The following is a 56,653-nucleotide window of genomic DNA, read 5'->3' as shown; positions in this document are numbered from 1 at the left end:
ATCCCGTCCGTCTCAAAAAAGCCCCCGCGTATGCGGGAGCAGGTTCCATTACAGGTCGAACTTGATGCCCTGGGCCAGCGGCAGTGAATCGGAGTAGTTGATGGTATTGGTCTGGCGGCGCATGTACACCTTCCATGCATCCGAACCGGACTCACGGCCACCGCCGGTGTCCTTTTCACCACCGAAGGCGCCACCGATTTCGGCGCCGGAGGTGCCGATGTTGATGTTGGCAATGCCGCAGTCGCTGCCGGCGGCCGACAGGAACTTCTCGGCGGTCTTCAGGTTCTGGGTGAAGATCGAGGACGACAGGCCCTGCGGCACGCCGTTCTGCATGTCGATGGCTTCGTCCAGGGTCTTGTACTTCATCACGTACAGGATCGGCGCAAAGGTCTCGTGCTGGACGATCTCGTCGCTGTTCTTCAGGCCGGTGACAATCGCCGGCAGCACGAAGTTGCCCGGGCGATCAATGGCGGTGCCGCCGGTCTCCAGGGTGCCACCGGCGGCCTTGGCCTTGGCGATCGAGGCCAGGAACTGCTGCACGGCTTCCGGGCTGTTCAGCGGGCCCATCAGGTTGGCGGCATCGGTCGGGTCGCCGATCTTGCCTTCGACCTGCTTGTAGGCCTTGATCAGCGTGGCCAGCACGTTGTCGTAGATGGATTCATGCACGATCAGGCGACGGGTGGTGGTGCAGCGCTGGCCGGCAGTGCCGACGGCGCCGAACACGATGCCCGGCACGGCCAGCTTCTGGTCGGCGGTCTCGTCCATGATGATGGCGTTGTTGCCGCCCAGTTCCAGCAGGCAGCGGCCCAGGCGCTGGGCAACCTTCTGGTTGACGGTGCGGCCGACCTGGGTGGAGCCGGTGAAGGAGATCAGCGGCACGCGGCGATCGTCGACCATCTTCTCCGACAGCGCGGTGCCGGCGTCGTTGATCAGGAAGAACAGGTCCGGGAAGCCGCCATCCTTCAGCGCCTCATTGCAGATCTTCATCGTGGCAATGGCGGTCAGCGGGGTCTTGTTGGACGGCTTCCAGATGCAGATGTCGCCACAGATGGCGGCCAGGAACGCGTTCCAGCTCCACACCGCAACAGGGAAGTTGAAGGCCGAGATGATGCCGACCAGGCCCAGCGGGTGGTACTGCTCGTACATGCGGTGGCCGGGGCGCTCGGAGTGCATGGTGTAGCCGTACAGCATGCGGCTCTGGCCCAGCGCGAAGTCGGCGATGTCGATCATCTCCTGCACTTCACCGTCGCCTTCCGGCTTGGACTTGCCCATTTCCAGCGCAACCAGTGAGCCCAGTGCGTCCTTGTGCTTGCGCAGTGCCTCACCGCACAGGCGTACGGCTTCGCCGCGGCGCGGTGCCGGGGTGGTGCGCCATACCTTGTAGGCTTCCTGCGCACGGGCGATCACGGTCTCGTAATCTGCCTCGGTCGTGGCCTGGACTTCTGCGATCACCTCGCCGGTGGTCGGGTTCTGCGGCTTGAGGACGCCCGCGCCGGTGGCGCTCGACCATTCCCCGTTACCCAGATAGGTGCCAGCGTTGGTGGCATCCAGAGCCAAAGCCTTGAGTAGCTCGGAAGACATGCAAACTCCTGTTTCTTAACGTTATTTTGGCGCCGTCGTGGGTAGCGGTGGGGGCGACGGGGTGAGCGCCACATAGTATCAGAGTGAACCGATGCCCCGGCCTGTGCGGCGCCAGCCAGGGCAGGGGGCGCGCCTAGCGCCAGGCCATGCGACGCCGACATGGCCTGCCTGGCGTGTTTCATGCTGTCCCTCGCAGCCGATTTCGGCGATATTCGCCCCCTTTGCAGGGGCTTCCCCTGACGTTGAACAGGACTGACAAATGAACGTAACGATTTCCGATGGCGTCGTGGTCGGCAACAAGCTGCCCTTCGTGCTTTTTGGTGGGCTCAACGTGCTGGAGGACCTGGACTCCACGCTGTACGCCGCCGAACGTTACGTGGAGGTCACCGGCAAGCTGGGGATCCCGTATGTGTTCAAGGCGTCCTTCGACAAGGCCAATCGCTCCTCGATCAACTCCTTCCGTGGTGTTGGGCTGGAAGAAGGCCTGCGTATCTTCGAACAGGTGAAGCAGCGTTTCGGTGTGCCGGTAATCACGGACGTGCACGAGGTGGCGCAGGCGGCCCCGGTTGCCGAAGTGGTGGACGTGCTGCAGATTCCGGCGTTTCTCGCGCGGCAGACCGACCTGGTGACCGCCATTGCGCGCACCGGCCGCGCGGTCAACATCAAGAAACCGCAGTTCCTCAGCCCCACGCAGATCAAGCACATCGTCAGCAAGATCCGCGAGGCTGGCAACGAGCAGATCATCCTGTGCGAGCGTGGCGCCCAGTTCGGTTACGACAACCTGGTGGTGGACATGCTCGGCTTCCGCGAGATGATCGAAGCCACCGGCGGCCTGCCGGCAATCTTTGATGTCACCCACAGCCTGCAGCGCCGCGACGCGGGCAGCGAAGCTTCAGGTGGCCGCCGTCGTCAGGTGGTCGAACTGGCGCGCGCCGGCATGGCCGTTGGCATTGCCGGCTTGTTCCTGGAAGCGCATCCGGACCCGAACAACGCCCGCTGCGATGGCCCGAGCGCCCTGCCGCTGGATGTGCTGGAGCCGTTCCTGGCGCAGATCAAGGCACTGGATGAGTTGGTGAAGTCATTCCCGGTGTTGGATATCGCCTGAGGGCAAATGTGTACAGGTGTGGCCGGCGTATCCGTGCGAACGCCGGTTTGCACGGTTCATGAGTAGAGTTGGTGCCCGTGCGTGCAAGGCGACGCGGGCGTGCTGGAACAAGCCGCAATGGTGGATCGGTTGGGCCGGTGGTTGCCGGCCAATTGCCGAATCATTGTGTTGAGGATGAGCGGGCAGACTCACACGCTTGGCTGTTGCGGCCGGCAATGGCCGCAACACGCCAAATCAGTGCGCAGGTGGGTGATGCATATTTCGCTTGATCCCAGTGATTTTTGGTGGCTGCTGGGACACGGCTGATGGCGTTGCATCGGCACGGTCTGAAACTGTCGGAGTTTGCTGGAATGCCCCGGATGTAGTTGATTAAATGCCGCGCATCGGCGGTGTGACAGCGGTTCAATTCTGCTTGTTTTGAGGGGAATCCCGTTTCGCATTTTTCAATGCGATGTGCTGCCGCCATCTTCTGGGAGGTTGGCTGGTGGTACATGGATTCGTAGGCAAGGCACCTGCCAGCCAGGTGCAGGCGCGGGTGGAAGGGCGGGTTGCCCTGGATCTGGCCCTGCGCCTGTCCGATGTTGTCGCAGTGCTTGTCGCCGCGGTGATCGCCTGCCTGCTGCTGGACGGTCTGCAGTCGCCCAGCTCGTCGGTTCGCATGACCTTTGGCGCGCTCGCGCTGAATGTGATGGTGTTCTTCAGCATCGTTCCTGTTTATCGCAACTGGTGGCTGCGCGGCTTTCTTGCCGATGCGGGAATGCTTTGCCTGGCATGGAGCCTGGCATTCTCGGCATTCGCGTTGTATGCGCATCTTTCGGCCCTGGATAACCCTGTTTCGGCGCTCTGGCTGCTGTCGTGGTACCTGACGGGTGCAGTGTTGATGGTGCTGGTCAGAGCGATTGTCCGTGTGCAGCTGCACCGCTTGCGCGCGCGGGGTTTGGACTGTCAGCGCGTGCTGTTGGTCGGCTTGCGTGCACCGGCGCTGAAACTGCATAGGCTCTTTTCCGGCAGGCCAGAAATCGGCAAGAAGGTGATCGGCTACTTCGCAGGTGCCGACGATGTTCCGTTGCGTGAAAGTAACGGGCCGCTGCGGCTCGGTAGTCTGGGCGATCTGGCCGCCTATCTGGAAGAGCACAGGGGGGATTTCGACCAGGTGTGGGTGTCGCTGCCCTTGGGGGGGACTGCGTCGGTGAAATCGGTGCTGAAGGATATCGAGCCTTGCCCCGTGCCGGTGCGTCTGATCCCTGATATCGGCGGACTGGGCATGCTCAATCCGGGCGTTCACGTCACCGGAAATGTGCCGATGATCGGCATCCGGCAAGGCTTGGCCAAGCAAAACTACCGTTTGATCAAGCGGATGGTGGATCTCGTGGTTGCGCTGCCTGCCGTGATTGTTCTGGCCCCTTTGCTGGCAGTGCTGGCGGTGGCGGTGAAGCTGAGTTCGCCCGGCCCCGCGCTGTTCCGGCAACGGCGCCATGGGCTTGGTGGGCAGGAATTCTGGATGCTCAAGTTCCGCTCCATGCACGTCCACCAGGATGTGCCGGGACATGTCACCCAAGCGAGCCGGAACGATCCCCGCGTCACGCGGCTGGGCGCATTCCTGCGGCGAACCAGCCTTGATGAACTACCTCAGTTGTTCAACGTACTGGGTGGGAGCATGTCGGTGGTGGGGCCACGCCCGCATGCGGTCCAGCACAACAATCATTACCAGCGGTTGATAACCCGCTATATGCACCGGCATTACGCCAAGCCGGGCATTACCGGGTGGGCGCAGGTGCATGGTCTGCGTGGCGAAACCCCCGACCTGCGATCAATGAAGAAGCGAGTGCAGTACGACATTGACTACATCCGGCGTTGGAGCCCGATTCTCGATCTGCGGATCATTGTGCTGACCGCTGTGACGGTGCTTGGCCAAAAGACGGCCTACTGATGCGTAGCAGGCAAGACAGCTGTCGGCGCCGCACGGTGGGGATGCATGCAACCCCTGTGCAGTGACGGGTGGGTGCCTGAGCGGCGGCGACTGCGCGAATTGATGGAGTGACTGTGTTCGATAGCGTGCTGTTTGTCTGCGTCGGCAATATCTGCCGCAGCCCCTGCGCTGAAGTGATGTTGCGGCATGCGCATGCGGGACGTGAGGTGCAGATTGCATCGGCAGGCCTGGCGGCAAGTGCAGGGCGCGGTATCGACTCGACCACTCAGCAGTTGTTGCTCAAGGCCGGGCTCGATGGCACCGATCATCGCGCGCGGCAGGTTGATGTGGCCATGTTGTCCAGGGCGGCGCTGATTCTGGTGATGGAACGCAGGCACCTGCATCAAGTGGCCGCGATTGCACCACAGGCGTCGGGCAAGACCTTCCTGCTGGGAAAGTGGCAGATGGAAAGGGAAATACCTGATCCGCACAGGCAGCCATATCGAGTGTTCGAGCAGGTGCACCAATGGATAGCTGAAGGTGTGGAAGGGTGGCTGCGGCACCTTTGATTGCCCGGTGATGCCGCTGCCATGCACCAACCAACCCCCTGGATGGGCTTGCCCGCCGTGCTGCTTCAAACCGTCCTTAGATGAAACAAATCCAAGACATCCGGTAAATCCATTTCATGACAACCGAATCACGCCCGGCGCAGCAGGACAACGTAGAACGAATCAGTCTGCGGGAGTTGTTGGGCGCTCTCTTCGACCGCAGGTGGTGGGTCATCTCGATGACCGCGGCATTTGTCGTGGTGGCAGCGCTGTATGCGTTGCTGTCCACGCCTGTCTACCGGGCCGATGCCATTGTGCAGGTGGAGTCGAAGGTGCCTTCGTTGCCGGGACTGGCCGACGTGAGTCAATCACTTGGGCTGGGAACACGTTCGACCGAGGCGACGACGGAGGTGGCACTCATCACTTCGCGTGCGGTGATTGGTAGTGTGGTCGATGCACTGAAGCTGGATGTGGAGGTCGAACCGCAGCGCTTCCCGATGGTGGGGCCGGCGCTTGCGCGGCGTGCCGAGAGGGAAGCGCCCAGTGAGTTGCGACATATCCGGCTGGGAATGGCACGGTATGGCTGGGGCGGCGAGCAGTTGAAGCTCTTTCAGCTGGATGTGCCAGAACAGCTGATGGGCAAAAAATTGCGATTGGTTGCCGGTGAGAACGGCCGCTACGTTCTGTATGACGATGCCGGCAGGCAACTGCTGGAAGGGGCGGTTGGCCAGGCAGTGCAAGGTGGTGGCGTCGCCGTGCAGGTGGAAGCCCTGCGTGCGCACCCTGGCATGCGCTTCAGCGTGATCAGGCAGCCGCGCCTGACAGTGGTGAACCAGTTGCAGAGGGCGGTTGTCGTGGCTGAGTCAGGCAAGGATTCGGGCATCCTCAAACTTGCCTATCAGAACACCGACCCGGCATTGGCCCAGCACTTTCTGCAGCAGGTAATGGCTGCCTATGTGCGGCAGAACGTGGAGCGTAATTCAGCCGAAGCCTCGGCGCAGCTCCACTTTGTGAAAGAGCAGTTGCCTACCCTGCGTAAACAGGTGGACAACGCGCAACGCGCATTGAGCAGCTACCAGACACAGGCCAACTCGGTTGACTTGACCTTGCAGACCAAGGGCCTGCTTGACCAGGAAGTGGCGGCCGAGGTCAGCATCCAGCAACTGCGCCTGCAGCAGGCGGAGATGGACCGGAAGTTCACCCGTGATCATCCCGCCTATCAGGCGATGATGCGCCAGTTGGCGGAATTGCAGGGGCGCAAGAACGGATTCCAGGGGAAGGTGCGGCAGCTCCCTGAGGCCCAGCAGGAGCTGCTGCGGCTTACGCGCGATCTGCAGGTCAGCAACGAGATGTACACGGCCATGCTCAACCAGGCCCAGCAACTGGATGTGGCGCGGGCCGGAACCGTCGGCAATGTGCGCATCGTTGATGCCGCGCAGGTGGATGTGTTTTCGCCGGTCAAGCCACGCAGGCTTCTGGTGATACTGGCCGGTGCCGTGCTTGGGTTCTTTCTGTCGGCGGGGGTGGTTCTCCTGCAACAGCTGTTCAACCGTGGCGTGGAAGATCCTGCGCAGCTCGAAGAGCTGGGTTTGCCCGTGTATGCATCGATCCCCGTCAGTGCACGCCAGAAGGCGGATACGGCACGGAACAAGCGCAGCGTGCAGAAGTCGTCACTGCTGGCACTGACAGACCCCGCGGATCTTGCAGTGGAAGCCGTGCGTAGTCTTCGCACCAGTCTTCATTTCGCCAGGTTGGAGGCGAAGAACAACATCGTCCTGATATCGGGTGCCAGCCCTGATGCCGGCAAGACATTTGTATCAGCCAATCTGGCGGCTGTGATTGCACAGGCGGGACAGCGGGTGCTGGTGATTGATGCGGACATGCGCAAGGGCAGTCTGCACCGCCTGTTCGGTGCTCCACAGATGCCGGGCCTGTCGGATGTGCTCGCCGGAAAATGCGCGCTTGCCGATGTCATCCGCGTGCAGCCGGGAGTGGAGACGTTGAGCTATATCACGCGCGGAGAGGTGCCTCCGAATCCTTCCGAGCTGCTCATGCATGCGAACTTCACGCAGCTGTTGCAGGCAGTGGAGCTGATGTTCGACATCGTGCTGATCGACACGCCGCCGATTCTCGCGGTAACCGATGCTGCAGTGATTGCGCATCACGCCGGAACCAGCTTGCTGGTCGCCCGGTTTGGGCTGAATCAACCCCGGGAGCTGGCTTTGGCCAGAAAACGCTTCGAGCAAAACAACGTCAAGCTGAAGGGCGCGATCCTGAATGCCGTGCAGCCACGTGTGCTGGGGCACTCCAGCTATGGCTACTACGAATACAAATGAACGATCAGCGACACGACCAAACGACGCCGCCTGCAAGTCGCGAATGCGCGGTCGGCGCAGAAAGTGAGCACAGCAGCGGGGTGCAGGGCCAGGCTGGAAAGAGGCCTCGGGCGATACTGACCTATGGCACGTTCGATCTGTTCCACGTCGGGCATTTGAATCTGCTGCGACGGATGCGCGCAATGGGTGATCGCCTGATCGTGGGAGTGTCGACGGATGAATTCAATGCGCGAAAGGGAAAGCGCACGGTCGTGCCTTTCAAGGATCGCATGGCCATCGTCCAGGGTGTGCGCTATGTGGACCAGGTCATTGCTGAGAATGACTGGTCGCAGAAGCTGTCGGATATCCAGACGTTGGGTATTGATGTGCTGGGCATGGGCGATGACTGGGAGGGCAAGTTTGACCACCTTCGTCCGTGCTGCGAAGTGGTGTACCTGCCACGTACCAAGGACATATCAAGCACCGAGATAAAACGCGTGCTCAGTGCGCTGGATTCGGAGCATGTGTCGGAGTTGAAGGCGGCGCTGGATATGGTGTCGGCGATCGTGCGTCGTTTCGAATGAACTGGCGTGGCATTCGTTCAAGGCCAGGGCGTGGCTCGCCGATTTACGCGGTGGGCGACCAGCTGGCCGTGGTTGGGGGGAACTTCCTGTTGGGTATCGCCGTTGCCAGGCACTCGTCACTGGAAGGATTCGCACGTTTCAGCTTGTTCCATGCCTTCGTTGTGCTGCTCAACTTCCTGCATACACCGACGATCAATGATGCGCTCGTGTTGAGGGAAGCATCAGACAAAAACACTGCATTTACCGGCGTGCTCATGAGCACCGCCTGGCTGTTTATTCCGTGCGCCATATTGGGGAGCGCGGTGTTGGCTGTTTCAGGCGTAGCCAGCGGCGCCGATGCGATCTTGCTGTTGATGCCAGCAGCCGTGGTGTCATCGCTGTGCTGGTCGGCCCGAAGCGCGTTGCACAGCAGGGGCGATCATCGTTCGGCGTTCATGGTCAGCATGGCCGCTTCGGTCACGTTGTTGGCGGCTTTCGTTGGGCTTTCGGCCAATGGCGTTGAACCGTTCAGGGCCGCTGCCATGGCCATGGCCATGGCTGGGTTGATGGGCGTGGCCGTTGCCGTCTTTCTTGAAGACGGCTCAGCCGGTGGCTTCCTGCCGTTGCGAGGACTCGTGATCCAGGCGTTGCCTGGGGTGGCGGTTGCGGGGTTGGTGTGGTTGGCCGGCAATGCGTCGATGCTGTTTCTTGGCTTCATGGATCGGTCGGACGATATCGCCGGACTCCGCTCGGTATTGACGTTGTTGCTTCCGGTCAACCAGGTGTTGATTGGGTTCTCCGCCTTTCTGCTTCCACGTGTTGCAAGGCTTCACCAGCAGCAGGGTGGCACCGGAACAAGACATTCCATGCGCCGTTTGTTGGCCGTATGCCTGGTTTCTTCTGCAGCGTTTGCTCTGCTTGTGTACCCGCTCGCGGGTTATCTGCTGGAGCGGATCTACGGCAGCGAGTACCGGAAATTCGAGGGCTGGATGCAATTGGGGGCACTGCTGCTGCCGATGTGCTGGGCGCTTGTCACCTTGCGCAGAACCTGGCTGCGCGGTGCCGGGCAGCTGCGTAGCCTGCTGGTCATCAATGTGCTGGCTTTGCTGATTGGCTTGCCCGTCTCGTTCCTGATTCTGCAGTCCACGGCAGGGAACGCGGTGATGACGTCCTTCGTGGCCATACAGGTTGCGATGGTGCTTGCGTACCTGTTGTTGGGCCGTCACCGGAGTGTGGGTTGAGATGTCTACGGAAGCCTTTTCTTTCCTGCGCGATAATCTGGCCAAGGCCGTCAAGTTGCCTTGGTACGCCGTGCTTTCATGCATCGCCGCCCTTGTGGTGCGGGACCAACGGCTTTGGGTGGTCAGCCGCCGCTCCGGTGTCGGTGATGGTCCGCTTGCGCTGGTGCAGCAGGTACGGGCGATGCGCCCGGATATCCGGGTTGTGTGGCTGACCCGGAATCCGCTGGACGACCGACTGGCGGAAGGCCATCGGTTGGAATGCGTCAGGCATGCTTCGTGGAAAGCACTGCGGCTGTGCCTGCGCGCGGGTGTGGGTGTCATGACCCATGGGTTCTCCGACCTTCGTGGTCCGGCCATCTGGGGTGCGACGGTTATCCAGCTGTGGCACGGCGCCCCGCTCAAGCGCATCGGCAGGGACCGACAGGAACCTGCGGGATGGGCGCGTGGTGTGCTGAGAACAGCGAGCACTCGGCTGGAAGCCTTCTGGAACAGCCATTGCAGCGCCGTGATTGCAGGTTCACCGTTGGCTGCTGCGCGTCTTCGCTCGGCGATGTCGCTTGCCGATCACAAAGTGATCGTCACAGGTGACCCGCGCATGGATCTGATTGGCCAGGGGGCGGTGGCGCCGCGCAGGGTGCTGGAAGCGCTGGCTCGACGGAACCGGCTGGGCGGCAGAAAATACTTCGCGCTCATCGCCCCCACCTGGCGTGACGGCGGGCAGCCATCGGTGACTGTCAATGAGCAGCTGCGGCTTCGCATCGCTGGACGATCCGATCTGGTGGTTTTTGTTCGCTCGCATCCGCACTCGGCTGAGATACAGGCGTTTGCAGGCATGAGCAATGTGGTTGCGCTTCCGCCGGATGACTTTCCCGACGTGACGGCGTTGCTGGCCGGCTTTGACATGCTGCTTACGGATTACTCCAGTATCGCGATGGATTTTTCGGTGCTGGAGCGACCGATTGTTCTGGTTGCTCCGGATCTTGAGGCCTACACCGCGTGCCCGGGGTTGTACGAGGACTACGGGAAGTTCAGTGCAGATGCGTACTTCACATCGTGGAGCGACGGGCTCGTGGAGCTGGATGCGCTGTGCGAGGGCGCACCGCAGGTGCTGCGAGGGTACGTTGAACGGAGCCGGCACATGGCGGCCCGGTATCACCCCCTTGGGGTTGAAGGCAATGCCGCCCGTGTTGCGGCATGCATCTTTGAAATGCAGGAGCGAGGCTGATGCGGATCATGCATGTCACGCAATGCCTCGGTGGCGTTGAAACATACCTTCGCTCCTTTCATCTGCACGGTGCTTTTGGCGGCTTTGATACGCGTGTGCTGGTCGTCCCCGAGGAGTGCACGCTGGCCCAGGAGTGGCGCGCCGCCGGCGGGACGGTGGAGGTGATGGCAATGCACCGCAATGTGGGCCTGTTCACGGACATGCAGGCCTTGCTTCGCATCAGCAGGCTCCTGAGGAAGCATCGGCCTGATGTCGTGCATCTGCATAGTTCCAAGGCCGGCGCCGTGGGCAGGGTGGCAGCCTTTGCGTGCCGGCTGCTGGGCCAACGCATCTCGGTCGTATACACGCCGCATGCGTACTACTACCTCGCGCGGGATGGTTGGCGCCGCAGGCTGTTTCTTGGGGTGGAAGGCGTGCTGGCGGGTCTGACGGATATGCTTCTGGCGACCTCGCCCAGCGAAGCCCAGCGCAGCCTGGTGGATGTGGGCTATCCAGAAGCCAAGGTGTGCGCGGTGGCCAATGGGGTTGCATTGCCGGAGCTGCCACGTTGTCCCAATGAAGGCGAGGGTGCCGTACAGGTCATTTTTGTCGGGCGCATCTGCCACCAGAAGAACATCGAACTGCTTGCCCGGGTGATCTCCGCGTTTGATGCGACAGCCGGCGTGCGCTTCAGGATTGTTGGCGTTGGCCATTATGAAAAGGACAGGCAGTTGCTTGATGAACTGCTGCGCGCGCAGTCGGTTGACATGTCCTTGGTGGAGGTCACTCCGTGGCTCAGTCATGCCGCTGTCCAGGCGCTTTTTGCAGCGTCGGACATCTGCGTGGTGACGTCCAGATACGAGAGTTTTGGTTATGTGGCCGCAGAGGCGGGTGCAGCTGGGCGGCCGGTGGTTGCAACGGATGTGGACGGTCTAAAAGACGTCATCGATGATCGCGTCACCGGGTTTCTCGTTGCCAGCGACGACGAGGTCGCATTTGTCGGGCGACTGCGGGCATTGATCGAAAGCCCGGGCCTTCGGGCCAGCATGGGGAAGGAAGCCCGGCGCAGGGTTGCCCTGCATTTTGATGTCGCCACGAATGCCAGGTTGATGCGCAGCGCATACGATCGGCTATTGTGATGCGGCGCGCTGACGGAGTCGTCTGGTTCTGCGTTGCGCTGTTCTCGGTGGCGGGCGTGTTCCTGGTTCACGAGATGCCGTCGCTTTGGCATGCCAAGTTCTACCTGGACGGCCAGGGCCTGCTCAACGCCACGCCATCGTCGGCGGTGTTCGCAGGTTCATACCGGGGCACTGCCTGGATATTCTCACCTGTGTTTCAGCTGGCCGAGTATGTGGGGCTGGACTTGTCCGCCTATTCCAGCCGCTTTGACGGACAGTGGTTCGCGATGAATCTGCTGTGGACCGCCCCCTACCTGGTCATGGTCTGGGTTGTTGTCCTGCGGGTGGGGATTGCGCCGGACGTGGCCGGTCTGTTCGTCCTTTTCTGCGCGCTGGTGCTCTATGCGCCGTTCTACGGGAGCATCAACAAGGACATCGTCCCGACGTTCATTTCCTTCGCGGTTGTTGTTGCGCTCTCATCGGGGCGGCTCCGGGTGGCGATAGTGATACTGATCGCGCTATCGCTGGCCTATGGATTGGTGGTCCGGCTGTACTTTCTGCTGTTCCTTGCCGTTTTTCTGCTGGCACTGGGTGCAGTGGACAGTCGCCGCAAGGTCATCGCCGCAATGGTGGCCGGGGGCGTGGCAACGTTCATCGCGTTCCCCCATATTCCGCGGGCATTGATCGATATTGGACGGGCGGAGTATCTGGAGGACATCTCGAACACGCGGATAGGCTATTTCTTTGGTGACTACTCTGCGCTTGGGTTCACCCTCAACCGGGTGAGTGCCATGTTCCGGGTTGCCTTTCCGTTGGAGCTGTTGCTGAAATCGCCGGTTTACGCCCCCTTCGTGTTGTTTCGCTGCCATGCGACGCTGCTGATGCTCAAAGGAATGGGGCAGCAGGGCGGAGTGCGTATCGCGGCGTGCATTGTGTTTGCCTTCACCATCACCCAGGCGATCTTCGAGCCGGACTTTGGATCGGCCTTCCGGCACTTCATGATGGCGATGCCGCTTGTCCTCTATCTCCAGGCACACACAAGCCTGAGCCGGGGCAGGCCTTCGGTACTGACACCGTTGTGGTGATACCGGGCAGGTTGGCGCAGGCGCCGGATCATGTCCGGGGCATGGGCGTTCAATCTTCCAAGGCGCGGAGCGATGCGCTTCCCATCCAGTGCTCACGCTCTGCCGTAAGCTGATGGAGGCCGTAGGTGCGTGAAAGACGCGCACCACCGTCGCGATAGAGCGGGTTCCAGTTGAGGTTTGCGCGGGAGCGGGTGGAGCGGGGGAGCATCAGGTCGAACGGCACTGAGACGAAAATGCCTTTGTCGAAACTGCCTTCACCAAAGTCTTCGGAGGACACATTGGTCCTGGTCGCATAGGCACCCATGCCCACGCCATTGTCGAACATGCGGGTCAGCGACACGGTGGCGCCCCAATCCTTTGCCAGATAGCGACCAACGCTGAGCGTGCCGGTCATCTTCTGCCGCGTTCCCCAGTTGTAGTACAGGCTGGCATGGCCGGTGGTGACGCGGTAGTCGCGTAGGGAAAAGCGCTGATCAAAATCACGTTGTCGAACCCGGTTAAGGTCGGCGCCCACCGCCCACGCCTGGCCGAACGGGCGGTACAGCAGTTCCATGCCGACGCCGGCGTACATGGTTTCCAGCAGTCCGGCATAGGCCATGCCATACACATCGCGCCCCAGTTGTGCGGTGCTGGTCAGCTGCAGCGTTGGAAGCGTGAGGTCTTCGCTGGTCAGGTACTGGCGGACATGCGTGCGTACGCGCGGCAGCTTGCTTGGTGCGTCGTAGCGGAACTTGTCGTAGTTGTTGTACGCGTTGTAGCTCAGGCTGCCGTGCAACCAGCTGTTTCGGGTGAAGTGAAGGTTGGCGGTATAGATGCCGGTCAACTGGAACAGAATGAAGCCATCCGGGCCGCCCAGTGACTGGCGGTAGCCGAGACTGAACTCGCCATTGAAGTGCCGTTGCGGCGCTTCGTACACAGTGTGGCCGTACTGATGGGCAGGGGCTGCCCGTTCGGTGGTGCGTGCCAGTTGCCACTGCGTTGCACGGTTGTCCAGATACGCGCTGAAGACGTCGCGGTTGACGCTTGTATCAACAACGGCGAGGCCGGCGCGCGTGTTGCGGACGGTAAGCCAATCGATGTCAGCAGGCAGGGATGCATCGAGGATGCGCGCGGCGCGGTCAAATCCCCGGGCGGGTTGGATGTAGCGCTGCTGCTCGCCGGTGACGATCAGCTCCGGTCCCTTTCGTGATACCCGCGAGACACGCAGGCCGGCACCTTCTTCGAGTTGTTCGGCGACGGCGGACCAATCAACGGCTGGTTGCTGTACTGCTGAGTCGGTTGCAGCTTTTCCTGGAGAGCTTCCGGCCCGCGTGTTGAAAACGGGCGGATCAAGCAGCTTCGGCGCCGGCTTTGCCTGGCCGAGGTTGCCGTGGATGCTGATGCCGAACACTGCCTCGTTGCCGCGTTCCCAACCGGCCTGCAGTTGCACGTTGCGGTGAGGCATGTAGGTGGCCGCAATGTTGACCGGGGAGCGCTGCCGCTGGTGGTTCTGCTGGGGCTCGTGCCGGTAGTCGTTGCCGTCGTATTCGAGCTTCAGCTGCAGCGGTTGCCAGGGTGTCTGGTAGCTGAGGCCGCCGAACAGGCCAACCGGGCCGCGGAACATGCCGCTGGTATTCAAACGACCGGGTGTGGTGGCGCTGTTTTTGTAACCCGGCCGCGTCGCGAATCGGTCGTCGACAAGACGCAACGGGTTGCCAAAATCACCACGGTTGCCGATGTAGCCGGTGGCCAATCCCAGGCTCGCATCCACCGGCCCCCAACGCTTGTTGGCAACCAGGTATTCGCTGGAGAACAGCCCGGTGCCACCGACATCGCGCATGCCAACGGCGACTTCGGGCACCCAGCGGCTCTCCTGGAGCAGGCGCAGCTTGAAGTCGATGGATTTGTCTTTGTAGTTCTGCGTGCCGCTCAGTGACTCTGAACCGTAGCGGCGGTTGGCCACGGAGATGTAACGGAACGATCCCTCCAGCCAAGGCAGCGGCTGCAGGGTGAAGGTGTAGCGGCTGTAGGGCGAGGTGTGGCTGGCGGTGAAGCTCAGCTCACCTTCCTCAGCCATGCGCGCGGTGGGGGTCTGCAGCAGGCCGATGCCGCCCCAGTCACTGGCCGTGGGCAGCGGCCCTTCCTGGGCATGCAGCACGTTGCAGATGCTCAGTGCCAGCAGCGCCAACCCGGCGCTCGCCAGCGATGTGGGCGGGGGGACCCTCACGTTCATGCTCAACGGGCATCCAATACCTGGGTGGCAAGGAAGGCGGCCGCCTCCTCGTTGATGTCGGGGGCGACGCCGCGCACCAGGTGTTCGGCCAGGGGCACAAACACGACCGCGCCGGGCGCGAGTGATGCCGAGGTCTGCCGATTCCACAGCGCAATGCCGATCTTTCGATGGCTTCCATCCGGCTGGATCAGGTACAGGTAGTCCGGGCTTGCGGCGGAAAGCACGGGGCATTGCCGGCGATAGCGCTCTGCCGGAATACCTGCGGCATGGCGCAGCGTGCAGGGTTTGAGTACGGCACCGACAACGCTGATCGTGTCCGGCCGTTGCGGGTAGACGAGGCGGTCACCGCTTTGTGCCGGTGTGTCTTGCGCGCGGCTGGCTTCCAGCGGGCGAGGGTCCAGCATTTGGGTGACGCGTCCGGTCACTGGCAGGCGCTGGAATTCGTGCAGCATGCGCGTGGCTGCCTCGGCAGTGGAGGGCTGTGTCGCAAGCAATTCGAGATCGAACAGCACCCCCGCCTTCAGTCGGGACTGCACGGGCATCGCCTGCGTACGCAGCAACGCCGCGCCGAGCATATAGGCATGCGCATCAGGGCCAGCGGCAAGCGCAGCCGCACTCAGGCGCGCATCCGCCGGCAACGTGTGTACACCTGGATAGCGGACGCTGCCGCGTACTTCGATGCTGATCGGTGAAGTCGCATAGGCAGATGTGGTCAGCATCACGCCGAGCACCATGGCGGGCAGGTGCAGGTTCATCGCGGCTGGAGATCCGGTGCGTAAGGTTTGAACTGGATGATTTCCAGGCTGGTGTCGGGCGCGATGGCCTGCACGCTCTTCCAGATGAAGCCGTTGCCCGGGTCCACCCAGTAATGGTTGTCGCGCTTCCAGCCGCTGCCGCTGAGTTGTTCGCGCACATGCAGCAGCTCACGCCTGCGGCCCAGAATCTCCATCTGCACGTTTCCCTGCGTGTGCAGGGTTCCGGTGACGCGCATGCCGTAGTGGTGGCCGGGCATGACGTCATAGCGGCGTGTTACCTGCGTACCGGGTTTGAGGTTGCGCAAGTCATGGAAAGGATGTGTGCCGATGATCGCCATCTGCCGCAGCTGCGGGCTGCCGCCGTGTGTGGCGACAACCAGGCCATCCTGCAGAAATACGATGCTCTGCTCGCTGCTGTACCAGGCCTGGCGGCCGTCATCGATGTTGCCAAGCACCAGGATGGCGCCGCCATTGGGGCCGGTCACCTTGATCTGCGGGAAGCGATTGGCCGCAACGTCATCCGCTGTGGGCTGCACATCCGGTGCGCCGCGCAGTGCGAGGCGAACCGCCTTGATGCTGGATTGGCCAATCGCGCCGCAGCCTGCCATTGCAACGACCAGTGGCAGCAAAAGAAAGGTGCGCGATGCCGGCCAGCCGAATGGAGCGCTCCTGCTCGTCATCGTCCGGCGTCAGTTGTTGTCGAGGTCGTTGCGGGTACTGGCCGCGTTGCTGATGATTGCCGAGAACGGCAGCAGCTGATTCACGAAACGGCTCCAGCGGGTTACGCCAGCAGCACCGACAAACACCACGTCGCCCGGCCGCAGCTCAAACTGGCTCGCCACCGCAAAGGCACTGGGAGAGCGAGCCTCCAGATGGAATACCTGCGACGGTGCCTGCTGCAGATCAGCGGCGCCGCGGATGACATAGATGGCATTGCCATTGGACGTGGTCTGCAGCAGGCCGCGGGCGCGCCCCAGCGCCTGGCTGAGCGAAATCCCTGCCGTGCGGAAGCTCAAGGCACCGGGTTGGCCGACTTCGCCGACGACAAACACTTCCTTGCGATCCAGATAGGGGACGTAGATTTGATCGGCAGCTTTCAGATAGATATTGGTGCCGGCGTGACCTTGGCCGACGCGGTCCAGATCGATGATGTGGGTGGTGCCATCACGGGTCAGGCGTATTCCGGACAGGTCCGCCTGGGTCGGGTCCAGCCCGGATTGGCTGATTGCATCGGCCAGTGTCAGCGGCGCGATGGTCAGCGCGACAGCCGCGGGTTGGCGCGATGCGCCTGTGACCCAGACGCGCTGGCTTGCATAGGTGAGGACGGAAACATCCACCTGCGGCGCTTCGATATAGCGTGCGAGGCGGGTGGTGATGTCCTCGCGCAGTTGTCCTGGTGTCTTGCCGGCGGCCGCAACCTTGCCGATATAGGGGTAGAACAGGGTGCCGTCGAACTGGACCAGGCGCCCGGCCGCATTGAGCTGCTGCTGCGCCCCTGCCGGCACGGTCAGCTCAGGGTGATCCCAGACCGTGATGTACAGGACATCGCCAGCGCCGATACGGTAGGGCGCGGGCTGATAGCGGGAGAGCACATCGGGAAAGGTGAACGCATCGCGCTCGGCATGCTCCATTGCGATCAGCTTGGGTGTGATCGCAATCAGCTCGATTTGATCCTGTGCCAACGCATTGTCTTCGCGCAGCAGCCCGCCGCGGCGCATGTGCTGCCCGGGTGCCCAGATACAAGCGGGCAGAAGGAGCGCGGACGCCATCAGAAGGGCGAGGCGTTTGCAGTGCATCGTGATTGTTCCTTGCCGCTGAGGGCAAAAACGAAGCCCATGCCGGCGCAAGGGCCGGAATGGGCTTCGTAGCGATCGTCAGTTCGTCGGTCAGTAGGTGCCGGTCGTGCCGCCGGTGGACGGAGAACTGCTGCTGTCGTTGTGGTCGGCGGCCACGCTGTACACCGCCGCTGCCGCAGCAATGCCGATACCGACCGTGGCAGCGGTGGTCAGGGTGCCGGTGGCGACGGCCTGCGCGGCCTGCGCGCCGGCGGCGACGGCATTGCTGGCCACTTCGCCTGCTATCTCGCCCGCCACTTCCCCGGCCACCTCGGTTGCGGCTTCAGCGGCAGTGTTCTGGGCCACGGCGGTTTCAGACGTCACGACTTCCTGGGGAGTGCTTTCGGGAAGGGTGGGCTGCTCAACGCTTGCATCAACCCATTGGTTCTGGGTGCCTGCATCCGGTGCGGGGGCTTGCTGTGCTGCGGGTTCGGCAGCCGGGGCTGCAGCCTCGGCGGAGGTGGCCGCGGACGACACGTCCTGGGCGGCGACGGGGAAGGTAAGCCCCATGAGGACCAGCACGGCGGACATCTTCTTCATTGAATGGGGCTCCTATTCCATTGGATTTTTAAGCTCGCCCATTGTTTCTATTGCTCTCTTTTTGTGTCAATCGGACCAGGGGAGGTTCTGGGTCGATTTTCATGGGACGGAAGGCCGGGGCGCGTGCGAGGAGATTGGTGGCCTGCTGCGTTGGAGTGCGCGCGGCAAACCGATGCTTCGGGTGCGTTCTCAATCCGCTGGAATGCGGGGCAAAGCAGGCACCGCACAGGCGCCAGCGAATGCACGTGCAGGGCGAGGCCGCGCGCCCCGATGGGCGATTGACGCTGGCCCGATCAAGCCGTTGCCTGTACTCTTGCCACCGCATTTAGGCCCCGTAGCTCAGCTGGATAGAGCGGTCCCCTCCTAAGGGACAGGTCGCCCGTTCGAATCGGGCCGGGGTCACCAGGCCGGCCGCTGGCATCTGCCGCTCGCCGCTTTTGCGCCCCATCTGCCGTGAAATTGCCGGCATCCTCCGAATTCTGTTTCTCTGCATGCTCGTTGCGAGGGGAGTCGCCGCGCGTGCAGACTGCGCCCATGTCATCCACGGCTCGCCATCTGCGCCACTACCTGCAGCCCACCGGCCTGGAGTGTCACGACTATTCGCAGTGGGTCCTGCCGGTACGCGGTGATCTGCAGTTGGAAGTGGACGGGCTCGGCGGCCGTGTCGATCTACTGCAGGGAGCGTTTGTTGCCCCGGGCGAGCGGCACGACATGGAGGCGCAGGGTGACAACTGCTGTCTGATCATCGATTGCCATGCCGGTGTGCTGGACGATGACACGCTTGAGCACCTGAGCCGGCAGCGCTGGTTGGCCCTGCCAAAGCACATCCGCCAGCGATTGCAGTGCATCCAGGCCGACGGCATGCAGAGTGACCCGTTGCCGCAGTTGCTGCGTTATTTCGCACCGGATGGCAGTGGCGCCCGTTTGCAGGCCTTGTGCATGGCGGTGGCCAAAGCGCCCGGTGGCGACTGGTCGGTGGCGCGCATGTCGGCCGAGGCGGGGGTCAGTGGCAGTCGTCTGCATGCGCTGTTTGCCCGCGAATTCGGGGTGTCCCCGCAAACCTGGGTAAGTGCTGCCCGGCTGCGTTGGGCCAAGCAGCAGCTGATGGGGAGCTATGCTTCCATCAGTGATATCGCCCAACGCGCCGGTTATTCCGAACAAAGTGCCTTGACCCGGGCGCTGCGGCGGGAAACCGGGCTGACGCCGCGGCAATGGCGGGAGTCGGGCAGTAGCCTGGGTCAAGACGCCTCCACGGGTGCGGCCTAAACTGCGCGCCCCGGTCAGTCGTGTGCGTGGCGTGAGATGAGTCGTTCAATGGGCGTGGGTATTGCCAACGGTGTGGCCTCCGGCGCGCTGTGGGGGCTGGTGTTTCTGGCGCCGGCCGTCCTGTCCGGTTTCTCGCCGCTGCAATTGGCTGCCGCGCGTTACCTCGTCTATGGGCTGATTGCGGTGGTGCTGCTGGTGCAGCGCTGGCCGGCACTGCGCGCGACCATTGGCAAGGTCGAATGGACGGCGCTGACCTGGCTGAGCCTGTTGGGCAACCTGGTGTACTTCGTGCTGCTGTCGATCTCGGTGCAATGGAGCGGCGGAGCCTCGGCGGCGTTGATCGTGGGCATGGTGCCTGTGCTGGTGGCGGTGGTGGGTTCGCGCGAGCCGGGCGCATTGCCTTTGTCGCGGCTGGCGCCTGCGCTGGCCCTGTGCGTGGCCGGCGTGTTGTTGATGGGTCACCAGGCGATGAACTCGGCGCATGTGCAGGCCAGTGCCACGCAGCGGATCATCGGCCTGTTGTGCGGCGTGGGTGCGCTGGTGTCGTGGACGGCGTATTCGGTGGGCAACACCCGCTGGTTGGCGCGTGTGCCCAGCGTGTCCGGGCACGATTGGTCACTGTTGACCGGCGTGGCGACCGGCGGTCTTGCGCTGTTGCTTGCACCCGTGGCGTTCCTTGGCGACAGCAAAGTCCACTCGGGTAGCGAATGGGCGGGTTTCTGGGCAATGGCGGCGGCGGTGGCGGTGTTTGCGTCGATCCTTGGCAACGCCTGCTGGAACCGCGCCAGCCGCGCGCTGCCGCTCACTCTCGGCGGGCAGATGATCGTGTTCGAGACCTTGTTCGGCCTGGTGTATGGCTTCCTTTGGCAACAGCGCTGGCCGGTATCTGCGGAGCTGCTTGCTGCTGTCTGCCTGGTGGCAGGTGTGGTCTGGAGCGCTGCGGCGCATCGCTCGATGGCGCCGGCTGCCGGTTCTGCCTGAGCCAATCCGCGCAGCCGGTAATGAAAGCTGGCTGCGCCAGTTGCTTTCGAGCTGTCAGGCGTGGGTAAAAGCGCGGGGCCTGATCAACGCGGCATCAGGAGCGGCTCCGGGTTATTCATGGGCGCTTGCATGTTAAATGCGCGACGTTCGCGTTTGATGACAATTGCAACTTTTAAAGGCAGCTTCGGCGACGTTTGGTTTTATTGGCATTTTGCGGTGCAACACTTGACAGCCTTGTCCCTGCTGTAGTCCTCTTGGTCGCAATGAGCAGCCAACAGACCGCCGCCGAGTACCTGCAGCCCCTTCCGGGTGAGCACGGCCGTGTGTCCGGCGTGGCCAACGTCATTATCACCACCACTATTACCGCCACCACTCGTCCGGTGCGGCCCGTCGTCTTCGCGTAATTTCCGAAAACCACGGCCCCGCACCCGGATCAGGATGCGGGGGAACTCCATCCAGATGCGTGTCGGGGCCTCCAGCCGAGGTTCATCCGATGTCGTCAGTTGCTGTTTCACCCGCCGCTCCTGCCGTGGATGCCGCCGTCCGCACCGTCGTCCACAAATTCGGTGGCACCTCGGTGGCAGATGCCGACCGCTACCGTCATGTGGCGCAGTTGTTGCTGGCGCGGGAGGAGCAGACCCAGGTCACCGTGGTCTCGGCGATGAAGGGAGTGACCGACGCCCTGATCGAGCTGGCACGGCTGTCAGCCGCCGGCGACGGCATGTGGGATGAGCGTTGGCACGAATTGCGCGCACGTCATCGCGCCGCCGCCGTGGCATTGCTGGGCGAGCATTCCGGCCCGACCATCGAATGGCTGGATGCGCGTTTTGAACGCCTGCGCGAGGTGCTGGCCGCATTGGCGGTGATCGGTGAGTTGCCCCAGGAGGTGCTTGACCGCGTGCAGGGCCTGGGGGAAGTGTTCTCGGCGCATCTGTTGGGCCATCACCTGCAGGCTGTTGGCGAGGATTGCGCTGTGCTGGATGCGCGCGATGTGCTGGTGGTCAACCACGGCGAACTGGGCGTGGATGTGGATTGGAAATCGAGTGCCGCCAAGCTGGCGTTGTGGCGGCAATCGCACCCCGCGCCGCGGGTGGTGGTCACTGGCTTTGTCGCGCGGGACCGCAAGGGCAACATCACCACGCTGGGCCGCAACGGCAGTGATTTCTCCGGCGCTATTTTCGCGGCATTGTTCGCGGCCGACGAGCTGCACATCTGGACCGACGTGGACGGCGTGCTTTCAGCCGACCCGCGCGTGGTGCCCGAGGCGGTGCAGCTGGACGCTCTCAGCTACGACGAGGCCTGCGAACTGGCCTATTTCGGCGCCAAGGTGGTGCATCCGCAGACGATGTCGCCGGCCATCGAGCGCGGCCTGCCGATCATCATCCGCAATACCTTCGAGCCGGATCACCCCGGCACCCGCATCACTGCGGAAAGCTCCAGCCATGGACCGATCAAGGGGCTGACGCTCAGTCCGGATCTGGCCGTGCTGAACCTGGAGGGCACCGGCCTGATCGGCGTGCCGGGCACCGCCGAGCGCGTGTTCGCCGCACTGCGTAATGCGCACGTTTCCGTGGTGATGATTTCGCAGGGCTCGTCGGAGCATTCCATCTGTTGCGTGGTGAAGCAGGGCGAGGCCGAACGTGCCCGCGATGCCTTGTTGCAGGGGTTTTCGCACGAACTGGCCGCAGGCCAGGTGCAGCGCGTGCAGCTGACCACCGGCGTGAGTGTGTTGGCGGCCGTGGGCGACGGCATGGCCGGACAGCCGGGTGTCGCCGCGCGTCTGTTCGAGTCGCTGGGGCGTGCGCAGGTCAACATCCTGGCCATTGCCCAGGGCTCGTCCGAGCGCAATATTTCCGTGGCCATCGAGAGCAATGATGCGACCAAGGCGCTGCGCGCCGCGCACGCCGGTTTCTGGTTGTCGCCGCAGACCTTCTCCGTGGGCGTGATCGGCCCGGGCAACGTGGGTGCGGCGTTGCTGGACCAGCTCAATGCGGCGCAACCGCAGCTGCTGGCCAAGGCCAAGCTTGATCTGCGCTTGCGCGCGATTACCTCACGCAACCGGATGCTGCTGGATCAGCGCGGCCTGCATGGCGAATGGAAGTCGGCCTTCGAGGCGGCACGCGCGCCTGCGGACCTGGACCAGTTCACCGACCACCTGCTGTCCGCGCGCCTGCCGCACACCTTGATCGTGGACTGCAGCGGCAGCCCGGAAGTGGCCGAGTGCTATGCCAGCTGGCTGGCTGCCGGCATTCACGTGGTGACGCCCAACAAGCAGGCCGGCAGTGGCCCGCTGCTGCGCTACAACGCCATCCGTGCTGCAGCCGAAAGCAGCGGTGCACGCTTCCGTTACGAGGCCACGGTGGGTGCTGGCCTGCCGGTGATCACCACGCTGCGCGATCTGGTGGATACCGGCGATGAAGTCACCGCCATTGCCGGCATCTTCTCCGGCACCTTGGCCTGGTTGTTCAACAAGTACGACGGCAGCGTTCCGTTCTCGCAACTGGTTACGCAGGCGCGCGGCATGGGCTACACCGAGCCGGATCCGCGTGATGACCTTTCCGGTGTGGACGTGGCACGCAAGCTGGTGATCCTGGCGCGCGAAGCCGGCAATGACATCAGCCTTGAAGATGTGGCCGTTGAAAGCCTGGTGCCGGAATCGCTGCAGGGCGCGAGCGTGGAGGACTTCATGGCGCGTCTGCCGGAAGTGGATGCAGCATTCGCACAGCGCCTGGGTGATGCGCGCGGCCGCGGCAATGTGCTGCGATACGTTGCCCAATTCAAACCGGGGCAGCAGCCGAGCGTGGGCCTGGTCGAACTGCCGGCCGATCACGCCTTCGCCAACCTGCGCCTGACCGACAACGTGGTGCAGTTCACCACTGGCCGCTACTGCGACAACCCCTTGGTGGTCCAGGGCCCGGGCGCAGGCCCGGAAGTCACCGCCGCCGGTGTGTTTGCCGATGTACTGCGCGTGGCAGCTGGCGAAGGAGCGCGCCTGTGAGTGATGCGTTGAAAGGAACCGCCGTGCGCGAAGCCCGTGCATTCGCGCCAGCTTCGGTGGCGAATGTGGCTGTCGGCTTCGACCTGCTGGGTTATGCGGTGCAGGGCGTCGGCGACACGGTGACGGTGCGGCGCATTGAGGCGCCTGAAGTCCGCATCGCGGCTATCCGCGGTTCCGTGGTGGAACTACCACGCGAGGCGGCCAGCAACACCGCCGGCGCCGCCTTGATCGCCCTGCGCGAAGACCTGGCACTGCCGTTCGGTTTTGAGATTGAAATCGACAAGGGCATCCCGCTCAGTTCCGGCATGGGAGGGTCGGCCGCTTCGTGTGTGGCGGCGCTGGTGGCGGCCAATGCGCTGCTCGACGCACCGCTGTCGCGCGAACAGTTGTACCTGTACTCGCTGGACGGCGAGGCGGTGGCCAGCGGCAGCCGTCACGGCGACAACCTCGGCCCGATGTTTCTCGGTGGACTGGTGATGTCCACGCTGGAGCGGCTGGTGCCGGTCGCGGTGCCGGATGCCTGGCACAGCCTGCTGGTCCATCCGGATGCGCAGCTGGAGACCCGCCGTGCGCGCGCTGCCCTGCAGGGCGCGTATGAGTTGAAGGAGTTTGTCGCACAGAGTACGAACCTGGCGCTGGTACTGGCCGGCTGCCATGCCGGCGATGCCGGTTTGGTCAGGGCAGGGCTGGCGGATGTACTGGTCGAGCCGCGACGTGCGCCCTTGATTGCTGGCTTTGACGCGGCCAAGCAGGCCGCCTTGGCTGCAGGTGCGATGGGCGCCAGCATTTCGGGTGCGGGCCCCAGCATTTTTGCGTGGTTTGAGACGCGCGACGCGGCACAGGCTGCCGTCCATCGCGTGCAGACCGCATTTGCCGCTGCCGGCTTCGGCAGTCAGGCCTGGGTGACGCCGCTGAACAGCCCCGGCGCGATGTTGCTGTAGCCGCCCAGGTCCCTCCCCGGCAAGCCGGAGAGGGATGTGAACTCTTCTCGCTGGCCGTGATGCGCCGCGTCGCATTGCCAAAAAACAACATTCCGGAAACCGCAATGAACTTCATTTCCACCCGCAATGCTTCTCCCGTCGCAAGCCTCAGCCAGGCCATCGCTGCTGGTTTGGCGCCCGACGGCGGCCTGTATGTCCCGCAGCAGATGCCGGCCGCGCGTACGCTGCAGGCCGGCGACTCCCTGGCTGTCACCGCTGCAGAGCTGTTGCAGCCGTTCTTTGCCGGCGATGGGCTAGAGCGCGACCTGGCCGGCATTTGCCGGCAAGCGTTTGATTTCCCCGCGCCCTTGCTGCCGCTGGCGACCGGCAACGACCATGTGCTGGAGTTGTTTCATGGCCCGACGGCGGCGTTCAAGGATTTCGGCGCGCGCTTTCTTGCGGCAAGCCTGTCCCGCCTGCGCGCCGGGCAGGAACGGCCGCTGACCATCGTGGTGGCTACCTCCGGCGATACGGGGGCCGCGGTTGCCGCCGCGTTCCACAACCAGCCCAACCTGAAGGTTGTGGTGTTGTATCCGGATGGCCGTGTCTCGCCACGCCAGGCGCACCAGTTGGGCTGCCTGGGGGGCAACATCCGTGCGCTGCGCGTGTCCGGCTCATTCGACGATTGCCAGGCCATGGCCAAGCAGGCACTCAATGACGGCGAATTGCAGGCGCAGGTGCCACTGAGCTCGGCCAACAGCATCAGCCTTGGACGCCTGCTGCCGCAGATGAGCTACTACGCACATGCTGCGCTGGCTCACCAGGCGCAGCACGGCACCCTGCTGAACTTCGTGATTCCCACCGGCAACCTTGGCAACGCAATGGCCGCCGTCATGGCGCGCGCGCTGGGCGTTCCACTGGGGCGCATCGTGCTGGCGACCAATGCCAACCGCGTGCTGCCGGAATACTTCAATGGTGGCCACTACACGCCAAAACCCAGCGTTGCCACCCTGGCCAACGCGATGGACGTGGGCGCGCCAAGCAACTTCGAGCGCCTGCGCTGGCTGTATGAGGGCGACGATGCTGCCCTGCGTGGAGCCTTTGTTTCCCGTGCGGTGGATGACGCAGCCATCCGCGAAACCATTGCCCGGCGACATCACCAGCATGGCGAGGTGTTCTGCCCGCACACGGCCACGGCCGTGCAGGTGCTGGAACAACTGCGCGCCAGCGGCGAGGCAGCGGCCAGCGAACATTGGGCGATTGCAGCGACCGCGCACCCGGCCAAGTTTGAATCCGTTGTCGAACCCCTGATTGGCCGTGAAGTGCCCGTGCCGGCCGCGCTGGCCGAGCTACTGAAGCGTCCAGCGCATGCAGAGCCCTGCGCGCCGGACTATGCCGCGCTGCGAGATGTCCTGCTGGAAGCTTGAGTCCGTTTCAAAGAGCGTGAAGTTGCAATCCTCACATTCCAGAAAGCCTGGCTTCAAAAGCCCCTCTCCCCTTGCGGGAGAGGGGTTGGGGAGAGGGGGGATTCGTGCGAAGCACGGCATCTGCAGTCACTGCTTTGATGCACTTTCCTTTGCGGCAAGGAAACGAAAAGTCGCATGTATAAAAGCATCAGTCTCTTCGGTCAGCGGTATTGCACTGGGCACGCCAAGCCACCAGAACCTGGCTGCCGTTCGCTCAAATCGGGGCTCCTGATCCCGCAACTGCTTGCCGCGCACGCACACTGGAGTGTGGCCCAGGCTCACAAACTCATGCGGCTTTCATGCACTCAAAGCTCGTCGTTGGCGAGCTTTTGCAGGGCGCTGAAATCCAGGATCTCCACCACGTTCAGGTGGGGCAGGGCAATCAGGCCCTGCTGGCGCAGCTTGGTGAAAGTGCGGCTTACCGTTTCCATGGTCAGGCCAAGGTGGTCAGCAATGTCGCCACGGCCCATCGGCAGCGAGACGCGGTTGCTGCTGCGGCCAAGCAGGGTGGCCTCGCGCGCGGCCAGGCGCAGCAGGAAGTCGGCCAGCCGTTCCGGCGGCTGCAGGCGGGCCAAGGCCAGCGCGTTGTCCTGTGCGGCATCCAGCTCCTGGCAGGCGCGTTGCAGCAGCTTGCGCTCCAGGTGCGGATAGCGCTGGCGCAGGTCGCGCATCTGCGAGGTCGGTACCCGGCAGACGCGGCTCTCGGCAATGGCCTCGATGTCGTAGCGGTGATGATCGGTGCCGCTCAGGCCCATGTAGTCGCCTGGCAGCACAAAGCCGTTGACCTGGCGCCGGCCGTCAGCCAGCGTCCGCACCAGCCGCAGTGCGCCTTCCGTCACTGTATAGACATAAGCGCGCGGTTCGCCGGTGCGGGCCAGGGTGGCGCCCATGGGAACCGGCATCGAGGTGGTGATCTGCTCCAGCGCCTGCACCTCGTCACAGGACAATGCCGAACAAACCGACAGGTGCCGGACCGAACAGTGCAGACACTCGCGCGCGCCGGTGCCGTCCGCAGCAGCGGGCGATGCAGGGGAGTGCTCGGGGCCGGAGGCGGGCCGGGACATGGCGTCATTACGGGGAGGACAGGGGGTAAATGATACTTCATGCGGCCAGCGGGGCGGCCTGGCGCTAGAATTGGGGGTCGTCCACCCCACTGAGTTGCAGGAGTTTCGCCCGTGATCAAGCCCCGTACCCCGCCTGGCATCATGGAATTGCTGCCGCGCGAGCAGATCGCGTTCCAGCGTATGCTGGACGTCATCCGGCGCAACTACGAGCGTTTCGGGTTCCTGCCGGTAGAAACCCCGGTGTTTGAGCTGTCCGATGTGCTGTTGACCAAGTCCGGCGGCGAGACCGAGCGCCAGGTCTACTTCGTGCAGTCCACCGGGGCGCTGGCTAACGCCGCCGAGTCGGGCGATACCAGCCTGCCGGAAATGGCGCTGCGCTTTGACCTGACGGTGCCGCTGGCCCGTTACGTGGCCGAGCACGAACATGACCTGACCTTCCCGTTCCGTCGTTACCAGATGCAGCGTGTGTATCGTGGCGAACGTGCCCAGCGCGGCCGCTTCCGCGAGTTCTATCAATGCGATGTGGACGTGATCGGCAAGGACACGCTGAGCATCCGCTATGACGCTGAAGTGCTGGCGGTCATCCATGCGGTGTTCTCCGAGCTGCGCATCGGCAAGTTCGCCGTGCAGCTGAACAACCGCAAGCTGATGCGTGGCTTCTTCGAGGCGCAGGGCGTTGCCGACCCGCAGCTGCAGGCGCTGGTGCTGCGCGAGGTCGACAAGCTCGACAAGCGCGGGCCCGACTATGTGCGTGAAACGCTGGCAGGCCCGGATTTCAACCTGCCTGCCGAAGCCGTCGAGCGCATCCTGGTCTTTGTCGAAGTGCGCTCGACCTCGCATGCCGATGCCCTGGCGCAGATTGACGCGGTGCTGGCGGCTGCTGGCGAGTCGGCCAGTGAGTCGCTGCGCACCGGCGCTGCCGAGCTGCGTGAGGTGCTGGAACTGGTCAAGGGCCTGGGCGTGCCGGAAACCGCGTATTGCCTGAATTTCTCCATCGCCCGTGGCCTGGATTACTACACCGGCACCGTCTACGAGACCACGCTCAGCGACCACCCGCAGATCGGCTCGATCTGTTCCGGCGGCCGTTACGAAGACCTGGCCAGCCACTACACCAAGTCGCGCCTGCCGGGCGTGGGCATTTCCATCGGCCTGACCCGCCTGTTCTGGCAGCTGCGCGAGGCGAACCTGATCGACGGGATTGCCGAAAGCAGCGTGCACGCGATGGTGGCGTTGATGGACGATGCCTCCATGCCGCAGTCGCTGGACATCGCTCGCCGTCTGCGCGCCGGTGGCATCAATACCGAAGTGCAGATGGAGCCGAAGAAGATCGGCAAGCAGTTCCAGTACGCCGCCAAGGCGGGCATCCGCTTCGTGGTGCTGGCCGGTGAAGACGAACTGGCGCGCGGGGTGGTGGCGGTCAAGGACCTGCTCCGCGAGCAGCAGTTCGAGGTGGCCCGTGACGAGCTGGCCACCACACTGCAGGTGGAACTGGAGCAGGCCCGCGCGATGACGCGCTGAGCCCAATAGTCCGGTTTGTATACAGAAGGCCCCGCATTGCGGGGCCTTCTGCGTAGTGGCCGCCGCACTTGTAGGAGCGGCCTTCGCCGCGAAGCCGACTTGCAGGAGCCACTGTTCAGCCCGCAATCGCATTGCCGGCTTCGCGGCCACGGCCGCTCCTGTGGGTTCTTTGTTGAATGGTGCTGATTTGACTCGGATCGATGCTTGTAATAACGTGCTAGCACGCTAATACATTGATACAAATGAAACCGCGCATCGACTCCGAACGTGAAAAGGCTTCCGACGCTCCCCTGAAGGCGTTGGCACGCGCGCTGGCCGCGCTTGACAAACCGCAGGACGTGCAGTCATTCCTGCGCGATCTCTGCACCCCCGCCGAGTTGGAAGCCATGGCCGACCGCTGGCGCGTGGTGCCACTGCTGCGCAAGGGCGTGCCTTACCGCGAGATCTATGACCTGACCGGGGTGAGCGTCACCACCATCGGCCGGGTTGCGCGTTCGCTCGAACATGGCGCCGGGGGCTATGCCGCCGCCATCGAGCGGCTTGCCGCGCGCAAAACCGAATCCAACTGAGAACCCGACATGAGTGCTTCAACCACGGCCCCGGCGCGTGACCGGCTGCGTATCGCCATCCAGAAGAGTGGCCGCCTGGCCGATCCCGCGCGCAGTCTGCTGGCCGCCTGCGGCCTGAGCTGGCGGCAAAGCCGCGACAAGCTGTTCTGCTTCGGCGAATCGTTGCCGGTGGACCTGCTGCTTGTGCGCGATGACGACATTCCCGGCCTGATAGCCGATGGCGTCTGCGACCTGGGTGTGGTCGGACTCAATGAGCTGGACGAGCAGGCCAAGGCACGTCGGCAGATCGGCTTGCCCGATGCGTACCAGCCACTGCGCGGCCTGGGCTTCGGCGCGTGCCGGTTGATGATCGCCGTGCCCGAGGAATGGGATTGGCAGGGCGTGCAGATGCTGCAGGGCAAGCGCATTGCCACCAGCTACCCGGCCATCCTTGCGGCGTGGCTGAAGGAAAAAGGCGTGGATGCGCAGGTGGTGGAGTTGTCCGGCTCGGTGGAGATCGCCCCGAAGCTCGGCACGGCGGAGTTGATCTGCGATCTGGTGTCCAGCGGTGCCACGTTGATGGCCAACCAGCTCAAGCCGGTGGAAACCCTGCTGGAAAGCGAGGCCGTGCTGGCCGGCCCGGTCAACGAACTGGATGACGCGCGCGCGGGTTTGATGGCGATGCTGCTGCGTCGTTTGGATGGCCTGAGCAAAACCCAGGACCAGAAACTGCTGATGTTCAGCGCCGCCGAAGAACGCGTGGACGCACTGGCGCGCCTGCTGCCCGACGCCGAGCCGCTGCTGCGGCTGCCGGGTGAGGGCGGGGCAGTGCGCCTGCAGACCATGTGCAACGGCGCACTGAGTTGGCAGCGGCTGGAAGAACTGGAGCGCGCGGGCGCGCAGGGCGTGATGGTGTTGGCGGTGGAGAAGTCGCTGGTATGAATATCCTGGAATGGAATGCACTGGATACGGAAGGACAGGCGCGCGCGCTGAGCCGCCCGGTGCAGGCGGTTGCGGCACAGACGCGGGAGTCCGTCGCCGGCCTGATCGCACAGGTGCGTGCGCAGGGCGATGTGGCGCTGCGCGAAATCAGCGCCCGCTTCGACGGCGTGGCGCCAGAACGCTTTGAGGTCAGCGAAGCAGAATTTGCTGCCGCTGAATTGGCCGTGCCGGCGGAGCTGCGCATCGCCATGCAGCAGGCGCTTGATCGCATTGATGCCTATCACCGCGCCGGCATGGCGCAGCCGTATTCGGTGGAGACCGCACCAGGTGTGGTCTGCGAGAAGATGATCCGCCCGATTGGCCGCGTGGGTTTGTACGTGCCAGCGGGCAGTGCGCCACTGCCGTCCACCGCATTGATGCTCGGCGTGCCTGCGCGCCTGGCCGGTTGCCGCGAAGTGGTGTTGTGCACGCCGCCGCGCAAGGACGGAAGCGCCGATCCTGCGGTGTTGGTTGCCGCGCGCCTGACCGGCGTGCACCGTGTGTTCAAGATTGGCGGCGCCCAGGCCATTGCCGCGATGGCGTATGGCACAGGCACTGTGCCGTCCTGCGACAAGTTGTTCGGGCCGGGCAACAGCTTTGTTACCGAGGCCAAGCAGCAGGTGGCGCAGGCCGGTGCAGCCGCCATCGACATGCCGGCCGGGCCATCGGAAGTGCTGGTGATTGCCGATGCCGGTGCCAACCCGGCCTTCGTCGCGGCCGATTTGCTGTCGCAGGCCGAGCATGGCCCGGATTCGCAGGTGCTTCTGCTCAGTGACAGCGCGTCGTTGATCACTGCCGTGCAGGACGAAGTGGAGAGGCAGGTGGCGCAGCTTGTGCGCGCAGATATCGCCCGCAAGGCGCTTGAGGCGTCGCTGCTGATCAAGGTGGATTCGATCGAACAGGCTTTCGTCATTTCCAATCGCTACGCCCCCGAGCATTTGATTCTGGCGCTGCGTGAACCGCGCGCCTGGTTGCCACAGGTGGAAGCGGCAGGGTCGGTCTTTCTCGGCGATTACACGCCCGAAGCGCTGGGCGATTACTGCTCCGGCACCAACCATGTGTTGCCGACCGCGGGCGCTGCGCGCGCTTACAGCGGTGTCAGCGTGGCCAGTTTCCAGAACCAGATCAGCGTACAGGCCGCTACCCGCGAAGGCATCGCCAACATCGGCCCCTGCGCATTGACGCTGGCCCGTGCCGAAGGGCTCGGCGCGCACGCCAATGCGGTTGCCCTGCGGCTGGGGGTTGCGCCGTGAGCGGCGTGTTGGATCTGGTGCGTGAGGACCTGCGCGGATTTGCGGGATATTCCTCGGCGCGCAGCGCGACGCTGGAAGGCGAGATATGGCTCAACGCCAATGAATCGGCCTGGGCGAATCCGGGTGATGCGCAGGCCAGTTGCCGTCGTTATCCCGAGCCGCAACCGCAGGCGCTGCGGCAGCGATTGGCTGACCTGTATGGTTGCTCGGCGGCGCAATTGCTGATCGGCCGTGGCAGCGACGAAGCCATTGATCTGCTGGTCCGTGCGTTATGCGTGCCGGGACAGGATGCGGTGCTGTATACGCCGCCGGTATTTGGCATGTACGCGGTGAGCGCGCGGTTGCAGAACGCACCGGCAATGGAGGTGCCACTGCGCGAGACCGATGCTGGTTTCGAGCCGGACATTGACGCCGTCATCGCCGCGGCAAAACAGGGCAATGCGAAGCTGGTGTTCCTCTGCTCACCATCCAATCCGGCCGGCCTGAGCATTCCACTGCAGCAGGTTGAAGCGGTCGCTACGGCCCTGCGTGGCCGGGCGTTGGTAGTGGTGGACGAGGCGTATGCTGAATTTGCTGACGAGCCCCCCGCCGTCAGCCTGCTGGCGCGCTACGACAACATCGCAGTGCTGCGGACCTTGTCCAAGGCGCACGCACTGGCTGCCGCGCGGATCGGGACGGTCATCGCGGATGCCGACTTGATCGCCGTGCTGCGCCGTTGCCAGGCCCCGTATCCCATCCCGGCACCGTGTTCGGCGTTGGCCTTGGAAGGCTTGAGCGATGCGGCGCAGGCTTTGACGCGCGGCCGCATCGCAACGGTGCGCAGCGAGCGCGAACGGTTGCGCATCGCCTTGTCCAGTCGCGTGTGCGTGCGCCACGTCTACGCATCGAATGCGAACTTCCTGCTGGTGCGCTTTGTTGATGCAGAGGCTGCATTCCAGGCGCTGCTGGCAGCGGGTGTGGTGGTGCGTGACCAACGCGCAGCGCCGCAGCTGCAGGATGCCTTGCGCATCACCCTCGGAACCCCGGAACAGAACGACCGCGTCCTCGACGCTCTTACTTCGCTGGAGCCTGTTGCATGACCCCCATCCTGTTTGTCGATCGTGACGGCACCTTGATCGAGGAGCCGGCGGACTTCCAGATCGATGCCTACGAAAAACTGCGCCTGGTGAAGAACGTCATCCCGGCGATGCTCAAGCTGCGCGATGCCGGCTACGAATTTGTCATCGTCTCCAACCAGGATGGCTTGGGCAGCGAGGGTTATCCGCAGGCGAGTTTTGACGGCCCCAATGACTTGATGCTGCAGATTTTCGCCAGCCAGGGTATTGTCTTCCGCGACGTATTGGTGGACCCGAGTTGGCCGCAGGACAACAGCCCCAATCGCAAGCCGGGCATCGGCATGATGGTCTCCTACCTGCAGGACCGCTCCATTGACTGGGCGCGCTCGGGCATGGTCGGTGATCGTCCCACCGACATTGCGTTTGCCGACAACATGAAGATCCGCGGCTTCCAGCTGCGGACGGAGCAATTCGGTGGCGAGTGGGATTGGGACGCTATCGCCCACGAGCTGGCCGATGCGCCGCGCCGCGCCACCGTGCAGCGCGACACCAAGGAAACCCAGATCCGCGTGTTCGTCGATCTGGACAAGGTGGCCGGTGCCAATATCAACACCGGCCTGCCGTTCTTCGACCACATGCTTGACCAGATTGGTCGCCACGGTGGCTTCGCGCTGGAAATACAGGCCACGGGTGATCTGCACATCGACGAGCACCACACCATCGAAGACACCGGCCTCGCGCTGGGCCAGGCACTGCGTGAAGCGCTGGGCAGCAAGCGTGGTATCGGCCGCTACGGCTTTACCTTGCCGATGGACGAAGCCCTGGCCAGTGCCGCGCTGGATTTCAGTGGCCGCCCGTACCTTGTGTTTGAAGGTGAATTCAAGCGTGAGCGGGTGGGCGACATGCCGACCGAGCTGGTGCCGCACTTCTTCCGTTCGTTGTGTGATGCGGCGGGTTTGAATCTCAATTTGAAGGTGGAAGGCGACAACGATCACCACAAGGTGGAGGCCTGTTTCAAGGCCTTGGCACGCGCACTGCGGCAAGCCATTCGCCGCGAAGGCACCGAGTTGCCTTCGACCAAGGGGGCATTGTGAGTGCGGTCGGGCTGATTGATGCCGGTGGTGCCAATCTCGGCTCGGTACGCTATGCATTGGAGCGCCTGGATGTTGACGTGCGCATGGTGCGTGAAGCTGCCGATCTGGCCGGGCTGGAGCGCGTCATTCTGCCCGGTGTGGGTGCCGCCGCTGAAGGCATGAAGCGGCTGCACGCACAAGGCCTGGTGGAGCCGCTGCGCAAACTGGAGGTGCCGCTGATGGGCATCTGCCTGGGCATGCAGCTGTTGTTTGAGCGTTCGGAAGAAGGGAATGTGGAATGCCTGGGGCTGTTGCCGGGGATCATCCGCCGGCTGCATCCGGGCGTTGGCGTGCGCGTGCCGCACATGGGCTGGAACAAGTTGCTGGCCTTGCGCGAATCGCCATTGCTGGAAGATGTTCCGGTTGGTTCCAGCGCTTATTTCGTACACAGCTACGCCGCGCCGGTGACCTCCGACACAGTGGCAGCCTGTCATCACGGCGGCTTGTTCACCGCAGTCGTGCAGCGTGGCCACCTCTGCGGTGCGCAGTTCCATCCCGAACGTTCCGCCGGTCCCGGTGCGCGCATCCTGCGCAACTTTCTTGAGATCACAATGCAATGAGTTTCACTGTCTATCCCGCGCTGGACATCCGCGAAGGCCGCGTCGTGCGCCTGCTGCAGGGCGATTACGCCAAGCAGACCACCTACGGCGACGACCCGCTGCCGCGCGCGCAGGCATTTGCTGCCATCGGCGCCAGTTGGATGCACCTGGTGGATCTGGATGCAGCCAAGGCCGGCGGTTACACGCTTGCGCCGCTGCTGGCGCAGATCGCTTCAAGCACCGCGCTGAAGGTGCAGACCGGCGGCGGCGTGCGTGGCCGTGACGATGTGGCGCGCATTCTCGATGCCGGTGCCAGCCGCGTGGTGATCGGCTCGCTGGCAGTGCGTGATCCCGAAAGTGTGAGCCGTTGGCTGCAGGAATTTGGTGCGCAGCACCTGACCATCGCGCTTGATACCCGCCAGGGGGACGACGGCGTCTGGCGCCTGCCGGTGCACGGCTGGACGGAAACCGCCGATGTCACCCTTGATGCACTGGCGGTGCGCTACGCGCAGGCCGGAATGAAGCACCTGCTATGCACCGACATTTCGCGCGATGGCATGCTGTCCGGCCCAAACATCGATCTTTACGCGCACCTGTCGCGCTTGCTGCCCGGCGTAGCGGTGCAGGCCTCCGGTGGCGTGCGTGACGTGGCCGATATCCGCGCATCAAAAGCCGCCGGTTGTGGCGGAGCGGTGCTCGGCAAGGCGCTGCTTGAGGGCCGCCTGAACCTCGACGAGGCCCTGGCATGTTGAGCCGCCGCATCATTCCCTGCCTGGACGTGCGCGAAGGTCGCGTGGTCAAGGGCGTCAAGTTCCGCGATCACGTGGACATGGGCGACATCAGTGAGCTGGCGTTGCGTTATCGCGACCAGGGCGCCGACGAACTGGTGTTCTACGATATTTCAGCGAGCCCGGAAGGTCGCTCGGTGGATCGGGCGTGGATCGAGCGGGTTGCACGGCTGATCGATATTCCGTTCTGCGTGGCCGGTGGTATTCGTGATGTTGAAACGGCCCGGGCGGTACTTCATGCCGGTGCCGACAAGATCTCGATCAACACCCCGGCGCTGGAACGGCCGGACTTGATTGCAGAGCTTGCAGAAGCCTTCGGCCAACAGTGCGTAGTGGTGGGCATCGATTCCATTCGTGAGCCCGATGGGCAGTGGCGGGTGCGCTCGTACACCGGCGATCCAGGCAAGACCCGCGCCGAAGCACGGCTCACCCTGGATTGGGTGCGTGAGGTTCAGCAACGCGGCGCAGGCGAAATCGTGCTGAACTGCATGGACAGCGATGGCGTCCGCAAGGGCTACGATATTGCCCAGTTGCGCCACGCCCGGGCGCTGTGCACGGTGCCGTTGATCGCTTCGGGCGGCGCGGGCGCGCCGCAGCATTTTGCCGATGTGTTCGAACAGGCTGACGTTGACGGGGCACTGGCTGCCAGTGTGTTCCACTCTGGCGCCATTGCCATTCCGGAACTCAAGCAGTTCCTGCGCGAACAACAGATCGAGGTAAGGGATGTCTACTGAATTCAAAGCGCTTGATCCCTCCACACTGGACTGGGCCAAGGTGGACGGGCTGATGCCGGTCATCGTGCAGGATGCAGCCACGCTGCGCGTGCTGATGCTCGGCTACATGGACCGCGACGCGCTGGAGAAAACCCGCGACAGCGGCAAGGTCACCTTCTTCAGTCGCACCAAAAAGCGCTTGTGGACCAAGGGCGAAACCTCCGGCAATCACCTGGAGCTGGTGGATATCCGGGCGGACTGCGATGCCGATACCTTGCTGGTCACCGCACGTCCGCACGGCCCTACCTGCCACACCGGCGACATCAGCTGCTTCAGCGCTGCACCGGGTAACTTCCTGGGCGCGCTGGACGCATTGATCAAGCAGCGCGAGCACGACCGCCCGCTCAACAGTTACACCACCCAGTTGTTCGAGAAGGGCGCGCGGCATATTGCGCAGAAGGTAGGCGAGGAGGGCGTGGAAACCGCGCTGGCCGGTGTTGTGCAGCGCGACGAAGACCTGCTCGGTGAATCGGCCGACCTGCTGTTCCACCTGATCGTGCTGCTGCGCTCACGCGGCCTGTCGCTTGACGACGCGGTGGCCGTGCTTGAAGGCCGGCATGCGAAGGCCGTGACGAAGACGACGGGCTGATTTTCAGCTTTGGATGTAAAGCAGCTCACTCAGCTGCCACTGGGATTTCAGCAGACCGTCAGCAAAGCACTTGAAGCCCCTCTCCCGCCAGCGGGAGAGGGGTTGGGGTGAGGGCAAGCTTCTGCTCCTCGCCAATACGCTTCTCACCCACACCACCACGCCCGGCAAAGCCAGCCGCCACGCGCTTGTCGCAAGGCGGAGCGATAATGCGCGCCTGCTCATCTGCTTGCCGAGGATTCCATGCGCCACTCCCTGCTGACCGGCCTGTTGCTGGCTTGTGCCCCGCTCATGGCCACGGGCTCCTGTCTGGAAGGCGCCGTGTTCAATGACGCCAACGGCAACGGCGTGCAGGATGCGGGCGAGAAGCCGCTGGCGGGCATCAAGGTGTCAGATGGCGAGCACATCGTCATTACCGGGAGCGACGGGCGCTACCAGTTGCCGGCCTCTGCGCAGCCCAACATCTTCGTCATCAAGCCGGCCGGCTACAGCGCCGCTTCCCGCAGCGACGGCCTGCCCGATATCTGGCGGCCGAGCGCGGGCGAAGACATCGCCGCGCAGTGCCGCCCCTTTGCGCTGGTGCCACAGCCTGACGCACCAACCAGCTTTCAGGCACTGGTGATGGCTGACAGTCAAACCGGCAGCACGTTGGACGTGAGCTATTTCGAGCGCGACATCATCGCGCCGCTGCGCGGCAAGCATCAGGCCCGCCTGGGCATGACCCTGGGCGACATCACCAACGACGATCCGTCGCTGTATCCGGCCTTGACCCAGGCGGTGGTCTCGCTCGGCGTGCCATGGCTGCATGTGCCGGGCAACCACGACATGGATATTGGCGCGACCAGCGACGCGACTTCGCTGGCCAGCTATCACCACCATCTGGGGCCGGATACCTACGCCTGGGAAGAGCCGTCGATGGTGTTCATTGGCATGGACGACATCATTGCCCAGCCCGGGCAGAAGCCGGCCTACGTCGGCGGTCTGCGCGAAGATCAGTTCGCCTTCCTGGAGCGCTATCTGCCTACCGTTCCCCGCGACACCCTGGTGGTGCTGGGTTTCCATATTCCCTTGTTCGACCACGTATTCCGTACCGAAGACCGCGCACGCCTGTTCGCCGTGTTGGAAAAGGTGCAGCACCCGTTGATCCTCAGTGGCCACACCCACAACCAGAGCCAGGTGTTCTGGTCTAGGGCACAGGGCTGGAGTGGCGCGCGTCCACTGCATGAATACAACGTCGGTGCGGCCTGCGGTGCATTCTGGTCCGGCGTGAAGGATGCGCAGGGCATTCCCGACACGACCATGGCCGACGGCACGCCCAACGGATACGGCCTGCTCAACGTGCAGCCGCAGGGCCGTTACAGCGTCGAGTATCGCGTTGCGCGCGCCGCAGAAGACATGCAGATCGCATTGCACGCCCCCAAGGTGCTGCGGCAGGGCGCGTATCCGGCATGGAGCGTGTATGCGAACGTGTTCATGGGGTACGAAGGCTTGCCGGTCGAGTTCCGCGTGGACGGCGGTGCGTGGCAGCCGATGAAGCAGGTCCAACAACCTGATCCGCGCTTGCTGGTGGAAAACATCGCCGACGACCTGGCGGACAGCCTGCGCGGGTACGACCGCTCACCTGAGGCCGTGCCTTCCACGCATCTGTGGCGCGCCGCATTGCCCACCCGGTTGGCCGAAGGCGAGCATCAGGTTGAAGTACGCACCACCTTGAACGGTAGGCAGTACACCCAAGGCACCACGTATCGCCTGCAACGTGGCGAACCCTGAGTCGCGTCTATCAAGCCGCATTTCAGCGTTACGAACAGGGGGAAGGGCATGCGCAACAGGGGGCTGAAATGGCTGGGATCGACGGCATTGCTGATGACGGTTACGGGCTGTGGTCTTTCGCTGCCGGGTGCGCAGGATGCGACGGAGCCCAAGGACCCCGCGCGCAAGCTGATCGGCGTGGTGCAGGGAACGGGGGATTCAAGCCCGTTGCTGGATACGGAAGTCCTGGTCGAAGGCGTGGTCGTCCGCAACCTGATGGGTGACAGTGACGACATCGCACAGGAGCTCAGGGAGACCCTGGGTGAAGGTGATGCGGGCGCTGCAGCACCCATCGGCTGGTTCATCCAGGACGAGGGTGACGGCAACGTGGCAACTTCCGACGGACTGTTCGTGCTGGACCAGGGCTACGACACCTCGATCAACCTACCGGCGCAGACGGAGTACACGATGCGCTTGGGGTCGCGCGTGCGCACCGGGGACAGAGTCACGGTGCGTGGTCGTGTGGTTGAGCTGGAGCAGGGCGTGGTTGTCGATCAGCCACGCAGTACCGGCCAGCAGGTATCACGCGGTGCAGCGGAGGGGCGTGTGACAGCGATAGCAGCGGCGTCCGTCACCCTCGTGGCCTCTTCCGAGCGCGCTGAGGCCATTACGCCGGCACCTGCATCGGTGGCAGGTGTGGAATCCACGGAGGGCATGCGGCTCTAGTTGCCTGCCGCGTTGTCGGGACAGCGCTACAGGCCCTTTCGGTTCGGCTGCAATTGGCTGCCTGTCTTGCCGCGCCGATTCGGGGCACGCGTGGGTTGATGTACGAACGGATAGGGCACCGCCGCCGTTTCTGGCAGGCCTTGTCGCCATTTCGCCAGTACCTGGGCAATATCGGTGCCAGCCTGGAACTGCGGCTCGGAAGGCCGCTCGCCCTCCTGCTTCTCGCGTTGACGTACCGTGAACTTGGTCTGCGAATAGGCGGCATTGAAATCGTTGGTGGTGTTCAGTGCCTCCACCAGAAACGCCCGGCCAAACCAGGTGGCGCTGTCGGTGTTGCCGCAGCCAAACGACGGGCGATCCTTGCGCGCGGCGGTGATGATCATGCGGTTGGCTGCCTGGAGCGCGGGGACGAAGCCGCCGGAGTAGCAGGCAGAAACCACGATCACAGCATTGCCGATCTTTGCATCATCCAGCATCTGCCCGAGTTCGGCTGGTGTGAGATAGCGTTCCTCACTGCTGCCGGTGTGCAGGTAGAAGCTGTTGTCGTCGAGCCCATGGCTGCTGAGGTACATGAACAGCACATCTTCTTCGGGGTCGAGGGTTTTTCCCAGTGCATCCAAGGCCAAAGCAAGGTTCTGGTGGGTGGCCTGCGGCATGGCGTTGGCGCCACGGCGCGCCTGCGGATGGTTCACCAGGCTGATCATCCGGCCTGCGGCATCCCAACGCTGTGCCGAGAGTTGTTGCAGATAGACCACCTCATTGCGGAACACATCTTCATTGCTGTCGCCGGCAACGCCCAGGACATACATGTCGGTCACGCCGGGGCGCTGAGGCGCGAGTCCGCTCAATGCGGAATCAAGCAGGGTGAGCGGTGCATCTTCCGCTGCGGCCATCGCCGTCTGGTGTGTATCAGCTGCGGTAGCTGCCCATGCCGGCCAGGCACCAGCGACAAGCGCGCCTGCGAGGCAGGCTGTACGCAGGCGATGGATCAGAAGGCGGGGAGATGGGCTGTACATGGGCAGGAAGGCGCATGGGGGTTGCGCGATTCTATCCAGTTGCCGTGATGATCACGCGGAGGCAAGGGCCACGCCACGTGTTGGTGGGTACGCCTGTCACCAGCAGGCGTTGTGAACGCGGTTGTCCCAATGGCTGGAAAGCGTGAAATCCCGTTTGAGGCCGGCTTTTTCGTAAGCCGCGGCACGCCCCTTCTTCGCCCGCTCGCATGCGGAGCTGGCAGGTGCCCCTGCCGGGCGATTGCCGCGCTGCCGCCCGCGGGTTCGCGGATTGGGCCGCAGCTCGCGACGGAGGGCCTCGATGCGTGCCTGTACGGCTGGATCAATGGCGTCGGGAGTCGCATCCCAGCTTCGCAATGTGGTGCCGTCGCATGGCTGTGACTGGTAGGTGATGCTGCTGCCATCGCGGCACTTGAACACCTGCTGGGCAAGTGCGGTTGTGCTGTAGAGGCCGCCAAGCAAACAGGCGGCAATGACGGTAAGGGCGATATGCATCGCGACGTCCTTGTGCGAGCTGGATGTCCGGCATGGTTGTCGCAGTGCCGGGTCGCGGCCATCAGGCGTATGGATTGCCGCGATGTAAGGCTATGCAGCGGAGCGAAGGACAGTGCTGCCAGCAACGCGGGCTTCGTTGCATGGCATCGCGTGAAGAAAAAATTTCACAAATGTCTTGCGGGCCTAAAAAAGGCCCGCTATTATTTCGTTCTCGGCAACGTCGGGGCCATAGCTCAGCTGGGAGAGCGCCTGCATGGCATGCAGGAGGTCAGCGGTTCGATCCCGCTTGGCTCCACCAAATCCGGACATTAGGCCGTCTGGATTGTCGAAAAAATTTGATGAAGTTTACGCGTCCCCATCGTCTAGAGGCCTAGGACATCACCCTTTCACGGTGGCGACCGGGGTTCGAATCCCCGTGGGGACGCCATTCATCGAAGTTGTAAAGCGTAGCGGGTTTTACCCGGGTTATGTTTGAAGCCGCCGCCCAGGTGAGCAGGAAGAAGAAAAAGCTTCCATTTCAAATGAAACCTCGCCATAATGGCGGGCTCGCAGTAACACGTGGGGCCATAGCTCAGCTGGGAGAGCGCCTGCATGGCATGCAGGAGGTCAGCGGTTCGATCCCGCTTGGCTCCACCAAATTCGGATATTAGGCCATCCGAATCACAATTTGAGTTTTGAAGAATACGCGTCCCCATCGTCTAGAGGCCTAGGACATCACCCTTTCACGGTGGCGACCGGGGTTCGAATCCCCGTGGGGACGCCATTTCATAAAAAGCTCCGGGAAACCGGGGCTTTTTTCTTGTGTGCGATTTGGTGGGATTCTCTTCGGCGAAGTGATTTGCGGGTTTGTGGCTGCGCGGTTTCGTTGCGGCGGGGGCGGGTGGTTTCGCGGGTTGGGGTAAGTGTCTTGCGTGGCGTTCTGCTGGGATTTCATCCCAGCCTACGGCGCTTCGTTATTCTGGACAGCACCGAACGCGGATACGTTTGTGGCGCTGGGCTTTGCTCTGTTCCTGCGGATGCGGCGCTGTTGTGACGTTCCTGCGTGACGTGAGCCGTGACGCAAAGAAAAAGGGCAGCCTTGCGGCTGCCCTTTCGCGTTGTTGCGGTCTGCGCTCGCTTACAGCGATTCGAAGATGCCTGCTGCACCCATGCCGGTGCCGATGCACATGGTGACCATGCCGTACTTCTGCTGGCGACGACGCAGGCCATGCAGGATGGTTGCGGTACGGATCGCGCCAGTGGCACCCAGCGGGTGGCCAAGAGCGATGGCGCCGCCGAGCGGGTTGACCTTGGACGGGTCCAGACCGCAATCGCGGATGACCGCCAGCGACTGTGCAGCGAAGGCTTCGTTGAGCTCGATCCAATCCAACTGGTCCTGGCTCAGGCCGGCCTGCTTCAATGCCTTCGGGATTGCGGCGATCGGGCCGATGCCCATCACTTCCGGGCGCACACCTGCGACGGAGAAGCTGACGAAGCGGGCCAGCGGGGTCAGGCCGTAGTCCTTGATCGCCTGCTCGGAGGCCAGCAGCACCGCACCGGCGCCATCGCTCATCTGCGAGGAATTGCCGGCAGTGACCGAGCCGCCGAACTGGCCGTTGCGGAACACCGGGCGCAGCTTGGCCAGGCCTTCGGCGGAGGAATCAAGGCGCGGGCCTTCGTCGGTATCGGCGAGCTTGTTGCGGGTGATGATGCGCTTGCCGTCGGCCAGGTCAGGCAGGTGCGAGACGATATCGTAGGGGCTGATCTCGTCCTTGAACTCGCCGCTCTGGATCGCAGCGATGGCCTTCTGATGCGAGGCCAGGGCGAAGGCGTCCTGGTCTTCGCGCGAGACCTTCCATTCCTCGGCGACCTTCTCGGCGGTGATGCCCATGCCGTAGGCGATGGCGGTGTGGTCGTTGTCGAACACGCTCGGCGCCATGGCGATCTTGTTGCCCATCATCGGCACCATCGACATCGACTCGGTGCCGCCGGCCAGCATCAGGTCGCTGTTGCCCAGGCGGATCTGGTCTGCGGCCATGGCCACGGCCTGCAGGCCGGACGAACAGAAGCGGTTCACCGTCTGTGCGGCGATGGTGTTGGGCAGGCCAGCCAGCAGCACGCCGATGCGCGCCACGTTCATGCCTTGCTCGGCTTCAGGCATGGCGCAGCCGATGATGGCGTCGTCGATGCGGTTGACGTCCACGCCCGGGGCCTGCGCGACCACGCTCTTGAGCACGTGGGCGAGCATGTCGTCCGGGCGAGTGTTGCGGAACATGCCCTTGGGCGCCTTGCCAACCGGGGTGCGGGTGGCGGCGACGATGTAGGCGTCCTGGATTTGTTTCATGGTCTTCTCCGGAGACCGGGATTGGGGGTTCGGGATTGGGGATTCGCAAAAGCGACGCCCGGTTTCCCAGCGCTTCCTGCCCGGTGGATTTAGGAATTTTCAAGGAATCGGGGAGCCGCGTTTGCGAATCCCCAATCCCCAACAACGAATCTCAGCAGTTCAACAACTCAGTTCCGCAACGGCTTGCCGGTGGTCAGCATGTGCGCGATACGGGCCTGGGTCTTTTCCTGCTGGGCCAGTTCGACGAAGTGCTTGCGCTCCAGGGTCAGCAGCCACTCTTCGTCCACCAGCGTGTTGCGGTCGACCTTGCCGCCGCACAGCACGGTGGCGATGCGCTCGGCGATCTCGTAGTCGTAGGGGCTGATGAAACGGCCTTCCAGCATGTTGACCAGCATCATCTTGAAGGTGGCGATACCGACGTCACCGGCCACGCGGATGCGGCGGGCGGGCATCGGCGGACGGTAGCCGCCTTCGGCCAGTGCGGTGACTTCGGCCTTGGCGATGTGCAGCAGCTCGAAGCTGTTGAACACGACCTTGTCGGTGCCGCGCATCAGGCCCAGCTCCTTGGCGTTGACCGCCGAGTTGGAGACCTTGGCCATGGCGACGGTTTCGAAGGTCTTCTTCAGCTCAGCGAACACATCGCCGTCCGGACCGGCGGCCTGCGAGGCACGCACGGCGATTTCCTTCAGGCCACCACCGGCCGGCAGCAGGCCGACACCGGCTTCCACCAGGCCGATGTAGCTTTCCAGTGCGGCAACCGACTTGGCTGCGTGCATCTGGAATTCGCAGCCGCCACCCAGCGCCAGGCCGCGCACCGCGGTGACAACCGGAACGGTGGCGTACTTGATGCGCTGGCTGGTGCGCTGGAAGTTGGCCACCATCGCCTCGAACTCGGCGAACTTGCCGGCCTTCAACGCGCCCAGTGCGCCGGACAGATCGGCACCGGCGGAGAAGGGCTCCTTGTTCTGCCAGATCACCACGCCCTTGAACTGCTTCTCCGACAGGCCAATGGCGTGCTGGATGCCATCCAGCACCTGATCGGAAACGGTGTTCATCTTGGTCTTGAAGCTGATGACGCCGATGCCGTCTCCGTCGGTCCACAGGCGGATGCCGTCGTTCTCGAACACGGTTTCGCCCGGTGCGAACTTCTCGCCCAGCAGTGCATCCGGGAAGCGCTGGCGCTGGTACACCGGCAGCGACGAGCGCGGCACCAGTGCATTCTGCGACGGGCTGTAGCTGCCTTCGGCGGCGTGCACGCCGTCACGGCCGTCCAGCACCCATGCGGGCAGCGGGGCATTGCTCATGCTCTTGCCTGCGGCGATATCGTCGGCGATCCACTGTGCCACCCGCTTCCAGCCAGCGGCCTGCCAGGTCTCGAACGGACCCAGCGACCAGCCGTAGCCCCAGCGGATGGCCAGGTCCACGTCACGCGCGGTTTCGGCGATGTCGGCCAGGTGGTAGGCGCTGTAATGGAACAGATCGCGGAAGGTCGCCCACAGGAACTGTGCGTGCGGGTGCTGGCTTTCGCGCAGCTTGGCGAACTTCTCGGCCGGGTTCTTGATCTTCAGGATCTCGACCACTTCCGGCGCGGCAACGCGGTCAGCCGGACGGTAGTCCTGCTTCTCAAGGTCGACGACCATGATGTCCTTGCCGACCTTGCGGAAGATGCCGGCGCCGGTCTTCTGGCCCAGTGCACCCTTGCTGATCAGCGCGCCGAGCCATGCCGGCGAGGTGAAGTACTTGTGCCACGGGTCATCCGGCAGGGTGTCGCCCATGGTCTTGATGACGTGCGCCATGGTGTCCAGGCCGACCACGTCGGAGGTGCGATAGGTCGCCGACTTCGGGCGCCCGACCCGCGGGCCGGTCAGGCCATCAACTTCGTCAAAGCCCAGGCCGAACTGCTGGGTGTGGTGGATGGTCGACAGGATCGAGAACACGCCGATGCGGTTGCCGATGAAGTTCGGGGTGTCCTTGGCATAGACCACGCCCTTGCCCAGGTTGGTGGTCAGGAAGGTTTCCAGGCCTTCCAGCACCGACTTGTCGGTGATCTTGGCCGGGATCAGCTCGGCCAGGTGCATGTAGCGCGGCGGGTTGAAGAAATGCACGCCGCTGAAGCGGTGGCGCAGTTCTTCCGGCAGCACGTCGGCCAGCTTGTTGATGCCCAGGCCCGAGGTGTTGGAGGCCAGTACCGCGTGTTCGTTCACGAACGGGGCGATCTTCTTGTACAGGTCCTGCTTCCAGTCCATCCGTTCGGCGATGGCCTCGATGATCAGGTCGCAGTCGCGCAGCTGTTCCAGCCCGGAGTCGTAGTTGGCCGGGGTGATGGCTTCGGCCAGCGCCTTGCTGGCTAGCGGGGCCGGGCTCAGCTTGCCGAGGTTGGCAATGGCCTTGAGCACGATGCCGTCGGCCGGGCCTTCCTTGGCAGCAAGGTCGAACAGGACGGTGTCGATGCCGGCATTGGTCAGGTGGGCGGCGATCTGCGCACCCATGACGCCTGCGCCCAGGACGGCGGCGCGGCGGACAAGCAGGGAATTGGACATATCGATAAACCTTTGGTCTGCGATGACGGGTGGATCAGGTGAGGGGGGAGGAGTCCGGCGTGCGTGCACTGGCACGGAAGCCGGCTTCGGCGAAATGGATCAGTTCCTGCGCGGCCTTGCTGCGGTGGGCGGCCTCGCTGGTGTTGTGCGGGCGCTTGATCAGCCCGAAATCGGCCATGGCATAGGTGAGCGCACCGGCCAGGAAGTCCAGGCGCCAGTACAGGTCTTCCTTGCTCAGGCCCGGCACGCAGGCGCCGATGGCCTTGCCGAACTCGCGCAGCACGTGGCCGTAGTGGTCGGACAGGAACTTGCGCAGGTTGTCGTTCTTCTCGGCGTAGGCGCGGGCGATCACCCGCACGAAGGCGCCGCCGCTCTGGCGGTCCTGGGCCATGGCCAGGGCCGGTTCGACAAAGGCGGCCAGCACGGCACGCAGGTCGCCAGGGTCGCGGCCGCGGGCCTGTTCGAGCTGGTTCAGGCGGGCGGCGGTCATTTCGTCCATGCGGCGGCGGAACACTTCATTGACCAGGTTTTCCTTGGACCCGAAGTGGTAGTTGACCGCGGCAATGTTTACGTCGGCGTGACTGGTCACCTGGCGCAGCGAGGTGCCGGCAAAGCCGTGCTGGGCGAACAGTTCCTCGGCCGCGCCGAGGATGCGGTCCTTGGTGGAGAAGCTGGCGGATTTGCCCATGGCTGAATAAATCAATCAAACGATTGTTTGGATCCTACGCCCGGCTGGCAGCCCTGGTCATGTTGCGACGCAACATCATTCATCTGCCGCTGTGCAAAGGGGCAGGGCACCCGGTAGAATCAGCCACCGCAATTCAGGCTAAGCCCGCGTCCGCACGCGGGTTTTTTTCATATACCCTCGGGCCAGCCGGCCCACTACCGGAGAATTCCCATGGCGCTGGAGCGCACTCTTTCCATCATCAAGCCTGACGCTGTTGCCAAGAACGTGATCGGCGAAATCTACGCCCGCTTCGAAAAGGCTGGTCTGAAGGTCGTGGCTGCCAAGTACAAGCAGCTCTCGCGCCGTGAGGCCGAAGGCTTCTACGCCGTGCACCGCGAGCGTCCGTTCTTCAACGCGCTGGTCGAGTTCATGATCTCCGGCCCGGTGATGATCCAGGCCCTGGAAGGCGAGAACGCCGTGCTGGCGCACCGCGACCTGCTGGGCGCCACCAACCCGAAGGACGCTGCTCCGGGCACCATCCGCGCCGATTTTGCGGATTCCATCGACGCCAACGCCGCTCACGGTTCGGATTCGGTCGAGAATGCAGCCATCGAAGTGGCCTACTTCTTCGCCGCCACCGAAGTGGTTTCGCGCTAAGTAGAGGTTGAAGTCGTGAACGAGGTCGTACAGTCACCCGCCATCCAGCCGTTGCCGAAAACGGCAGCCACCGCTGGCAAGCAGAACCTGCTCGACCTTGATCGCGCGGGCCTGGAAAAGTTCTTCGTCGAAACACTCGGCGAACAGAAGTTCCGTGCCCACCAGGTGATGAAGTGGATCCACCATCGCTACGTCACCGATTTCGACCAGATGACCGACCTCGGCAAGTCGCTGCGCGCCAAGCTGCAGCAGCATGCCGAGGTCGTCGTCCCGAACATCGTGTTCGACAAGCCCTCCGCCGACGGCACCCACAAGTGGCTGCTGGCGATGGGCGTGGATGGCAAGAACGCCATCGAAACGGTGTACATCCCCGACAAGACCCGCGGCACACTGTGCGTGTCCTCGCAGGTCGGCTGCGCGTTGAACTGCACGTTCTGTTCGACCGCCACCCAGGGCTTCAATCGCAACCTGACCACCGCCGAAATCATCGGCCAGGTGTGGGTTGCCGCACGCCACCTGGGCAACGTGCCGCACCAGATGCGCCGCCTCACCAACGTGGTGATGATGGGCATGGGCGAGCCGCTGATGAATTTCGACAACGTCGTGCGTGCGATGAGCATCATGCGCGATGACCTGGGCTATGGCTTGGCCAACAAGCGCGTGACCCTGTCCACCTCCGGTCTGGTGCCGCAGATCGATCGCCTCTCGGTCGAGAGCGATGTGTCGCTGGCCGTGTCGCTGCACGCGCCGAATGACGAGCTGCGCGAGACGCTGGTGCCGCTTAACAAGAAATACCCGATCGCCGAACTGATGGCTTCCTGCGCGCGTTACCTGCGCGGCAACAAGAAGCGCGATTCGGTGACCTTCGAATACACCCTGATGAAGGGCATCAACGACCAGCCCGAGCATGCCCGTCAGCTGGCGCGGCTGATGCGCCAGTTCGACAACGCCGTGCAGGCCAAGGATTCGGGCAAGGTCAATCTGATCCCGTTCAACCCGTTCCCGGGCACGCGCTATGAGCGTTCGGACGAGGAACAGATCCGCGCGTTCCAGAAGATCCTGCTCGATTCGCAGGTGCTGACGATGGTGCGCCGTACCCGTGGCGACGACATCGATGCCGCCTGCGGCCAGCTCAAGGGCCAGGTGATGGATCGCACCCGCCGCCAGGCGGAGTTCAACAAGACTCTGCAATCGCTGGATGCCGGGGATGCCATTGCGTGATCGCCTGCTCCTGCTGTTGATCGCCACGCTGCTGCTTGCCGGCTGCGGCGGCGACAAGGGCGTGAGGATCGGCAAGATCAAGGGTGAGCAGTGGGCGGCGCCCGTGTACGACGTCCGCGATGACCGCAAGGCGCGCAAACGTGTGAAGTACGAAGAGTTGCTGGCGGTGACCGGCGACCGTTTCAGGCGCGGCGAACTGGATGAAGCGATTAAGTTTGCCCGCTCCGCGCAGAAGCTCGACTCCGCTGCGCCGGATGCCTTCACCGCCGAGGCGGTGGTGCAGGCGCGGCGCGGCGATTCGCAGGCCGCCGGCGCGGCTTATCGCAAGGCGGCAGAACTGGCGCCACAGCAAGGCGATGTGCTCAGCAACTACGGGGCATGGCTGTGTGGCAACGGGCATCAGGCAGAAGCGCTGGTCTGGTTCGATCGCGCCTTGGCCGACCCGGATTACGATTCGCGCGCGGAAACACTGGCCAATGCTGGCGGGTGTGCCTTGGATGCAGGCCAGGTCGAGCGGGCCCAGGCCGACCTGCGGCAGGCGCTGGCACTGGCGCCGGACAACCCCTATGCGCTGGAGTCAATGGCCCGCAATGAAGTCCTGAATGGCCGGTATTTTGAGGCAAGAGCCTTCTACCAGCGACGTCTTGCGGCTGCGCCGGCGACGGTTTCCGTGTTACAACTTGCCATTCAGGTAGAAGAGCGGCTGGGCGACAGGACTGCTGCCGGTCGGTTTCAACAGCGGTTGCGCGAGGAGTTTCCTTCAGACGCGGCCTCGAATCCCCAAGGCTGATGCATTGTGACCAATGATCCGGGTGTGAACGCTCTAGAAGGTGTGGTGGGCTGCGGTGAGCAGCTTCGCAAGGCCCGTGAGGCCGCCGGCTTGTCGCTGGAAGAGGTTGCCAGCCAGTTGCGCATGCCGGTCCAGGTGGTGGGCTCGCTGGAAGCCGAGCGCTGGGATCGCCTTGGCGCTCCGGTGTTCGTGCGCGGCCAGCTGCGCAGTTATGCCCGTTTGCTCAAGGTCGATCTGGACGCGCTGCTGCAGCAGGCGCAGATTGCGCCGGTGGTGCCGCCAACGCTGGTCAGCCATACGCACACCCCGCCCATGCGGCGGATGGCCGAGAATCTCGGGCGGCGTGCGATGTATGTGGTCATCACCGCCGTGTTGGCGGTCCCGGTGTGGTACGTGATCAGTGGCAGTCCCAGCAAGGCGCCGCCAAGTACGGCCTCGCTGGATGTGGTTCCGCCCGCGGAGGGTGCGCTGGCTGGAGCGGCATCCGCGCCGGTAGCGAGCGCTCCTGCCAAGCCGGCGTCGGCCCAGCAGAATGATCCCTATATCGCGTCGATGGCGCCGATGACACGTCCCGCAGCGGTGGCTCCGGCGGTTGCCGGGGCATTGTCGCTGCGTTTCAAGGGCGACAGCTGGGTGGAGATTTTCGCGCCCGACGGTTCAACCGTGGAGAAGGCCCTGATCGGGGCCGGTGAGTCGCGCAGCTTTGGCGCTGGCCAGGTGGGCCGGATGGTGCTGGGCAATGCGGCCGATGTGGAGGTTCAGCAGGCCTCCGGTAACGTCGATCTGACGCCGTACAAGCGCGGTAATGTGGCCCGCTTTACGGTATCCTCTGACGGCTTCGTGGCGCCGGTTTCTCACTGAAACCAGGTGCTGATCAATACAACAAGGCTCCCCGGCAGGGTGGGCGAGAGTACGCATGGCGATTGACGACCTGCTCGACGAGCACGAACAAAGTGAACGCGTCCGCACGTGGCTGCGTAAAAATGGCGCCGGAATCCTCAGTGGCGTAATTCTTGGCGTTGGTGCCATCGCCGGCTGGCAGTGGTGGCAGAAGGATCAGGTAGGCAAGTTGGCGGAAGCCAATGTCCGCTATGAAGCGGTGTCACGCAGCCTGCAATCCAAGAATCTGGATGAAGCCGTCAAGGAAGTTGCTGCCCTGGAAAGCGGCAAGGCCGGCATCTACGCCGACCTGGCGTCGCTGGAGCTGGCCAAGGCGCAGGTCGAGGCGGGCAAGAATGAAGATGCGATCAAGACGCTGCGCGCGCTGAAGGCCGAGGGCGAGTTCAGGGCCTTGATCGACCAGCGTGTGGCGCGGTTGCTCATAGAAACCGGCAAGCCGGATGAGGCGGCCAAGCTGATCGGCACGACCGATGACAGCGCCAGCCTGGAAATCCGAGGTGACGCCTTGATTGCGCAGAACAAGCGCGATGAAGCGCGCGAACTGTATACCCAGGCGCTGGCCAAGCTCGACATCGCCGCGCCGCAGCGCCGTCTGCTCGAAACCAAATTGATGGATGCCGGCGGTACCGTGGCCGATCCTGCAGCGGAGAAGATTTGATGAAGCTCAAGCATGTTGCAGGGCTGGCGCTGGTGGCGATGACGCTGACCGGCTGCTCCACGGTCAAGGGCTGGTTCGCAGGCAAGGACGCAGAGGCCAAGAAGGCGCTGGAACCGGCCGAGCTGGTCAAGTTTGAACCGACGATCAAGGTGGACAGGATCTGGTCGGCCAATGTCGGCAAGGGCGAGGGCCGGATCGGCCTGCGCCAGGCGCCGATGGTGGCTGATGGGCGTGTCTATGCGGCTGCGGTGACCGGCGGCGTGCACGCGCTGGACCTGCAGACCGGCAAGGAAGTGTGGGAATACAAGCCGGCCAAGGAAAAGAAAAAGCCCAAGCTGCGCCTTTCCGGTGGTCCGGGCGTGGGCGATGGCCTGGTGGTGATCGGTACGCTGGACGGCCAGGTGATTGCCCTGGATGCCAGCAACGGCACCGAGAAGTGGAAGGCCAAGGTGCCGGGTGAAGTGATTTCCGCCCCCGCCGTGGCCCAGGGCCTGGTGTTCGTGCGCAGCAATGACGGCCGTACCACGGCGCTGGATGCGGCTACGGGTGAACAGCGCTGGTTCAACAGCCAGGAGCTGCCGTCGCTGACCGTGCGTGGCAACGCGCCGGTAGTGGCTGGCCCGGGTGTACTGTTCATCGGCAACGATGATGGCACGCTGGCCGCGTTGGCCATGCAGGACGGCCGGCCGCTGTGGGAACAGTCGGTGGGTACGCCGGAAGGTCGCACCGAGCTGGAGCGCATGGCCGATATTGACGGCGCCCCGGTGCTGGAAGGCAATACGCTGTATGTGAGCAGCTTCAAGAACGAGACGATGGCCATTGAAGGGCCGACGGGTCGTCCGTTGTGGTCGCGTGATCACGGTGGTGGCGGTGGCGTTGCGGTTTCTTCCGGCAACGTGGTCGTGACCGACGGCAAGGGTACGGTTTACGGGCTGGACAAGACGTCCGGCTCGGCGATGTGGTCGCAGCAGGCGCTGGCCCGTCGTTCGGTTACAGGTGCCGCCATCCAGGGTGACTACGCCGTGGTGGGGGATTACAAGGGTTATCTGCATTGGCTGCGGTTGAGCGATGGTGAGCTGTCCGCACGGGCCAAGAGTGGCGGTGACGCGCTCCTGGCCGCGCCGGTGGTCGTCGACGGCATCGCGCTGGTGCAGAACGTAGATGGGAAACTGACCGCATTCCGGTTGGCCCAATAAGGAGTTCACGCGATGCTGCCTTTGGTCGCCCTGGTTGGACGGCCGAACGTCGGCAAGTCCACGATTTTCAATGCGCTGACCCGTACACGCGACGCGCTGGTCCATGACCAGCCCGGGGTTACCCGTGATCGCAATTACGGCGTCTGCCGCCTGAACGAGGACAATCCCTTCCTGCTCGTGGACACCGGCGGTATTGCCGGTGAAGAGGAAGGGCTGGCTGGCGCCACGGCGCGCCAGGCCCGAGCCGCCGCCGGTGAGGCGGATCTGATCGTATTTGTGGTCGACGCGCGAGATGGCACGTCGGCGCTGGATGACGAGATCCTGTCGTGGTTGCGCAAGCTTGCGCGGCCCACGCTGCTGTTGATCAACAAGATCGACGGCACGGACGAACATGCCGTTCGCGCCGAGTTCGCGCGCTATGGTTTCAATGAAATGTTGATGATTTCGGCCGCGCACCGTCAGGGCGTGGACGATCTGGTCGACGAGATCGTCGAGCGCCTGCCGGAAGAAGGCTCGGCCGAGATGCTCGACAACGACCCGAACCGCATCCGCATTGCCTTCTGCGGGCGCCCGAACGTGGGCAAGTCGACGCTGGTCAATCGCCTGCTGGGCGAGGAGCGCATGATTGCCTCCGAAGTGCCCGGCACCACCCGCGACTCGATCTCGGTGGACATGGAGCGCGATGGCCAGCTGTATCGCCTGATCGACACCGCCGGCCTGCGCCGCAAGGCACGGGTGGAGGAAGTGGTCGAGAAGTTCAGCGTGGTCAAGACGCTGCGCGCGATCGAACACGCCCAGGTGGCGGTGCTGATGCTGGACGCCAGCGAGGGCGTGACCGATCAGGACGCCAGCGTGCTGGGTGCGGTGCTGGATGCCGGTCGCGGGTTGGTGATTGCGATCAACAAGTGGGACGGTCTCACCGACTACCAGCGCGAGCAGGCCGAAACCCTGGTGTCGCTGAAGCTGGGCTTTGTGCCGTGGGCCGAGGTGGTCCGCATTTCGGCCAAGCATGGTTCGGGCCTGCGCGAGCTTTTCCGCGCGGTGCACCGTGCGCATGCCTCGGCCACGCATGAGTTCAGCACCAGTGAAGTGAACAAGGCATTGGAAGTGGCTTATGAAGCCAACCCGCCGCCGAGCATCCGTGGGCATGTTTCCAAGCTGCGCTATGTGCATCCGGGCGGTACCAATCCGCCGACGTTCATCGTCCATGGCACGCGCCTGAAGGAGCTGCCGGATTCGTACAAGCGGTACCTGGAAAATTTCTTCCGCAAGCGTTTCAAGCTGGTCGGTACGCCGGTGACTTTCCTGTTCCGCGAGGGTGCCAACCCGTACGAGGGCAAGAAGAACGTGCTGACTGAGCGTCAGGTCAAGGCCAAGCGGCGCCTGATGAAACATGTGAAGGGCAGGAAGTGATACAGCAGAAGGCGACCGCAAGGTCGCCTTCTGCGTTCCGGGCATTTGGGTATCGGGTCATCGGTAGGAGCGGCCTCGGCCGCGAAGCCGTTGAGCCGACCGCTGCGAGGGTGACGGCAGTCGGCTGCACCGTCAGCGGGTGAGGCACCTCCAGCTTCGCGGCCGGGGCCGCTCCTGCGGGGCGATGTTGGCCGATAATCGGCGCATGAGCATTCGTGAATTGACCCCGGAACAAGCCCGCGCCCTGCAACTGGATGGTGTGCTGTTGATCGACGTGCGCGAGGCGCATGAACGTGCCGGTGGAATGGCCGAAGGTGCGCTGGGGGTTGCCAAGGGCGATCTGCTGGCCGCGCCGGCGCAGCACCTGCCTTCGATGGAGCGTGAGGTCATGTTGATCTGCCAGAGCGGCAAACGCTCGGCGGATGCGGCGCAGGCATTGCAGGCGCTGGGCTATGCACGGCTGGCCTCGGTCAGTGGCGGCACGGTGGCCTGGCGGACTGCCGGCCTGCCGCTGGTGCAGCCGCGGATGGACGCGGCCGACCGCGACTTCTATGACCGCTATTCGCGCCACCTGCTGCTGCCGCAGGTGGGCGAGGCCGGTCAGCGCAGGTTGCAGCGCTCGCGGGTGCTGCTGCTGGGGGCGGGCGGTCTGGGCGCCCCTGCGGGTTTCTATCTTGCTGCAGCGGGCGTGGGGCACCTGCGCATCGTGGATCACGATGTGGTGGAGCGCAGCAACCTGCATCGGCAGATCGTCCACACCGAGGCAGGTGTTGGCATGGCCAAGGTGGATTCGGCGCGTGAGCGGCTGCGGGCGCTGAATCCACTGATCGAGGTGGAGGCCGTCTGTGAGCGGGTGACGTCGGACAACATCGACACATTGATGCAGGACGTTGACGTGGTGCTGGATGGCTCGGACAACTTCCCGCTGCGCTACCTGCTCAATGATGCCTGCATCAAGCACGCCAAGCCCCTGGTGTATGCGGCCATCGAACGCTTTGATGGCCAGGTGAGCGTGTTCGATGCCGGCCGCCATCGTGGCCAGGCGCCGTGCTACCGCTGCCTGTTCCCCGAGCCGCCGCCGCCGGAGTTTGCGCCCAACTGTTCGGAGGCTGGCGTGTTTGGCGTGCTGCCGGGGTTGGCCGGGGTGATGCAGGCCACCGAGGTGCTGAAGCTGCTGCTGGACATCGGCGAGCCGTTGACCGGGAGGCTGCTGCGCTTTGATGCCCTGCAGATGCGCTTCCGTGAAACCCGGGTCACGGCCGACCCGGCGTGCCCGGTGTGCGCACCCGGCGTAGCTTTCCCGGGGTACATCGACTACGCCGCGTTCTGTTCACAACAACCCTGAGCGGATCCATTTCGAGGCGGGTGCAAATACTTAATCCTGCTTGCACACGGTGTGCTTTATCGTGCATGGATTGAAACGGGCAGGGACTGGGCATGGCAGCGGAATCCTCGACGGAGCTGGTGAAGGTGGTGGCGCTGCTGGGCGCGGCCGTGGTGGCGGTGCCCTTGTTCCGGCGACTGGGCCTGGGCTCGGTGCTGGGGTATTTCGTCGCTGGCCTGGCCATCGGGCCGTTCGGGTTTGGCTGGTTTGCCGATCCGCAGGCGATCCTGCATGTGGCCGAACTGGGCGTGGTGATGTTCCTGTTCGTGATCGGCCTGGAGATGCGCCCCTCGCACCTGTGGAGCCTGCGTAACGAGATATTCGGCCTTGGCACTGCGCAGATAGGCACCTGTGCGGTGGTGTTGACCGGCATCGCGATGCTGTTCGGGTATCGCCCGCAGGTGGCGTTCATTGCCGCGGCGGGGTTTGTGCTGACCTCCACGGCGGTGGTGATGCAGTTGCTGGCCGAGCGCGGTGATGTCGCGTTGCCCTCCGGCCAGAAGATCGTCTCCATCCTGTTGTTCGAAGACCTGCTGATCGTGCCGCTGCTGGCGCTGGTTGCATGGATGGCGCCGGTGCATGCCGATGCCGACGCAGGGGCGCGCTGGGTGGGCATCGCCATCGGTGCCGGCGCGATTGTCGGCCTGGTGGTGGTCGGGCGTTATCTGCTCAACCCGCTGTTCCGCATCCTGGCCGAATCCAAGGCGCGCGAGGTGATGACCGCGGCCGCCTTGCTGGTGGTGCTGGGGGCGGCGCTGCTGATGCAACTGGGCGGGCTGTCGATGGCGATGGGTGCGTTCCTGGCGGGCGTGCTGTTGTCCGAATCCACCTTCCGTCACCAGATCGAAGCCGACATCGAGCCGTTCCGCGGCATCCTGCTGGGCCTGTTTTTCCTCAGCGTGGGCATGGCGTTGGACCTGTCCGTGGTCGCAGCCAACTGGAAGGTCATTGTGCTGCTGGTGCCGGCGATGATGCTGGCCAAGGCGCTGTGCATCTACGGTGTGGCGCGGGTGATGGGCAGCGATCACCGCCAGGCGCTGGACCGTGGCGTGTTGATGGCCCAGGGCGGCGAGTTTGCGTTTGTCCTGTTTGCGGCGGCGGCCACAGCCGGGGTGATCGATGCCAAGGTCAACGCCAACCTCACCGCCGTGGTCGTGTTGTCGATGGCGCTGACGCCGCTGTGCATGCTGGTCTACCGGCGCCTGGTCAAGGATGGGCGGGTTTCCACCGAGGGCGTGGAGACAGCCGATGGGCTGGCGGGCAGCGTGCTGGTGATCGGCTTTGGCCGCTTCGGGCAGGTGTCCAGCCAATCGCTGCTGGCGCGTGATGTGGATGTGACCATCATCGACAACGACATCGCGATGATCCGCAGTGCCGCCGATTTCGGCTTCAAGATCTATTACGGCGACGGCACCCGGTTGGATGTGCTGCGTGCATCCGGTGCCGAAACCGCGCGGGCCATTGCGGTATGCGTGAATGACCGTGCCGCTGCGGACCGGATCGTGGAGCTGGTCGCCCATGAATTCCCGCAGGCCAAGCTGCTGGTGCGTTCGTATGACCGCGAGCACTCGTTGGCGCTGATCCATGCCGGCGTGGATTTCCAGATCCGCGAGACCTTCGAGTCGGCGGTGGAGTTCGGGCGTGCCGCGCTGATGCAGCTGGGGGTCGAGGAGGACGAAGCGGACCTGGTGGCACGCGAAATCCGGCGTCGCGATGGCGAGCGGTTCGAGCTGGAAATTGCCGGCGGTGGGCTCGGGGCAGGGGTTGGCATGCTGTATGGCAATACGCCGCCGGCGCCCAAGCCCACGCCGACACCCTTCACGCCGCCGCGCCGCGAATCGCGCACTTTGAACCCCGATGCGGTCGCCGGCACGGGTCCGCAGGCGGGGCCGCAATGAGCGCAGAGGGCCGGGCCATTGCTTGCAGGATGTGGCAACGGGCGTAATCAGGGACAATAGCCGCCCCCGCATTCGCCTCACGCCCAATGACTGTCCCAGCCGACACCGCCGCACCGACCTCCCGCATCCTTGATGGGCGCCGTATCGCTGAAGAACTCCTCGACGACCTGAAGGTGCGCGTGGATGCCCGGCTGGCGGCCGGCCGCTCGCGTCCGGGCCTGGCGGTGGTGCTGGTGGGGGGTGATCCGGCGTCGGCGGTGTATGTGCGCAACAAGCGCCGTGCGGCCGAAAAGGTGGGCATCGAGGCATTCGATTACGACCTGCCGGCCGGCACCAGCGAGGCACAGTTGCTGGAGCTGATCGACGAACTCAATGCCGACCCGAAAATCCACGGCATCCTGATCCAGCTGCCGCTGCCGGGCATTCCCGATGCCAACCGGCTGATCCAGCGCATCGACCCGCGCAAGGATGTCGATGGCTTCCATCCGCAGAATGTCGGCCACCTGGTGCTGCGTGAATTCGGCCTGCGCCCGTGCACCCCGCGTGGCATCACCACCTTGCTCGGCCACACCGACCAGCCGGTGCGCGGCCGCAACGCCACCATCGTCGGTGTCAGCAATCACGTCGGCCGGCCGATGGGGCTGGAGCTGCTGATTGCCGGCTGCACGGTGACCAGCTGCCACAAGTTCACCCCGAAGGAAATGCTGGAACAGGCGGTGCGCAATGCCGACATCCTGGTGGTGGCGGTGGGCATCCCGCAGTTGATTCCGGGCGAGTGGGTGAAGCCGGGCGCAGTGGTGATCGATGTCGGCATCAACCGCCTGGATGACGGCCGACTGGTTGGCGACGTGGGCTTTGACGCAGCCGCGCAGCGCGCAAGCTGGATCACCCCGGTGCCCGGTGGCGTGGGCCCGATGACGGTGGCGACCTTGATGCAGAACACGATCGAGGCGGCTGAGGCGGCCTGGGAGGGCTAAGTTTCTGCCTCCGCGGTTCACCATTCCCGGTCTTTGATGAATACCCCCTCGGCCAAGCGCCACCAGCGCCGCACGGGCCACAACCCCAGGGAGAGCAGAAAGTGGAAAAATTTAGCGGGCGCCCACAAGCCGGCAAAGCCCAAAAGCCCCAGCCAGGGCAGGCCCC

General features: G+C 63.9%; 48 protein-coding genes and 5 tRNA genes. 41 read left to right on the top strand and 12 right to left on the bottom strand.

Annotated elements, in window-relative coordinates:
- Positions 1 to 48: 48 nt before the first annotated feature.
- Complete coding sequence (gene amaB, locus ACVOLO_RS06245; RefSeq protein WP_481569393.1) at positions 49 to 1,581, bottom strand: L-piperidine-6-carboxylate dehydrogenase; 1,533 nt, start codon at positions 1,579 to 1,581, stop codon at positions 49 to 51.
- 259 nt (positions 1,582 to 1,840) lie between these two features.
- On the opposite strand from amaB, the gene kdsA reads away from it, so the two are divergent.
- The 9 genes from kdsA (at position 1,841) to ACVOLO_RS06200 (ending at position 12,669) form a co-directional block, all read left to right on the top strand.
- Positions 1,841 to 2,686 carry a 3-deoxy-8-phosphooctulonate synthase gene (gene kdsA / locus ACVOLO_RS06240; protein WP_481569392.1) on the top strand — a complete coding sequence of 282 codons (846 nt, stop codon included), beginning with the start codon at positions 1,841 to 1,843 and terminating at the stop codon, positions 2,684 to 2,686.
- Positions 2,687 to 3,221: 535 nt separating this feature from the next.
- On the top strand, positions 3,222 to 4,616 hold the full coding sequence (locus tag ACVOLO_RS06235; protein ID WP_481569391.1) for an undecaprenyl-phosphate glucose phosphotransferase: 1,395 nt from the start codon (positions 3,222 to 3,224) through the stop codon (positions 4,614 to 4,616).
- A 107-nt stretch (positions 4,617 to 4,723) separates the two neighbouring features.
- Positions 4,724 to 5,164, top strand: coding sequence for a low molecular weight protein-tyrosine-phosphatase (locus ACVOLO_RS06230; RefSeq protein WP_481569390.1), 441 nt, complete (start codon positions 4,724 to 4,726; stop codon positions 5,162 to 5,164).
- Positions 5,165 to 5,280: 116 nt separating this feature from the next.
- The gene (locus tag ACVOLO_RS06225) at positions 5,281 to 7,479 is read left to right on the top strand and encodes a polysaccharide biosynthesis tyrosine autokinase (protein WP_481569389.1); all 2,199 of its coding nucleotides are present in this window, start codon (positions 5,281 to 5,283) and stop codon (positions 7,477 to 7,479) included.
- Positions 7,476 to 8,042, top strand: coding sequence for an adenylyltransferase/cytidyltransferase family protein (locus tag ACVOLO_RS06220; RefSeq protein WP_481569388.1), 567 nt, complete (start codon positions 7,476 to 7,478; stop codon positions 8,040 to 8,042). The genes ACVOLO_RS06225 and ACVOLO_RS06220 overlap by 4 nt, the downstream gene beginning before the upstream one ends.
- Positions 8,043 to 8,092: 50 nt before the next feature.
- Positions 8,093 to 9,262, top strand: coding sequence for a lipopolysaccharide biosynthesis protein (locus tag ACVOLO_RS06215; RefSeq protein WP_481569387.1), 1,170 nt, complete (start codon positions 8,093 to 8,095; stop codon positions 9,260 to 9,262).
- Between the two features lies 1 nt (position 9,263).
- Positions 9,264 to 10,487, top strand: a complete 1,224-nt coding sequence (locus ACVOLO_RS06210; protein WP_481569386.1) for a CDP-glycerol glycerophosphotransferase family protein — start codon at positions 9,264 to 9,266, stop codon at positions 10,485 to 10,487.
- A complete protein-coding gene (locus ACVOLO_RS06205; RefSeq protein ID WP_481569385.1) occupies positions 10,487 to 11,605 on the top strand; it encodes a glycosyltransferase in 1,119 nt (372 codons plus the stop codon). Before ACVOLO_RS06210 ends, ACVOLO_RS06205 begins: the two co-directional genes overlap by 1 nt.
- Positions 11,605 to 12,669 carry a hypothetical protein gene (locus ACVOLO_RS06200; RefSeq protein ID WP_481569384.1) on the top strand — a complete coding sequence of 355 codons (1,065 nt, stop codon included), beginning with the start codon at positions 11,605 to 11,607 and terminating at the stop codon, positions 12,667 to 12,669. The genes ACVOLO_RS06205 and ACVOLO_RS06200 overlap by 1 nt, the downstream gene beginning before the upstream one ends.
- Before the next feature lie 49 nt (positions 12,670 to 12,718).
- Here the strand turns inward: ACVOLO_RS06200 and ACVOLO_RS06195 are convergent, their stop codons facing one another.
- The 5 genes from ACVOLO_RS06195 to ACVOLO_RS06175 form a co-directional block, all read right to left on the bottom strand.
- Positions 12,719 to 14,881: a YjbH domain-containing protein gene (locus ACVOLO_RS06195; protein WP_481569383.1), complete on the bottom strand. Its 2,163-nt coding sequence runs from the start codon at positions 14,879 to 14,881 to the stop codon at positions 12,719 to 12,721.
- A gap of 2 nt (positions 14,882 to 14,883) precedes the next feature.
- A complete protein-coding gene (locus ACVOLO_RS06190; protein WP_481569382.1) occupies positions 14,884 to 15,636 on the bottom strand; it encodes a capsule biosynthesis GfcC family protein in 753 nt (250 codons plus the stop codon).
- Positions 15,633 to 16,244 (bottom strand): YjbF family lipoprotein, encoded by a 612-nt coding sequence (locus tag ACVOLO_RS06185; protein ID WP_481569381.1) that lies wholly within the window; start codon positions 16,242 to 16,244, stop codon positions 15,633 to 15,635. Before ACVOLO_RS06185 ends, ACVOLO_RS06190 begins: the two co-directional genes overlap by 4 nt.
- Before the next feature lie 81 nt (positions 16,245 to 16,325).
- Entirely contained in the window at positions 16,326 to 17,354 is a 1,029-nt protein-coding gene (locus ACVOLO_RS06180; RefSeq protein WP_481569380.1) for a polysaccharide biosynthesis/export family protein, read from the bottom strand.
- A gap of 168 nt (positions 17,355 to 17,522) precedes the next feature.
- The gene (locus tag ACVOLO_RS06175; RefSeq protein ID WP_481569379.1) at positions 17,523 to 18,011 is read right to left on the bottom strand and encodes a hypothetical protein; all 489 of its coding nucleotides are present in this window, start codon (positions 18,009 to 18,011) and stop codon (positions 17,523 to 17,525) included.
- A 328-nt stretch (positions 18,012 to 18,339) separates the two neighbouring features.
- Here ACVOLO_RS06175 and ACVOLO_RS06170 point away from each other — a divergent pair.
- The 6 genes from ACVOLO_RS06170 to thrC all read left to right on the top strand — a co-directional run bounded on the left by ACVOLO_RS06170 (position 18,340) and on the right by thrC (position 25,603).
- A tRNA-Arg gene (locus ACVOLO_RS06170) sits at positions 18,340 to 18,416 on the top strand.
- A 129-nt stretch (positions 18,417 to 18,545) separates the two neighbouring features.
- Positions 18,546 to 19,277, top strand: coding sequence for a helix-turn-helix domain-containing protein (locus ACVOLO_RS06165; protein WP_481569378.1), 732 nt, complete (start codon positions 18,546 to 18,548; stop codon positions 19,275 to 19,277).
- Positions 19,278 to 19,313: 36 nt separating this feature from the next.
- Positions 19,314 to 20,258, top strand: a complete 945-nt coding sequence (locus ACVOLO_RS06160; protein WP_481569377.1) for a DMT family transporter — start codon at positions 19,314 to 19,316, stop codon at positions 20,256 to 20,258.
- A 493-nt stretch (positions 20,259 to 20,751) separates the two neighbouring features.
- The gene (gene thrA / locus ACVOLO_RS06155; RefSeq protein WP_481569376.1) at positions 20,752 to 23,256 is read left to right on the top strand and encodes a bifunctional aspartate kinase/homoserine dehydrogenase I; all 2,505 of its coding nucleotides are present in this window, start codon (positions 20,752 to 20,754) and stop codon (positions 23,254 to 23,256) included.
- 8 nt (positions 23,257 to 23,264) lie between these two features.
- Positions 23,265 to 24,197, top strand: a complete 933-nt coding sequence (locus ACVOLO_RS06150; RefSeq protein ID WP_481569452.1) for a homoserine kinase — start codon at positions 23,265 to 23,267, stop codon at positions 24,195 to 24,197.
- Positions 24,198 to 24,301: 104 nt separating this feature from the next.
- Positions 24,302 to 25,603: a threonine synthase gene (thrC, locus tag ACVOLO_RS06145; RefSeq protein WP_481569375.1), complete on the top strand. Its 1,302-nt coding sequence runs from the start codon at positions 24,302 to 24,304 to the stop codon at positions 25,601 to 25,603.
- A 344-nt stretch (positions 25,604 to 25,947) separates the two neighbouring features.
- Here thrC and ACVOLO_RS06140 read toward each other — a convergent pair whose 3' ends face one another.
- Positions 25,948 to 26,706, bottom strand: coding sequence for a Crp/Fnr family transcriptional regulator (locus ACVOLO_RS06140; protein ID WP_481569374.1), 759 nt, complete (start codon positions 26,704 to 26,706; stop codon positions 25,948 to 25,950).
- A 111-nt stretch (positions 26,707 to 26,817) separates the two neighbouring features.
- Between ACVOLO_RS06140 and hisS the strand changes: the two genes are divergently transcribed.
- The 12 genes from hisS (at position 26,818) to ACVOLO_RS06080 (ending at position 38,355) form a co-directional block, all read left to right on the top strand.
- Entirely contained in the window at positions 26,818 to 28,224 is a 1,407-nt protein-coding gene (gene hisS, locus ACVOLO_RS06135; protein ID WP_481569373.1) for a histidine--tRNA ligase, read from the top strand.
- A 242-nt stretch (positions 28,225 to 28,466) separates the two neighbouring features.
- Positions 28,467 to 28,793, top strand: coding sequence for a YerC/YecD family TrpR-related protein (locus ACVOLO_RS06130; RefSeq protein ID WP_431594491.1), 327 nt, complete (start codon positions 28,467 to 28,469; stop codon positions 28,791 to 28,793).
- A gap of 9 nt (positions 28,794 to 28,802) precedes the next feature.
- Entirely contained in the window at positions 28,803 to 29,714 is a 912-nt protein-coding gene (gene hisG, locus ACVOLO_RS06125; RefSeq protein ID WP_481569372.1) for an ATP phosphoribosyltransferase, read from the top strand.
- Complete coding sequence (gene hisD / locus ACVOLO_RS06120) at positions 29,711 to 31,006, top strand: histidinol dehydrogenase (protein ID WP_481569371.1); 1,296 nt, start codon at positions 29,711 to 29,713, stop codon at positions 31,004 to 31,006. The genes hisG and hisD overlap by 4 nt, the downstream gene beginning before the upstream one ends.
- On the top strand, positions 31,003 to 32,085 hold the full coding sequence (gene hisC / locus ACVOLO_RS06115) for a histidinol-phosphate transaminase (RefSeq protein WP_481569370.1): 1,083 nt from the start codon (positions 31,003 to 31,005) through the stop codon (positions 32,083 to 32,085). The genes hisD and hisC overlap by 4 nt, the downstream gene beginning before the upstream one ends.
- Positions 32,082 to 33,155 (top strand): bifunctional histidinol-phosphatase/imidazoleglycerol-phosphate dehydratase HisB, encoded by a 1,074-nt coding sequence (gene hisB / locus ACVOLO_RS06110; RefSeq protein ID WP_481569369.1) that lies wholly within the window; start codon positions 32,082 to 32,084, stop codon positions 33,153 to 33,155. The genes hisC and hisB overlap by 4 nt, the downstream gene beginning before the upstream one ends.
- Positions 33,152 to 33,754, top strand: coding sequence for an imidazole glycerol phosphate synthase subunit HisH (gene hisH / locus ACVOLO_RS06105; protein ID WP_481569368.1), 603 nt, complete (start codon positions 33,152 to 33,154; stop codon positions 33,752 to 33,754). The genes hisB and hisH overlap by 4 nt, the downstream gene beginning before the upstream one ends.
- On the top strand, positions 33,751 to 34,485 hold the full coding sequence (gene hisA / locus ACVOLO_RS06100; protein WP_481569367.1) for a 1-(5-phosphoribosyl)-5-[(5-phosphoribosylamino)methylideneamino]imidazole-4-carboxamide isomerase: 735 nt from the start codon (positions 33,751 to 33,753) through the stop codon (positions 34,483 to 34,485). The genes hisH and hisA overlap by 4 nt, the downstream gene beginning before the upstream one ends.
- Positions 34,479 to 35,255 (top strand): imidazole glycerol phosphate synthase subunit HisF, encoded by a 777-nt coding sequence (gene hisF / locus ACVOLO_RS06095; RefSeq protein ID WP_481569366.1) that lies wholly within the window; start codon positions 34,479 to 34,481, stop codon positions 35,253 to 35,255. Before hisA ends, hisF begins: the two co-directional genes overlap by 7 nt.
- Positions 35,245 to 35,883: a bifunctional phosphoribosyl-AMP cyclohydrolase/phosphoribosyl-ATP diphosphatase HisIE gene (hisIE, locus tag ACVOLO_RS06090; RefSeq protein WP_481569365.1), complete on the top strand. Its 639-nt coding sequence runs from the start codon at positions 35,245 to 35,247 to the stop codon at positions 35,881 to 35,883. Before hisF ends, hisIE begins: the two co-directional genes overlap by 11 nt.
- A 240-nt stretch (positions 35,884 to 36,123) precedes the next feature.
- Complete coding sequence (locus ACVOLO_RS06085) at positions 36,124 to 37,650, top strand: calcineurin-like phosphoesterase C-terminal domain-containing protein (protein WP_481569364.1); 1,527 nt, start codon at positions 36,124 to 36,126, stop codon at positions 37,648 to 37,650.
- A gap of 48 nt (positions 37,651 to 37,698) precedes the next feature.
- Positions 37,699 to 38,355, top strand: coding sequence for a single stranded DNA-binding domain-containing protein (locus tag ACVOLO_RS06080; RefSeq protein ID WP_481569363.1), 657 nt, complete (start codon positions 37,699 to 37,701; stop codon positions 38,353 to 38,355).
- 26 nt (positions 38,356 to 38,381) lie between these two features.
- On the opposite strand, the gene ACVOLO_RS06075 is transcribed toward ACVOLO_RS06080, so the two are convergent.
- Both ACVOLO_RS06075 and ACVOLO_RS06070 read right to left on the bottom strand, forming a co-directional pair.
- Entirely contained in the window at positions 38,382 to 39,248 is an 867-nt protein-coding gene (locus tag ACVOLO_RS06075; protein ID WP_481569362.1) for a C13 family peptidase, read from the bottom strand.
- 219 nt (positions 39,249 to 39,467) lie between these two features.
- Complete coding sequence (locus ACVOLO_RS06070; protein WP_481569361.1) at positions 39,468 to 39,863, bottom strand: hypothetical protein; 396 nt, start codon at positions 39,861 to 39,863, stop codon at positions 39,468 to 39,470.
- Between the two features lie 222 nt (positions 39,864 to 40,085).
- On the opposite strand from ACVOLO_RS06070, the gene ACVOLO_RS06065 reads away from it, so the two are divergent.
- The 4 genes from ACVOLO_RS06065 to ACVOLO_RS06050 all read left to right on the top strand — a co-directional run bounded on the left by ACVOLO_RS06065 (position 40,086) and on the right by ACVOLO_RS06050 (position 40,626).
- A tRNA-Ala gene (locus tag ACVOLO_RS06065) sits at positions 40,086 to 40,161 on the top strand.
- A 53-nt stretch (positions 40,162 to 40,214) separates the two neighbouring features.
- Positions 40,215 to 40,290 (top strand) — tRNA-Glu (locus ACVOLO_RS06060).
- A 133-nt stretch (positions 40,291 to 40,423) separates the two neighbouring features.
- Positions 40,424 to 40,499 (top strand) — tRNA-Ala (locus ACVOLO_RS06055).
- A 51-nt stretch (positions 40,500 to 40,550) separates the two neighbouring features.
- Positions 40,551 to 40,626 (top strand) — tRNA-Glu (locus tag ACVOLO_RS06050).
- Between the two features lie 354 nt (positions 40,627 to 40,980).
- On the opposite strand, the gene ACVOLO_RS06045 is transcribed toward ACVOLO_RS06050, so the two are convergent.
- The 3 genes from ACVOLO_RS06045 to ACVOLO_RS06035 all read right to left on the bottom strand — a co-directional run bounded on the left by ACVOLO_RS06045 (position 40,981) and on the right by ACVOLO_RS06035 (position 45,414).
- On the bottom strand, positions 40,981 to 42,186 hold the full coding sequence (locus tag ACVOLO_RS06045; protein WP_481569360.1) for an acetyl-CoA C-acyltransferase: 1,206 nt from the start codon (positions 42,184 to 42,186) through the stop codon (positions 40,981 to 40,983).
- Positions 42,187 to 42,353: 167 nt separating this feature from the next.
- The gene (locus ACVOLO_RS06040) at positions 42,354 to 44,726 is read right to left on the bottom strand and encodes a 3-hydroxyacyl-CoA dehydrogenase/enoyl-CoA hydratase family protein (RefSeq protein WP_481569359.1); all 2,373 of its coding nucleotides are present in this window, start codon (positions 44,724 to 44,726) and stop codon (positions 42,354 to 42,356) included.
- 34 nt (positions 44,727 to 44,760) lie between these two features.
- Entirely contained in the window at positions 44,761 to 45,414 is a 654-nt protein-coding gene (locus ACVOLO_RS06035) for a TetR/AcrR family transcriptional regulator (protein WP_481569358.1), read from the bottom strand.
- Positions 45,415 to 45,624: 210 nt separating this feature from the next.
- On the opposite strand from ACVOLO_RS06035, the gene ndk reads away from it, so the two are divergent.
- The 10 genes from ndk (at position 45,625) to folD (ending at position 56,487) form a co-directional block, all read left to right on the top strand.
- A complete protein-coding gene (gene ndk / locus ACVOLO_RS06030) occupies positions 45,625 to 46,050 on the top strand; it encodes a nucleoside-diphosphate kinase (RefSeq protein WP_108749396.1) in 426 nt (141 codons plus the stop codon).
- Positions 46,051 to 46,065: 15 nt separating this feature from the next.
- A complete protein-coding gene (gene rlmN, locus ACVOLO_RS06025; protein WP_481569357.1) occupies positions 46,066 to 47,271 on the top strand; it encodes a dual-specificity RNA methyltransferase RlmN in 1,206 nt (401 codons plus the stop codon).
- The gene (gene pilW, locus ACVOLO_RS06020) at positions 47,258 to 48,061 is read left to right on the top strand and encodes a type IV pilus biogenesis/stability protein PilW (RefSeq protein WP_481569356.1); all 804 of its coding nucleotides are present in this window, start codon (positions 47,258 to 47,260) and stop codon (positions 48,059 to 48,061) included. Before rlmN ends, pilW begins: the two co-directional genes overlap by 14 nt.
- Positions 48,062 to 48,067: 6 nt before the next feature.
- On the top strand, positions 48,068 to 48,922 hold the full coding sequence (locus ACVOLO_RS06015) for a helix-turn-helix domain-containing protein (protein ID WP_481569355.1): 855 nt from the start codon (positions 48,068 to 48,070) through the stop codon (positions 48,920 to 48,922).
- A 55-nt stretch (positions 48,923 to 48,977) separates the two neighbouring features.
- Complete coding sequence (locus tag ACVOLO_RS06010; protein WP_481569354.1) at positions 48,978 to 49,619, top strand: YfgM family protein; 642 nt, start codon at positions 48,978 to 48,980, stop codon at positions 49,617 to 49,619.
- On the top strand, positions 49,619 to 50,815 hold the full coding sequence (bamB, locus tag ACVOLO_RS06005) for an outer membrane protein assembly factor BamB (RefSeq protein WP_481569353.1): 1,197 nt from the start codon (positions 49,619 to 49,621) through the stop codon (positions 50,813 to 50,815). The genes ACVOLO_RS06010 and bamB overlap by 1 nt, the downstream gene beginning before the upstream one ends.
- 12 nt (positions 50,816 to 50,827) lie before the next feature.
- On the top strand, positions 50,828 to 52,228 hold the full coding sequence (gene der, locus ACVOLO_RS06000) for a ribosome biogenesis GTPase Der (RefSeq protein WP_481569352.1): 1,401 nt from the start codon (positions 50,828 to 50,830) through the stop codon (positions 52,226 to 52,228).
- Positions 52,229 to 52,433: 205 nt separating this feature from the next.
- On the top strand, positions 52,434 to 53,573 hold the full coding sequence (moeB, locus tag ACVOLO_RS05995; RefSeq protein WP_481569351.1) for a molybdopterin-synthase adenylyltransferase MoeB: 1,140 nt from the start codon (positions 52,434 to 52,436) through the stop codon (positions 53,571 to 53,573).
- 86 nt (positions 53,574 to 53,659) lie between these two features.
- Entirely contained in the window at positions 53,660 to 55,510 is a 1,851-nt protein-coding gene (locus ACVOLO_RS05990) for a monovalent cation:proton antiporter-2 (CPA2) family protein (protein ID WP_481569451.1), read from the top strand.
- 86 nt (positions 55,511 to 55,596) lie between these two features.
- The gene (folD, locus tag ACVOLO_RS05985; RefSeq protein WP_481569350.1) at positions 55,597 to 56,487 is read left to right on the top strand and encodes a bifunctional methylenetetrahydrofolate dehydrogenase/methenyltetrahydrofolate cyclohydrolase FolD; all 891 of its coding nucleotides are present in this window, start codon (positions 55,597 to 55,599) and stop codon (positions 56,485 to 56,487) included.
- The last annotated feature ends 166 nt before the right edge of the window (positions 56,488 to 56,653 follow it).

The organism is Stenotrophomonas sp. STEN056, from assembly GCF_056759635.1.
The sequence above is the reverse complement of the archived record's forward strand: the minus strand, read 5'-3'. Positions and strand labels throughout refer to the sequence as shown.

Excerpts from the sequence above, each read along its gene's own strand:
- amaB (WP_481569393.1), bottom strand. The coding sequence starts at position 1,581 with ATGTCTTCCGAGCTACTCAAGGCTTTGGCTCTGGATGCCACCAACGCT.
- kdsA (WP_481569392.1), top strand. The coding sequence starts at position 1,841 with ATGAACGTAACGATTTCCGATGGCGTCGTGGTCGGCAACAAGCTGCCC.
- ACVOLO_RS06225 (WP_481569389.1), top strand. The coding sequence starts at position 5,281 with ATGACAACCGAATCACGCCCGGCGCAGCAGGACAACGTAGAACGAATC.
- ACVOLO_RS06220 (WP_481569388.1), top strand. The coding sequence starts at position 7,476 with ATGAACGATCAGCGACACGACCAAACGACGCCGCCTGCAAGTCGCGAA.
- ACVOLO_RS06210 (WP_481569386.1), top strand. The coding sequence starts at position 9,264 with ATGTCTACGGAAGCCTTTTCTTTCCTGCGCGATAATCTGGCCAAGGCC.
- ACVOLO_RS06205 (WP_481569385.1), top strand. The coding sequence starts at position 10,487 with ATGCGGATCATGCATGTCACGCAATGCCTCGGTGGCGTTGAAACATAC.
- ACVOLO_RS06200 (WP_481569384.1), top strand. The coding sequence starts at position 11,605 with ATGCGGCGCGCTGACGGAGTCGTCTGGTTCTGCGTTGCGCTGTTCTCG.
- ACVOLO_RS06195 (WP_481569383.1), bottom strand. The coding sequence starts at position 14,881 with ATGAACGTGAGGGTCCCCCCGCCCACATCGCTGGCGAGCGCCGGGTTG.
- ACVOLO_RS06190 (WP_481569382.1), bottom strand. The coding sequence starts at position 15,636 with ATGAACCTGCACCTGCCCGCCATGGTGCTCGGCGTGATGCTGACCACA.
- ACVOLO_RS06185 (WP_481569381.1), bottom strand. The coding sequence starts at position 16,244 with ATGGCAGGCTGCGGCGCGATTGGCCAATCCAGCATCAAGGCGGTTCGC.
- ACVOLO_RS06180 (WP_481569380.1), bottom strand. The coding sequence starts at position 17,354 with ATGCGCCGCGGCGGGCTGCTGCGCGAAGACAATGCGTTGGCACAGGAT.
- ACVOLO_RS06175 (WP_481569379.1), bottom strand. The coding sequence starts at position 18,011 with ATGAAGAAGATGTCCGCCGTGCTGGTCCTCATGGGGCTTACCTTCCCC.
- ACVOLO_RS06165 (WP_481569378.1), top strand. The coding sequence starts at position 18,546 with ATGTCATCCACGGCTCGCCATCTGCGCCACTACCTGCAGCCCACCGGC.
- ACVOLO_RS06160 (WP_481569377.1), top strand. The coding sequence starts at position 19,314 with ATGAGTCGTTCAATGGGCGTGGGTATTGCCAACGGTGTGGCCTCCGGC.
- thrA (WP_481569376.1), top strand. The coding sequence starts at position 20,752 with ATGTCGTCAGTTGCTGTTTCACCCGCCGCTCCTGCCGTGGATGCCGCC.
- thrC (WP_481569375.1), top strand. The coding sequence starts at position 24,302 with ATGAACTTCATTTCCACCCGCAATGCTTCTCCCGTCGCAAGCCTCAGC.
- ACVOLO_RS06140 (WP_481569374.1), bottom strand. The coding sequence starts at position 26,706 with ATGTCCCGGCCCGCCTCCGGCCCCGAGCACTCCCCTGCATCGCCCGCT.
- ACVOLO_RS06130 (WP_431594491.1), top strand. The coding sequence starts at position 28,467 with ATGAAACCGCGCATCGACTCCGAACGTGAAAAGGCTTCCGACGCTCCC.
- hisG (WP_481569372.1), top strand. The coding sequence starts at position 28,803 with ATGAGTGCTTCAACCACGGCCCCGGCGCGTGACCGGCTGCGTATCGCC.
- hisD (WP_481569371.1), top strand. The coding sequence starts at position 29,711 with ATGAATATCCTGGAATGGAATGCACTGGATACGGAAGGACAGGCGCGC.
- hisB (WP_481569369.1), top strand. The coding sequence starts at position 32,082 with ATGACCCCCATCCTGTTTGTCGATCGTGACGGCACCTTGATCGAGGAG.
- hisA (WP_481569367.1), top strand. The coding sequence starts at position 33,751 with ATGAGTTTCACTGTCTATCCCGCGCTGGACATCCGCGAAGGCCGCGTC.
- hisF (WP_481569366.1), top strand. The coding sequence starts at position 34,479 with ATGTTGAGCCGCCGCATCATTCCCTGCCTGGACGTGCGCGAAGGTCGC.
- hisIE (WP_481569365.1), top strand. The coding sequence starts at position 35,245 with ATGTCTACTGAATTCAAAGCGCTTGATCCCTCCACACTGGACTGGGCC.
- ACVOLO_RS06085 (WP_481569364.1), top strand. The coding sequence starts at position 36,124 with ATGCGCCACTCCCTGCTGACCGGCCTGTTGCTGGCTTGTGCCCCGCTC.
- ACVOLO_RS06080 (WP_481569363.1), top strand. The coding sequence starts at position 37,699 with ATGCGCAACAGGGGGCTGAAATGGCTGGGATCGACGGCATTGCTGATG.
- ACVOLO_RS06075 (WP_481569362.1), bottom strand. The coding sequence starts at position 39,248 with ATGGCCGCAGCGGAAGATGCACCGCTCACCCTGCTTGATTCCGCATTG.
- ACVOLO_RS06070 (WP_481569361.1), bottom strand. The coding sequence starts at position 39,863 with ATGCATATCGCCCTTACCGTCATTGCCGCCTGTTTGCTTGGCGGCCTC.
- ACVOLO_RS06045 (WP_481569360.1), bottom strand. The coding sequence starts at position 42,186 with ATGAAACAAATCCAGGACGCCTACATCGTCGCCGCCACCCGCACCCCG.
- ACVOLO_RS06040 (WP_481569359.1), bottom strand. The coding sequence starts at position 44,726 with ATGTCCAATTCCCTGCTTGTCCGCCGCGCCGCCGTCCTGGGCGCAGGC.
- ACVOLO_RS06035 (WP_481569358.1), bottom strand. The coding sequence starts at position 45,414 with ATGGGCAAATCCGCCAGCTTCTCCACCAAGGACCGCATCCTCGGCGCG.
- ndk (WP_108749396.1), top strand. The coding sequence starts at position 45,625 with ATGGCGCTGGAGCGCACTCTTTCCATCATCAAGCCTGACGCTGTTGCC.
- pilW (WP_481569356.1), top strand. The coding sequence starts at position 47,258 with ATGCCATTGCGTGATCGCCTGCTCCTGCTGTTGATCGCCACGCTGCTG.
- ACVOLO_RS06010 (WP_481569354.1), top strand. The coding sequence starts at position 48,978 with ATGGCGATTGACGACCTGCTCGACGAGCACGAACAAAGTGAACGCGTC.
- bamB (WP_481569353.1), top strand. The coding sequence starts at position 49,619 with ATGAAGCTCAAGCATGTTGCAGGGCTGGCGCTGGTGGCGATGACGCTG.
- der (WP_481569352.1), top strand. The coding sequence starts at position 50,828 with ATGCTGCCTTTGGTCGCCCTGGTTGGACGGCCGAACGTCGGCAAGTCC.
- moeB (WP_481569351.1), top strand. The coding sequence starts at position 52,434 with ATGAGCATTCGTGAATTGACCCCGGAACAAGCCCGCGCCCTGCAACTG.
- folD (WP_481569350.1), top strand. The coding sequence starts at position 55,597 with ATGACTGTCCCAGCCGACACCGCCGCACCGACCTCCCGCATCCTTGAT.